This window comes from Anaeromyxobacter paludicola (assembly GCF_023169965.1).
GTDB classification, from domain to species: Bacteria; Myxococcota; Myxococcia; order Myxococcales; family Anaeromyxobacteraceae; genus Anaeromyxobacter_B; species Anaeromyxobacter_B paludicola.
Genome location: NZ_AP025592.1, coordinates 114,314 through 170,698, shown reverse-complemented (window position 1 = coordinate 170,698; position 56,385 = coordinate 114,314). Strand labels below are relative to the sequence as shown.

Here is a 56,385-nt window from a genome sequence, read left to right as displayed (position 1 = left end):
GCCTCGACAAGACCACCAACGTCGTCGTCGTCTCGGATCACGGCCACAGCAGCGTCTCCGGCCCGCTCGCCCTCTACCCGCTGCGCGCCATCACGCCCTCCCCCACGCCGCCGTCCGGCGCCGCCGTGAACGGCGCGACGAGCGGCACGAGCGCCGCCACCCTCGGCGCGGTGAGCGCGACCGGGTACTCGTTCTCCGGCGACGTGCGCTCGGCCGACCTCCTCACCTACCGCGGCTTCAGCGCCTACGACGGCGCGGGCTGCGCGACCGACTCGATGTACGGCCTCGACGCCGCCGGGAAGCCGACCCTGCCGGTCCAGGTGGACGCCACGGGCGCGCTCTGCGGCACCGCGGGCGCGAGGTACCAGGCGATCAGCGCCACCCTGCCCACGCCGGTCGCGAGGTTCACCGTCCCCGCCCCCGGGAGCCTGCCCGCCAACGCCATCGTGGTCGCCACCAACGGCGGGGCGGACTACTTCTACGTCCCGGGGCACGACCCGGCGACGGTCCGGAGCCTGGTCTCGTTCCTCCAGCGCCGCGAGGAGTACGGCGCGATCTTCGTGGACAGCCGCTACGGGGCCATCCCGGGGACGCTCACGCTGGCGCAGGTCTACCTCGAGAACGTCAGCCGGCAGGGCAACGGCCAGCCCGACGTGGTGGTGTCGTTCGCCTGGGACGACACCGCGGCGGTCCAGGGCGTGCCGGGGATCGAGTTCGAGAGCTTCGGCGCCGGCCAGCGCGGCATGCACGGCAGCTTCGGCACCACCGACGTGCACAACACGCTGGTCGCGAGCGGCCCGTCGTTCCGCGCCGGGGCCACGGTCGCCCAGCCGTCCGGCAACGTGGACGTCGCGCCGACGGTGGCCTACCTCCTCGGCCTCTCGCTGCCGCAGGCGGACGGGCGCGTCCTCGACGAGGCCCTGGTCCACCCCCGGAGCGGCGCGTCCCCCAGCGTCAGCTCCTCCACGGTGACGAGCACCGCCGCGACCGGGCTCACCTTCGAGCTGCCGACCGATCCCACCGGCCGGACGCCGGATCCGGCGCTCGCGCAGGGCACCTACGCGATCGAGCTCTCGGTGAAGGACCTCACCGTGGACGGGAAGACCTTCCGGTACTTCGACCACGCGAAGGCCGTGCGGAGGTGAGGCCGCCGCCGCTCACCCCGGGGAGGTCCCTCCTGCTCGGGCTCGCCGCGGTCCTCGCGGCGGCGAGCCCGGCGCCGGCCGGCGCGGCCGGGCTCACCTTCGAGCGGGCGTTCGGGGGCGTGGAGAGCCCCCTCCACTGCCGGGTGGCGTACGCCTCCGGCGGCTCCCCGCACCGGCTCGAGCTCTGGCGGGACGGCGACCGCCGCGTGCGCAGGCGCACCGACGACGTCCTCGAGACCTACGCCACCCGCCGCGCCGGCTCGCCCGAGTACTCGCTCTCGGTGCTCGATCTGCGCAGGAGGATCCACTCGCGCGTCGACCGGACGAGCCTCTACCGGATCGGGAGCTTCACGGAGTGGTTCGAGCTCGGCCACGGCCTGCGCCACCCGACCGGCCCGTACCGGCTCACCCGGGCCGCGGCGACGGGGACGGCCCGGCCCCTCGAGGCCTGCGACTGGTACGAGCTCGCCCAGGGCGCGCGCAGGTCGCGGATCTGCTGGAGCCCGCGCCACCGGCTGCCGCTCCTCATCGAGGACGGGCGAGGGGCGGTGGTCTGGCGCGTGACGTCCCTCGACAGGGAGCCTCCCGCCGCGAGCGTCTTCGAGGTCCACGACGAGGGCTTCGTCCGGAACGACGCCGCCGCGGACATCTCCGGCGACTGAGCGAGGCGCTACCGCGCCCCGCCGCTGGCGGGCGGCGGCGCGGCGGGCAGCTCCTCGCGCAGGAGCCGCCGAAAGAAGGCCACGCCGCGATCGAGGTCGGCGACGCCGATCCGCTCGTCGGTCCCGTGGATGCGCGGGAGGTCCGGGGCGCGGAGCTGCCAGGGGCGGAAGTGGTAGACGTCGCCGGCGAGGTCGCGGAAGTGGCGCGAGTCGGCGGCGGCGAGCACGAGCGACGGCGCCACCACCACCTCCGGGAAGCAGGCCCGGATGGCGCCCTCGAGGTGCCGCCAGCCCGGGGACCGGACGCTCGAGGTGGCGGAGGGCTCGGAGCCCTGCTCGAGGACCCGCAGGCTCACCCGCGCGTCGCGCACGACCTCCTCGATGCGCCGCCGCACGCCGGCGAGGCTCTCGCCGGGGAGGACGCGGACGTTCAGGACGGCGCGCGCCGTGGCCGGGAGGACGTTCTCCTTCACGCCCGCCTGGAGCAGGGTCGGGGCCACGGTGGTCCGCAGGAGCGCGGCGGTCTCCGGCCGCCGCTCGAGCGCGGCCCGGACCAGCGGCTCGAAGGCCCACAGGTTCGCGAGCGCCAGGCGGGCCGGGCCGGGCAGGTGCGGCGCGAGCGCCTCCAGCATGGCGCGCCCCGCCCCGCGGAGCCGCGCCGGGAGCGGCCGGCGCTCGAGCCGCGCCAGCGCGAGCGCGAGGATGCCGGCGGCGGTCCGGCGCGGAGGCATGGAGGCGTGCCCGCCCGCGGCGCGGACCGAGAGCTCGAGGGTCAGCATCCCCTTCTCCGCGATCCCGACCAGCGCGACCGGCGCGGCGAGGCCGGGCAGGATCCCCTCGGTCACGAGGAGCCCCTCGTCGAGCGCGTAGGCGAGCCGCACGCCCCGCGCGCGGAGGGTCCGGGCGATGGCCGCGGCGCCCCCCGCCCCGCCGACCTCCTCGTCGGTGCCGAGCGCGACGAGCACGGTCCGCCGGGGCGCGAAGCCCTCCGCGACCAGGGACTCGATCGCCTCGAAGATGGCCACCACCGCCGCCTTGTCGTCGAGCGCCCCGCGCCCCCAGACGAAGCCCCCGGCCACCTCGCCCGCGAACGGCGGGTGCGACCAGTCCGCCTCGGTGCCCGCCTCCACGGGCACCACGTCCTGGTGGGCGAGGAGCAGCAGCGGCTCGAGCCCGGGCTCCGCGCCCGGCCAGGCGTACAGGAGCGCGCCGTCGCCGAGCACCTCGCGCGCGAGCGTCTCGTGCGCCCGCGGGTAGCTCGCGACGAGGAGGTCGCGGAAGGCGGCGAAGGCGCCCTCCGCCGGCGCGGCCCCGTCGCCGGCGGACACGGTCCGGACCCGGATGGCCTGGGAGAGCCGCTCCGCGGCGCCGGTGGCGGCCCGCGCGCGGGCGGGGCGGGCCGAGGTCACCGCACGCTCGAGAGGTGGCCGGGCGCGCGCGCCGGGCGCCCGGCGTCGCCGTGCGGCCCCGCGGCGAGCGCGAAGAGATCCCGGCGGAGCGCGCGGCAGAGGAAGAGCAGCGTCATGTGCCCGCGCGGATAGACCTTGAGCGGGACGCCCCAGCGCCGGGCCAGCGCCCGCGGCGCCTCCACGGGCACCACGCGGTCGTGCAGGGCGCCGGCGATGAAGACCCGCTCCGCGGTGGGCGGGCGGCGCGACGGGTCGAAGGGCGCGAGGGCCTCGGCGATCGCGGCCTCGGAGGGGACGCGCGTGCCCGCCGCCTCCGCCAGCCGCCGGTAGCGGCGGCCGATGGGGGTCGCGGCGAGGACCGTCTCCAGGCTCGGGGGCGCCACCAGGGCGGCGAAGTCGAGCCGCTCCGGCCCCGTGGCGGCGAACGCCGCGGCGAGGGCCCCGAGGGAGAGGCCGGCGAGCCCCACCTCGCCGCGGCTCGCGGCCAGCGCCGCCAGCACGCGGAGCTCGAGGACGAGCTGCTCGAAGGTGGCGCGCATCGCGTCGAGGTCGAGCGACACGAACCCCTCGCCGCTCTTCCGGCCGGCGGCGCGCTCGAGGTGGTGGGGCGGGCAGACCAGCCAGACGTCGTAGCCGGCCTCGAGGAACACCCGGGCGTGCCCGCGCACCAGGCCGGGGTCGCCGATCTTCCACGGGGGCACGAGGAGCACCGTCCCCCGCCGCGCGCCGCGCGCCGGGAAGCAGCGCGCCGACATCCGGTCCCCCGGCCAGGCCGGCCGCGGCGACGGCGCGGTCCAGTGGCCGGGACCGGCCGGTCCGGGCGGCAACGGGCCGAGGGGGTCGAAGCAGGCCAGCGGGCCGGTCGAGCCCGCCCGGTAGGGCTGCGGCGGGCGATCCCGCCGGTCCTCGACCCACATGGCCAGGCGATCGATCGCGGAGTGGAGGCGGACCAGCATCGCCTCGAGCATGACGCCTCGCGAGCCGAGCCGCCACTCGCCACTCAGGGGGCCGGCTCCCGCCCGCGATCCGGGGCGAGCGCCGCCAGGGCCAGCCCCTCGAACAGGAGGTGCGCGGCGGCGTGGCTCGTGAGGTCGGCGTGGTCGAGCGGCGGGCAGACCTCGACCACGTCGAGCCCGGCCAGCCGCACGCCGGCCAGCGCGCGCAGGAGCCGCAGCGCCTCGCGGGACGAGAGCCCCCCGGGCACGGGGGTCCCGGTGCCCGGCGCGAAGGCCGGATCGAGCGCGTCCACGTCCAGGGAGAGGTACACGGGCCGGCGGCCGACCGCGGCGAGGAGCGCCGCCCCGACCGCCGCCGCGCCGCGGTCCCCCACCTCGTCGGCGGTGTGGACCGTCCCGTGCGGCGCCGCGCCCTCCTCCGGCGGCGCGCAGGCGCCCCGGATCCCGACGTGGTGGAGCTGCCCCGCGGCGACGAGCCCCTCGTCGAGCGCGTTCCGGAACGGGGTTCCGTGGTGGTACGGCTCCCCCCAGGTCTCCGGCCCGCTCGTGTCGAGGTGGGCGTCGAGGTGGATCACGGCGAGCGGCCCGTGGACCCGCGCCAGCGCCCGGAGCGCCGGGAGCGCGATGGAGTGGTCGCCGCCCACGAGCACCGGGACGGCGGCGGCGCGGGCGACGACCTCCACCGCGGCCTGCACCGCCTCCCGCATGGCGGCGGGCTGGAAGGGCGGGAAGACCACGTTCCCTGCGTCCACGCACGCGAGCCGCCGGAAGACGTCGAGCCGGTGGCCGGGGTGCCAGGACTGGACGAGCGCGCTGACCCGGCGGACGTGGAACGGGCCGAAGCGGGCCCCCGGCTGGTAGGTGGTCCCGCCGTCGAACGGCACGCCGAGGAGGGCCGCGCCGGTGCCGGGGGGGAGCGCCTCCGGCCGCGCGTCCGGCAGGCGGAAGAAGGGCGTCTGCCCGTGGCGCAGGTACTCAAGCGCCGACTGTTGAGACATCGGATCCTCCGAGCCAGCGGGTGACCTCGCGCCGTGCCGCCCGGGCGAGCCCGTCGGCGCTCGGGTGGGCGGCCGGGGAGAGCTCCTGGCCGAAGCGGACCGTCACCCGGCAGCGCTCCGCGCCGGCGAGGCGCAGGTAATGGGGGAGGAAGGTCTGGTCGCCCGTCCAGGACAGCTCGGCCGGCTCGCAGCGCAGCGCGATCGGCACCACCGGCACGCCCGCGCGGCGCGCCAGGCCGAAGAGCCCGGGGCGGAAGGGGAGCACGTTCTCGCCCGTGGTGGTGGTCCCCTCCGGGAAGTTGAGGACCGGCAGGCCCAGCGAGAGCGCGCGGGCGGCGCCGCGCAGGACCCGCGCGCCGCTGCCGGGATCGCCGCGGCGGACGAACAGGACGCCGAGCCCGCCGACCAGGCGCCCGATCCCCGGCCACCCCGCGACGTCGAGCTTCGAGATGGGGGCGCACGGGACCAGGCTCGCGACCACGAGCGGATCGAGCCAGCTCACGTGGTTGGAGGCGAGGAGGACCGGCCCGCGGGGGAGCCGGCCGCTCACCTCGAGCTCGAGGCCGTGGATCTCGAGCAAGCGGAGGCAGAGCTGCTGGAGCGCGGCCGCCCGCGCCGGCAGCTCGTCCTCGGCGGCCGCCACGCCTCCGAGCGCCTGGAGCGCGCGGTGGGTCCGGAGCGCCGCCGCCGCGGTGGCCGCGATCCGCCTCGCGCTCCGGAAGGCCGCCACCCGGGCGCTCACGCGGCCCCCGCGGCCGCGCGCTCCGGTGACGGCTCCGGGGCCACCAGCCGCATGCGCTCGAGCCGACCGCGCAGCCGATCGAAGCCGGCCCGGTCGATGCGCGACATGATGCGGCGATCGCCGGGGCCGTAGAACCCGTGGCGGATCTCCACCTCGCGGGCCCCGAGCGCGGCGTGGAGCGCGCGGGCGGCGACGTTCTCCTCCTTCACGGTGAACCAGCAGGAGTCCACGCGGTGCGCGATGGCCGACGCCAGCGTGCGCACGAGCTGGACGGCGACGCGCGAGCCCTGGAGCTCCGGCACCACCGCGAGGGTGGTGCAGTACGCCTCCCGCCCGCGGAGGAAGCAGAGGACGTAGCCCACCACGCGCCCGTCCTCGATCGCGACGAAGCAGCTGTCGGGGAAGAAGTCGCAGCAGAGCCGGACGTAGTAGGGGCCGAGGACCTTCTCGCCGTCGGCGGCGAAGATCTGCTCCTCGAGCCGCATCAGCTCGTCGAAGTCGTCGGGGGAAAGCGGGCGGATTTCTCGGGCCATGGGGGCTCCCTCGGAGGTTTGGAGGACCCTACGCGCCGGTCGTGACCGCGGGCGCTCGCCGCCGCGACATCTGTGTGACCGGCCTCCGCCGGCGCAGCGCGCAGCGGAGGCCCTGGAGCCCGAGCGTCCCCGCGGCCAGCGCGGCGGCGACGAGGCCGAGCCGCTGCCAGGCGGCCGCGAGCGAGCCGGCGTCGCGTCCCACGCGCGCGCCGAGCCAGAGCAGGAGCGGGACCTGGACGCAGGCCGCGGCCGCGTCGATGGGCGTGAAGCGGCGGACGCGCCATCCGGCGGCGCCGGCGGCCAGGTAGACGGGGCCGCGGACGAGCGGGGTGAAGCGGGTCGCGAAGATCACCACGCGGCCGTGCCGCTGGATCCGGGCCAGCGCGCGCTGCGCCGCCGGGGAGGCGAGGGCGCGCGCGAACGGGCCCCGGCCGGCGAGCCGCCGCCCCACCTTGCCGCCGATGGCGACCGCCGCCGCGTTGGCGGGGAGGAGCCCGCACAGGACCGCGGCGAAGGCGAGGGGGAACGAGATGCGGCCCTGGCCGGCGAGCAGGCCCAGGCCGGCGACGACCACCTCCTCGGGCAGCGAGGGGATGACGCACGCCTGCAGCAGCAGCCAGGTGGACGTCAGGGCGATCTGCCACGGGGGCAGGCTCGACAGGCGCAGGAGGAGATCTTCCACCCCCTCCCACTCTCACGCGCTCCGGGCGGGAGCGCGACGGCCCGGTGACGTTCCGATGCGCCCCTCCGCGGGGCGCGCACCGCCGGGCTCCCGCCCCTCGCGCTCACCAGACCTCGTCCGCCGCCCCCGCCGGTCCGAGCACCAGCACGCCGCCGGCGCGGCCCAGGAGCCGCAGCGGGGGCAGCCCGTAGGCCGCGAGGTAGTGGCGGGCCTGGGCCTCGTTCCGCGGGTCGCCCACCACGCACAGCCGCAGCCCCGGCGAGCGGCGGGCCGCGTCCCAGAGCGGAAAGGTCGCGGAGGCGCGGTGCGAGAGGCCGTACACCTGGGCCACTGGCGCGCCGGCCGCTCCGCCGTCGCGCCCTCCCGCCGCGCGGCGGCCCTCCTTCAGCGCCAGGTTGGCGTGGAACACCGCCGGCCAGACGGTCCAGTAGTCGCCGGCCACCGCCTGGCAGCCGGCGGCGAGGATCGCGGCGGTGTGCCGCCCGAGGGTCTCGTCGAGGTCGGCGCGGGCCCGCGCCGGCGACGGCCAGCCCCAGGCCCAGAGCGCCGCCGCGACCAGCACCGCCGCCGAGGCGGCCCAGGTGAAGGTGCGGGCCCGCGCCGCCGCGGCGGCGAGGCGCGCCTCGGCCGGCGCGGCGACGAGCACCACCGCCGCGGTGTGGAGCAGGATCTGGGTGGGGATGAGGTAGCGCCAGCCGTAGCCGTTGGCCTGCACCCAGCGCGTCGCGCCGGCGAACACCGCCCAGGCGAGGGCGGAGAGGACGAGCAGCGGGAAGGCCCGCAGCGCCGGCGCGGCGGCGCGCCGGAGCGGCGGCAGGGCCGCGAGGGCGAGCCCGGCCACCGCGGCCCCGACGAGGAGCCGGTTCCAGGCCGGCGCCGCGTCGAAGCCGTGCCGGGCGAGCGCCACCCAGCCCGCCGGCCACTCGCGGAGCGGCGACAGGCCGTTCTCGGCGACGTGGCCCGGCGCGGCCGCGTGCCAGGCCTGGCCGAGCGCGAGCCCGGCGACGAGCGCCCGGAGCGGCCGGCCCGGCTCGCCCCGGACGACCGCGCGAAGGCGCCCGCGCAGCCCCGCGCCCCGGGCGGCCGGCCCGGCCTCGAGCCAGGCCCGCCCGGCGGCGAGGGGCAGGATCGGCACCGCCGCGACCACGCTCACCCAGTGCGCCGCGGCGCCGCAGAGGATCGCCGCGGGCCAGCGCCAGCGGGCGAGCCGGCCGGGGCGGTCCACCGCCACGGCGCTCGCGGCGGCGAGCCCGAGGGACAGGGCGTAGGGCTGCACGGCGAGCGCGTAGAAGCTCCAGTGCGGGGGCGCGCAGAGCACGAGCACGGCGGCCGAGAGCGCCCCGGCGATGGGCCAGGCCGCCCCCGGCAAGGCCAGCCGCGCCACGAAGAGGAACGCGCCGACCCCGCCCGCCACGTCGAGGGCGGTCTGGACGACCAGGTTCCAGAGCGGGCTGCGGACCGGCGCGGCGAGCAGCGGGACCAGCATCCCGAAGCGCGCCTGCTCCCAATAGAACGGGGTCCAGCGCTGCAGGCTCACCAGCGCCGGCACGAGCGAGTCGCCGTCGTGCAGCCGGTGGAAGCGGCCGAGCGCTGCGAGCCCGCCGAGGGCGAGGCAGAGCAGCGCCCAGCGCCCGGCCGGAGCGCGCCCGGGCCGCTGTCCGGTCACCTACTTCTTGGCCTCGTTCCGCGCCCGGGCCTCGGCCGCGAGCGCCCGGACCGAGAAGCCCGGGGTCTGGGCGTACTCGTCGGTGGCGACGGACGGGAACGGGCGCGCGTTGGCGCGCATCTCGGCGAGCTTCTCCTCCGGGATGGCGGAGGCGCCGCGCCGCAGCCAGGGGTCGTACTGGTACGAGACCGGGGTGCCGCGCAGGAGCCGCTTCAGGTCCCAGATCTGCTGCGAGCGCTCGTAGGTCGGCGGCGCGTGCTCCCCGGTGTCCATGCGGATGGCGTCCTTGGGGCAGGCCTCCACGCAGAAGCCGCAGACCACGCAGCGCAGCTCGTCGATGACGAATTGCGTCGGGTACTTCTCGATGGGGTCGCCGTCCACCTCGCCGGCCTCGATGTAGATGCACTGCGCCGGGCAGACGGTGGCGCACATGTAGCAGGCCACGCACCGCGGCTTGCCGTCCTCGCGCGGCACGAGCCGGTGCAGCCCGCGGTAGCCGGGCGGGTACGGGACCTTCTCCTCCGGGTAGGCGAGCGTCGCGTTGAGCGAGAGCTTGCGCGAGCGCGCCAGGATGTCCGGGTTGGTCTCGCGGCTGAAGAAGAAGTTCCGGACGAAGTGGGTCGTCAGGATCCGCAGGCCGCGGATGGCCTCGGTGAGGTAGAGCCGCTCCCGCAGCGAGACCGGCTTGTCCTGTGGCAGGTGGTAGGGCATCTCAGTGTCCCGGGTGGGCGTGGGCGGCGGCGTGGGCCGCCTCGCGCTCGGGGGCGGGGGCGGTGGCGCCGGTCCCGACGAAGGTCAGGATGGCGAGGGCGATGATCTCGACGATGCCGACGGCCGCGAGCAGGTGCAGCGTGGGGTCGAAGAGGACGCAGGCCGCGGTGATGAACACGTTCGCGAGCGCGGTCGGCAGGAGCATCTTCCAGCAGAGCTGCTGGATCTGGTCGTAGCGGAAGCGCGGCAGGGTCCAGCGGACGGCGAGCTGGATCCAGCAGAGCACCAGGGTCTTGAGGAGCAGCGTGGCCGCGCAGAGGGCGGCGAACGGCACCGGCGCGAGGTGCTCCTTGAGCCAGCCCTCGAACAGGATGGGGTGCCACCCGCCGAGGAAGATGGTCGAGACCACCGCCGCCAGCACCACGATCTCGATGAACTCGGAGAGCATCATCATGCCGAACTTCATGCCCGGGTACTCGACGAAGTAGCCGACGATCTCGCTCTCGCCCTCGGGCAGGTCGAACGGCGCGCGCTTGGTCTCGGCGAAGGCGCTCGCGAAGAAGACCAGCATGCCCACCGGGTTCAGGAAGACGCCGAGCGCCGGGAGGAAGTTCCAGAGCAGCTGCCCCTGGCCGACCACCATGTCCTCGAGCCGGAGCGACTGGTAGGCCATCATGGCGCCCACCAGCGAGAGGCCGAGCGAGACCTCGTAGCCGATCATCTGGCTCGAGGCCCGGACCCCGCCGAGGAGGGCCAGCTTGTTGTTGGAGGCCCAGCCGGCGAGCGCGGTGCCGTACACCGCCAGCGAGGCGATGCCGAAGATGTAGAGGAGCCCGGCGTCGAGGCTCGCCACCTGCAGGCTCACCCGGTAGCCGAGGACGTTCGCCTCGGGCCCGACCGGCACCACCGCGAAGAGCGCGAAGGCCGGCATGAAGGCGATGGCCGGCGCGAGCTCGAAGAGGAAGCGGCTGCGCTGCCCCGGCTCGGTGTTCTCCTTCGTCAGCATCTTGAGCGCGTCGGCGAGGAGGAAGGGGATGCCGCCGAGCGACATCCCGAACACCTTGATGCGGTTCGGGCCGATGCGGTCCTGCATCATCGCCGACCACTTGCGCTCGCCGATGGTGAGGAGCGCGGCGCCGATCATGAGGCCGACCAGCATCAGCGTGACGAGGTTCGCCACCGCCACGCCGTACTCGGGCGGGCCGCCCAGCGCCACGGCCGCCTTCGCGCCGAGCCCGCCCACCAGGTAGAAGACCCAGGAGGCGCAGAAGAGGCCGACGAGGATCGCGGCCACCACCACCAACATTCCGAAGAATCGAGTCAAGGCGCTCCTCCGTCCCCGCTACCGCGTCTTGGCCAGCGACCGCCGCGCGTCTTCGCTCACGTCCCACGGCACCCGGTCGCGGTAGCCCGCGAGCCGGCCGTCCACCGTCCCGGCCGCGAGGGGCTGGAGCCCGCGCCGCTTGCCCACCGCCGGCAGGCTGTCCCAGCGGAACTCGCCGAGCGCCCCTGCCGGCAGCCGCTTCGAGAGGTCCTCGAAGACGGCGCGGGCGTCGCTCCAGCGCCGCGAGGCGCCGAGGGCGGCGAGCAGCTCGCCACAGAGCGCCCAGTGCGGGCGCGCCTCGCCGCGCGGCCAGAAGGCGAGCTCGAACCGCTGCGCCCGCCCCTCGAAGTTCACGAAGGTGCCGTCCGCCTCCGAGGGCGGCGCCGCCGGGAGCAGGTGGGTGGCCTGGGCGGTCAGGTCCGACGCGTTCACCGCCTGGCACACGAAGAGCTCGAGCCTTCCGAAGGCGGCGGCGGCGCGCGCGTCGTCCACCGGGACCTTCGCGCCGGCGGCCCAGACCGCCTTCACGCGCCCGGCCTCGATGGCGGCGAGGAGCTCGGAGAACGGCCTCACCGCGAGGCCGAAGGCGGCCGCGGCGAGCTCGAGCCCCTTGCGGTTGGGGTTCTCGTCGGCGCGCTTCAGGAAGTCGTCCTGCCAGCCGTCCGGCCGGCCGCCGACGTACACCTCGGCGAGGCCGAGCGCCTCCCTGGCCACCAGCGCCGCCGCGAGGAGATCCTCGAGGGAGGCGAGCGGAGAGAGCAGCGCGGCGAGCCCGGGCTGGCCCGCGAGCGGCCGGAGCGCGGCGGCCGCGGCCTTCACCGCCTCGGCGCGCGGCGCCTCGCGCCCCGCGGGCCCGCGCCCCTCGCGCGCCGCGAGGACGCGCGGGGCGTTCATGAACTTGTAGGAGCGGCGACCCTGGTCGCACATCCACTCCTGGTTCACGGCGTCGTTCTCGCGCGGGCGGTACCGGTAGACCGTCCCGTTCAGGTAGTCGAGGAAGGTGTTGCAGCCGCGCGCGCAGCCGGTGCAGACGCTCCGGGCCGCGCTCATGAACCAGACGCGGCCGCGGAAGCGGAAGTCGCTGCTGGTGAGCGCGCCCACCGGGCAGATGTCCACCACGTTGCCGGCGTAGGGCGAGTCGAGCGGCTGGCCGGGGAACGCGGTGATGAAGCTCTCGTTGCCGCGCTGGGCCACGCCGAGCTGCGGCTTCTTCGCCACCTCGCGCATGAAGCGGACGCAGCGGGTGCAGAGGATGCAGCGCTCCTGGTCGAGCGTGACGGTGGGCCCGAGCGCCACCCGCTTCTCCTTCTGCACCTTGGGGATGTCGAGGCGGGAGGGCTGGGTGTCGTACTTCTGGTAGTAGTCCTGCAGCTTGCACTCGCCGGCCTGGTCGCAGATGGCGCAGTCGACCGGGTGGTTGAGGAGCAGGAACTCGAGCGTGGCGCGCTGCTGGTCCTTCACGCGCGGCGTGTCGGTCTTGACGGTGACGCCCTCGGCCACCGGCACCTGGCAGGCCGGCATGAGCTTCCCGAGCGGCGCGTTCGACATCTCCACGAGGCACATGCGGCAGTTGGCCGCGATGGAGAGCCGCTTGTGGTAGCAGTAGTAGGGGATCTCGACGCCGACGTGCTTCGCGGCCTCGATGACGTTGGTCCCCGGCTTCACCACCACCTCCTGGCCGTCGATGGTGAGCGTCACCATGCCCGGGTGCTTGGGCGGCGGCGGCGCGGGCGGGCCCGGGGGCGGCTTGGGCGCGGCGGCGGCGGGGGGCGGCGGCGCTGCGGGCTTGTTCTCTTCGGCCATGTCCGGTCGGCTCCTGGTCCGTGGCGGGCGGCTACTGCTCCACCTCGCCGCCGATCATGTTGATGCTGTCGAAGGTCGGGATGAGATCGGCGAGGAGCGAGCCCCTCACCATGTACGGGAGCGCCGCCAGCATCGGCCACCCCGGCGCGCGCAGGCCGAGCTTGTAGGGCCGGCCCCCGCCGTCGGAGACGATGTAGAAGCCGAGCTCGCCGTTGGCCGCCTCGGTGTAGCTGTAGGCCTCGCCGGCGGGCACCTGGATGCCCTCCATGACGAGCTTGAAGTGGGCCATGAGCCCCTCGATGGTCCCGTAGACCTGGGGCTTCGGCGGGAGGACGTAGTGGAAGTCCTTCACCGCGATGTCGCCCGGCTCCATCTGCGCGAAGCACTGGCGCACGATCCGGTCCGACTGCCGCATCTCCTCCATGCGGACGAGGTAGCGGTCGAAGTTGTCGCCGTGCTCGCCCACCGGGATGTCGAAGTCGAGCCGGTCGTAGACGAGGTAGGGGGCGGCCTTGCGGATGTCGTAGGGCTCGCCGGCGGCGCGCAGGCAGGGGCCGGTGAAGCCGAGGTCGATGGCGTCCTGGCGCGAGACGCGGCCGGTGCCGCGGGTGCGGTCGAGGAAGATGCGGTTGCGGGTGAGGAGGCCGCCGATCTCGCCGGCGAGCTCGTTCACGCGGTCGAGCGAGGCCGTCGTCTTCTCGATCCAGCCCTCCGGCACGTCGCGCGCCACCCCGCCGACGCGGCAGTAGTTCGAGGTGAGCCGGGCGCCGCAGAGCTCGGTGAGCCGGTCCCAGAGCAGGTCGCGCGCCTCGATGCCGTAGAGGAACACCGTCATCGCGCCGAGCTCGAGCCCCATGGCGGAGACGAGGGTGAGGTGGTCGCAGATGCGGTGGATCTCGGAGCCGATGACCCGCAGGTACTTGGCGCGGTCCGGGACGTCGAGGCGGCAGAGCTTCTCCACCCCGAGCGCGAACCCGGTGTTGTTCATGATCGCCGAGATGTAGTTGAGGCGGTCGGTGTACGGGAAGCACTGCGTCCAGGTGGCGTTCTCGCAGCTCTTCTCGAACCCGCGGTGCAGGAAGCCGATGTCGAGCTTCATCTCCGCGATGGTCTCGCCCTCGAGCGCCACCACCGCGCGGGTGACGCCGTGCATGGCCGGGTGCGACGGGCCCATGTTGACGATCATCCGCTTCGCGTGGAGCGGGGCGTCCATCTCGGCCGCCGAGAACGGCGGCGCCACCTCGCCGAACGCCGCCTCCGGCCGGCCGTCGAGGGCGCGCGGCGCCTCGCCGGCGCCGAAGCTCCCCGGCGTCGCCGCCGGATCGAGACCGCCCGTCCCCTTCCCTTCTTGCGCCATGTTTCCTCGCCTCGCCGCGGTGCGCGGCGCTGTTGACGGTGCCGTTCGAGCTAGTCGCGGCCGGCCGGGCCGGGGCCGCGGTAGAGGTCCTGGAACTCCCGCTCCTTCGTGAGCGGCTGGCGTCCCTTGAGCGGGTAGTCCTTGCGGAGCGGGTGGCCCACGAACTCGTCGTACATGAGCAGGCGCCGCATGTCGGGGTGGCCGGTGAAGCGGATCCCGTACATGTCGAAGCAGTAGCGCTCGAACCAGTCGGCGCCGCGCCAGAGGTGCGTGACGGTGGGCACCGCGAGGTCGGCCTCCGGGACCTTCACGCGGAGCCGGACGCGGTGGTTGAGCGTGGTGGAGACGAGGTTGTAGACCACCTCGAACCGCGGGGTCTGGCCGAGGTAGTCCACCGCGGTGACGTACGGCGCCATGTTGAAGGCCATCGCCGGGTCGTCCCGCAGGAACCGGCAGACCTCGGCCACGGCCTCCTTCCTGACGAAGGCGCAGTCGTCGCCGCCCACGCCCTCGTAAACGTCCTCTACCGCGTCCGGGAACTTCTCCTTCAGCGCCGCGGTGACGGCCTTGGACATGCCCTTCCCCTTCCCTAGCGGCCGCTCGCGAGCTTCGGCGAGGCGCGGTCGATGAGCTTGTGTTCCTGGTCCTGGATCTTCTTCTGGAGGAGCATCAGGCCGTCGAGCACCTGCTCCGGCCGGGGCGGGCAGCCCGGCACGTAGACGTCCACCGGGATGAGCCGGTCGATGCCCTGCACCGTGGCGTAGTTGTCGTAGAAGCCGCCCGACGAGGCGCAGACGCCGTAGGCGATGACCCACTTCGGGTCGGCCATCTGCTCGTAGATGCGCTGGAGGATCGGCGCCTGCTTGCAGTTGATGGTGCCCACGACGAGGAGCAGGTCGGCCTGGCGCGGCGAGAAGCGCGGCACCTCGGCGCCGAAGCGGGCGATGTCGTAGCGCGCGCTCGCGAGGCTCATGTACTCGATGCCGCAGCAGGCGGTGACGAACGGGTACTGGTACAGCGAGTTCTTGCGGGCCCAGCCCAGCCCCTTCGAGACCAGCTTCTGGAAGAAGCCGGTGGCCTCCTCCCGGCGGGTCGCGATCGCGGGCAGCGTGTCGGTTTCGGCCATTCGTTCACTCCCAGTCCAGGGCGCCCTTCTTCCACACGTACACGAGCCCGATCACCAGCGTGAAGGCGAACAGGGCCATCTCGGCGAAGCCGACCCAGCCCAGCTCCTTCAAGAGCACCGCCCACGGGTAGACGAAGACCGCCTCGATGTCGAAGACGATGAAGAGGAGGGCGACGACGTAGAACTTCACGCCGAACCCGCCCCGGGCGTCACCCACCGGGTCGGAGCCGCACTCGAACACCCCGGATTTGACGGCGCTCGGCCGGCGGGGGCCCAGGACATTGGTCAGCCCCACCAGGAGAAAAGCCAGAATTGCGGAGACGATTAGGACCAGCGCCAGCGGAAAGTAGACCTGCAAAGGTGTCATCGGTCACCCGGCCCACGCGTGAAAAGAGCCGTTCCTAAGTGCCCTCCACGCTTCGATTTGTCAATCGCTTACATCGTCCATCAGGGTCCCCAGCGGGGCTTGACACGTTTTCACTTTCAGCTAGACTGCCGCCGCTTTCGTTACCCCCCACCCCGCCGGGAGTACCCAAATGGGCTTCCAATTCGGCGCCATTCTTGCTTTTGCCGCGGTGGCAATCGCGTTCGCGGCTGGCGGCCTCACGATCGGCCGCCTGGTACGGCCCGACATCCCCGGCGTGGACAAGTCCGTCACCTACGAGTGCGGCGAGCGCCCGATCGGCAAGGCGTGGTTCAACTTCAACCCGCGTTTCTACCTCATCGCCCTCGTCTTCGTGGTCTTCGAGGTGGACATCGCGCTCACCTTCCCGGTGGTCGCCGTCTACAAGGCCTGGGTCGGCAAGAGCAGCCTGACCGCCTGGATCGCGTTCGCCGAGCTCCTGCTCTTCACCGTGATCCTGGTCGTCGGGCTGGTCTGGGTCTGGATCCACGGGGACCTCGAGTGGGTGAAGAAGTTCGAGGCGGACGAGCGCCCGTCGCTCCGCTCGCCGAGCGGCCCCGACGACGGGCCGCGCCGGGCCGCCTAGGGGCGCCCGGCGGAGACCTGGGGGAGGCAGCGCCGCAGGGGAGCAGCAACGGCCAGCCGGGCGGCGAGCCCGGCGAACACAGGAAGGGAGTGGCATGGCAGTCGATCGCAGCGACCCGCAGTTCGGCGGCGAGGTGATGCTCTCCCACACGAGCCAGCTCGACACGCTGATCAACCTCGCGCGGGCCAACTCGCTCCACTACCTGCTCTTCGGCCTGGCGTGCTGCGGCATCGAGCTCATGCAGACGGGCGGCCCGCGCGCCGACCTCGACCGCTTCGGCTCCGTGTTCCGCGCCTCGCCCCGCCAGTCGGACTTCATGATCGTGGCGGGCACGCTCACGTACAAGATGGCCGAGCGCTGCAAGCTCCTCTACGACCAGATGGCCGAGCCCAAGTACGTCATCTCCATGGGCTCCTGCGCCAACTGCGGCGGCCTGTTCCAGCCGGCGTACTCGGTCTGCAAGGGCGTCGACAAGATGATCCCGGTGGACGTCTACGTGCCCGGCTGCCCGCCGCGCCCGGAGGCGCTCACCGAGGGCCTCCTCAAGCTGCAGGAGCTCGTGATGCGCGAGCGCTGGAGCACCAAGCGCCGTCCCGCCTGAGCGACCGACCCGACATGAGCCACGCGACCAGGGGCGATCGAGCGCGGATGAGCACGCACTCGGCGCCCCTTTTCGCCGCCCTGGTGACCGAATGACGACCAACGAGATCCACGAAAAGCTGAAGGCCCGCTTCGGCGACGCCGTCGGGCCGCTCTCGGAGCCCAAGATCGACCCGTTCGCCGTGGTCCGGGCCGACGCGCTGCCGGAGATCGCGCGCTTCCTCCGCGACGAGCCGTCGCTCGCGCTCGACTTCCTCGAGAACCTGAGCGGCGTGGACTACCCGAAGCGGAACGTCATCGAGGTGGTCTACCACCTGTTCTCCTACGGCCTGAAGCACGGCATCGTGCTCAAGGTCGAGGCGAACCGGGAGGACCCGCGCGTCCCCTCGGTGGAGGCGATCTGGAAGTCGGCCAACTGGATGGAGCGGGAGGCCTACGACCTGCTCGGCCTGGTCTTCGAGGGCCACCCCGACCTGCGCCGCGTCCTGCTGCCCGACGACTGGGAGGGCCACCCGCTCCGCAAGGACTGGCAGGAGCACGGCGGCTACCACGGCATCTCCAACGTCCGCGAGAACCCGCTCGTCGAGCTGCGCCGGCTCGACGAGATCGCGCGCGCCGAGGAGCTGAAGCGCAACCCCCCGCCGCCGCCCCCGCCCGCCGCGGCGGCTCCGGCCGCGCCGGCCGCCCCGTCCACTCCCCCTGCCCCGCAGACGCCGCCCGCCGGGACCTAAGGAGCGACCATGGAAAAGCTCATCATGCGGCGGATGCACCAGGGCGGGACCGAGGAGATGATCCTCAACTTCGGCCCGCAGCACCCGTCCACGCACGGCGTCATCAACTTCCTCGTCGAGACCGACGGCGAGGTGCTGCGCCGCGCCGTGCCGGACGTCGGCTACCTGCACCGCTCCATCGAGAAGATCGCCGAGTCGGTCGGCTACCCGGGCTTCATGCCCTACACCGACCGCATCGACTACGTGGCGGCCATGTTCGCCAACGAGGGCTGGGCCGTCGCGGTCGAGAAGCTCCTCAAGATCGAGGTGCCGAAGCGCGCCCAGTACCTGCGGGCGGTGAGCTGCGAGCTCTGCCGCATCGCGAGCCACCTCGTCTCGGTGGGCACCATGGCCACCGACATCGGGGCCACCACCCCGCTCGTCCACGGCATCCGCGAGCGCGAGTCGATCAACGACCTCATCGAGGCGCTCTGCGGCGCCCGCCTCACCTACAACTACCACCGCATCGGCGGCGTGGCCTTCGACCTCCCGGCCGGCTGGCCCGCCAAGGTGAAGGTCTTCCTCGACCACTTCGACAAGCTGCTCGGCGAGTGGGACCGGCTCATCAGCTTCAACGAGATCTACGTGAAGCGGCTCGCCGGCGTGGCGGTCATCACCGGCGAGCAGGCCCGGAACTACGGCCTCGTCGGCCCCAACCTCCGCGGCTCGGGCGTGGACTGGGACTGCCGCCGCGACGCGCCCTACGGCGCCTACCCGGAGCTCCAGTTCGAGGTGCCGGTCGGCAAGGGGTTCCGCGGCACCGTCGGCGACGCCTTCGACCGCTACTACGTCCGCGTCCTCGAGATGCGCGAGTCGGCCCGCATCGTGCGGCAGGCGCTCGCGTGGCTCGAGCAGAACGAGGGCGAGATCATGGCCAAGGTGCCGCGCAAGGTGAAGCCGGAGGCGGGCGAGGTGCTCTCGCGCGTCGAGTCGGCCCGCGGCGAGATGGGCTACTACGTCGTGTCCGACGGGACCGAGAAGCCCTGGCGCGTGCACGTCCGCACCGGCTCCTTCCTCGCGATGGGGATCATCGAGGACCTCTCCCCCGGCCTGATGGTCGCGGACCTCGTGGCCCTCATCGCCTCGCTCGACGTCGTGGCCCCGGAGATCGATCGATGAGCGCCCTGCCCACCCCCGCGCCCGCCCGGGCCAAGACCCCGCGCCTCGCGGCCGCCGTGTCGATCGCCGCCGCGGTCGGCCTGCCCGTCGGGCTCTTCGCCCTCATCCTCTTCATCGTCCCGGTGCTGCAGCCCGACCTGCTCGACGCCTTCATCCGCGAGCGGCTGCACCACGACCCCGCCACCTGGGCCTGGCGCGACGCCGTCTACGCCGTCGCCCTGGTGGTGCTGGCCTTCGTCTTCGCCAACTTCGCCGCCATCTTCAGCGGCATCCTCTCCTGGTGGGAGCGCCGGGTCGCCGGCCGCATCCAGAGCCGCATCGGCCCGAACCGGGCCGGCGTGGGCGGCTTCCTGGTCTGGATCGCCGACGCGGTGAAGCTGCTCCTCAAGGAGGACCTCGTCCCGGCCGACGCCGACCGGATCCTCTTCCGCGCCGCGCCCTACTTCGTGATGGCCGGCTTCATCCTCACCTTCGTGGTGCTGCCCTTCGGCGAGAGCATCGCCGTCACCGACATGAACGTCGGCCTCTTCTACATCACCAGCATCACCGCGCTGGTGGTGGTGGGCATCCTGCTCTCGGGCTGGTCGTCCAACTCGAAGTGGGCGCTCTTCGGCGGCATGCGCTCCGCGGCGCAGGTGGTCTCCTACGAGATCCCGGCCGGCCTCGCGATCATGATCCCGGTGCTCATGGCGGGGACCCTGTCGATGCAGGGCATCATCCGCGCCCAGGGCGGCCTCCCCTGGCAGTGGTTCATGTTCCGCAACCCGGCCGCCTTCGTCACCTTCTTCATCTTCTTCACGAGCCAGCTCGCCGAGGCGAACCGCACGCCGTTCGACCTCCCGGAGGCCGAGTCGGAGCTCGTGGCCGGCTACCTCTCCGAGTACTCCGGATTCCGCTTCGCCCTCTTCTTCCTGGCGGAGTGGGGCAACCTCTGGGTGATGGCCGCCATGGCGGTCACCATCTTCCTCGGCGGCTGGCAGATCCCGTTCGTCCCCAACGAGCTCTACGGCCAGCTCAAGGGCATCGGCTTCCCGCCGCTCGCGTGGTGGGGGCTCCAGGCCGCCTCGATGGCGATCTTCGCGGTGAAGACCATCTTCCTCGTCAACGTCATCGTCTGGATCCGCTGGACGCTCCCGCGCATCCGCGTGGACCAGATGATGTCGCTCTGCTGGAAGTACCTCGTCCCCGTCTCCTTCGCCTGCTTCCTCTTCACCCTGCTCTGGCAGATCGCCGTCGCCGCCGTCCCGGCGCTCGAGACCGCCATGGGGCTGGGGCTCACCGCCGCCGCGGTGGTGCTGGCGGTGCTCTTCGCCCGGCAGACGCACCGGAACATCGCCGCGGTGGGCGACCGCATCGACCTCTCCAACTGGTGAGCCAGGACGCCATGAACCAGAGCGCAGCCACCTACCTCGGCAACATCAAGGACACCGTCCAGTCCTTCTGGCACGGCATGTCCATCACGCTCAGCTACCTGCTGCGGCGGCCCACCACCATCCAGTACCCCGACCGGACGCCGCTGCCGGTGCGCGACACGCTGCCGCCGCGCTACCGCGGGTTCCTCGAGGTGGACGCCGACATCTGCACCGGCTGCCAGGCCTGCGAGCGCGCCTGCCCCATCGGCTGCATCCAGATCAACCTCGAGAAGGACGCGGCCAACCCGAAGCAGCGCGTGGTCACCCAGTTCGACATCGACGAGGCCAAGTGCATGTTCTGCGGCCTCTGCGTCGAGCCCTGCCCGACCGGCGCCATCCAGCACACCCGCGAGTTCGAGGCGAGCCAGCGGTCGGTGCGGAACCTCACCTTCCGCTGGGCCGACCCGCTGAAGCCGTTCCCGGTCTACAAGGTGGCGAAGGGGGCCGAGTACTTCCCGCGCGCCCCGCTCGGCTCGCTGGTGCGCGCCAAGATCGAGGCCCGGCGCTGGGACGCCCCGCCCCCCGAGTTCCTGCCGCCCGAGGCGCCGAAGCCGCCCGCGGCCAAGGCGCCGCCGCCGGCGGCCCCGGTCGCCAAGCCCAGCGCCGCCGCGGCGCCCGCCGCCCCGGCGCCGAAGCCGGCCGCCGCCGCCCCCGTCCCGGAGGCGAAGCCGGCCGAGCTCCTCAAGGCCGCCGCCGAGACCGCGGCCCCGGCCGCCGCCCCGGCCGCCCCGGCCGCGCCGTCCCCGGCGCCCGCCGCCGAGGCGCCGGTCCCGACCACCCCGGAGGTGAAGCCGTGATCCTGCGCCGCGTCCTCGCCTGGGCGGCCGCCGCCGCCTTCCTCGTCGCCTTCGTGGTGCTGGTGACGAGCCGCATCGTGGTCCCGATGTCCCCGACCGGCCAGGAGGTGGTGGCGGGCCCGCTCACCGCCTTCGACCTCTCCTTCTACCTGCTCTCCGGGCTCGCCTTCGTCGGCGCGTTCGGCGTGGCGCTCTCCAAGAACGTGCTCCACAGCGCCATCGGCCTCCTCATCGCCCTGCTCGGCGGCGGCGCGCTCTACGTGCTCCTCTCGGCCGACTTCGTCGCCGTGGCGCAGCTGCTCGTCTACGTGGGCGGCGTCCTCGTCCTCGTGCTCTTCGCCGTGATGCTCACCGCCCGCATCGAGGAGGTGAACATCTCGAACAAGAGCTTCGGGGTGTTCGGCGGCCTGGCGCTCTTCTTCGCCACCGCGCCGGTGCTCTCCTTCGTCGCGGTGAAGACCCCCTGGCCGCTCCGCCAGTCCCCGGAGCTGGTCGCCTCGACCGAGGCCATCGGCAACGAGTTCCTCGGCCGCTACCTGCTCCCGTTCGAGGTCGCCTCGCTGGTGCTCCTCGCCACCCTCATCGGCGCGGTGGTCATCGCGCGCAAGGAGACGCGGCCCGAGTAGCCGCGGAGGAACCATGCACGTCTCGCTTCCTCACTTCCTGGTGGTCGCGGCCCTGCTCTTCTGCTTCGGCCTCGTCACCGTCGCGACCCGCCGCAACGGCGTCGGCGTGCTGATGGGCGTCGAGCTCATCCTCAACGCCGCCAACCTGAACCTCGTCGCCTTCAACCACTACGTGGTCGGCGGGGTGTCCGGACAGGTCTTCTCCCTGTTCGTCATCGTGCTGGCGGCGGCGGAGGCGGCGGTCGGCCTCGCCATCGTCCTCGCCATCTTCCAGACCTTCAAGTCCATCGACGTCCGCGCCGCGGACGCCCTCCGAGAGTGACGATGGAACACGTGACGCGAGAGCTGGCCCCCATCCTCGTCCACCCGGTGAGCTACCTCTGGCTCATCCCGCTCTTCCCGCTCCTGGGCGCGGTCTTCAACGCCCTGTTCGGCCGGCTCTTCGAGAAGGCCGGCAAGAAGCAGGTGGTGCACGTCGTCGCCATCGGCGCCATGGCCTGCGCCTTCGCGGTGGCGGTGCGGGCCTTCGTGCAGCTCTACGGGCTCGACGCCGAGCACCGGTTCCTGCAGGACACCCTCTGGAACCTGCTCACCGCCGGCCGGCTCACGGTGGACCTCGCGTTCGCGCTCGATCCGCTGTCGATGATGATGGTCCTCATCATCACCTTCATCGGCACGCTCATCCACGTCTTCTCGGTCGGCTACATGTGGGACGACGTCGAGGCCTACTGGCGCTTCTTCGCCTGGCTCAACCTCTTCGTCTTCTCGATGCTCCTCCTCGTCATGGGGGACAACTTCGCCGTCATGTTCTTCGGCTGGGAGGGCGTGGGGCTCTGCTCCTACGGCCTCATCAGCTACTACTACAAGGACCGCGAGAAGGCCTCGGCCGGCATGAAGGCCTTCGTGGTCAACCGCTTCGGCGACTTCGGCTTCATCATCGGCCTCCTGCTCCTGTTCTGGGGGCTGGGCGGCGGCTGGGGCGCGATGGCCGGCGTGCGCGGCGCGGCCTACGAGCCGGCCGCGGCGCTCCGCACCGTGGACGGCGCGGCGGGCCCGGACGAGTCGAAGGCGCTGGCGCCGACCGTGGAGGTGGGCGAGGGCCAGGTGGTGAAGGTCGGCCCCACCATGAACTTCCGCGAGCTGCGCGACCAGGTGGTCATCGAGAAGACCGGCGTGATGGAGCACCTCAAGGAGCAGAAGCTCTGGGGGATCGCGCTCCTCACCCTCATCGGGATGTTCCTGTTCGTCGGCGCGATGGGCAAGAGCGCGCAGCTGCCGCTCTACGTCTGGCTCCCCGACGCCATGGCCGGCCCGACGCCGGTGTCGGCCCTCATCCACGCCGCCACCATGGTCACCGCCGGCGTCTACATGGTGGCGCGCCTCAACTTCCTCTTCGCCCTCTCCCCCTCGGCGATGGGCTGGGTGGCGCTGGTGGGCGCGGTCACCGCGATCTTCGCGGCCTCGATCGGCTTCTTCCAGTACGACATCAAGAAGGTCCTCGCCTACTCGACCGTCTCGCAGCTCGGCTTCATGTTCATCGGCGTCGGCGTCGGCGCCTACTGGGCCGGCACCTACCACCTGCTCACCCACGCCTTCTTCAAGGCGACGCTCTTCCTCGGGTCGGGCTCGGTGATCCTGGGCTGCCACCACGAGCAGGACATGCGGAAGATGGGCGGGCTCTCGAAGCACATGCCCATCACGCGGTGGACCTACCTCATCGCCTGCTGGGCCATCGCCGGCTTCCCCTGGGCGAGCGGCTTCTACTCGAAGGACGAGATCCTCTGGAAGGCCTTCACCCAGCGGCACCTCGAGCTCTTCGGCGTGCCCACCCCCTGGCTCGGGCCGCTCATCTACCTCGTCGGCATCGTCGCCGCGACCGGCACCGCCTTCTACATGTTCCGCAGCTACTACATGACCTTCAGCGGGACCTACCGCGGGGGCGCGGGGCACCACGACGAGCACGACGAGGATCCGCACGTCGCCTTCGCCGCGCCGCACCACTCCACCCGCGCCCACCCGCAGGACGGCGCCTTGCACGCCATCGCCAAGGCCCAGGAGGAGCACGCCGCCCACCTCGCCCAGGCCCACGGGCACGACGCGCACACGGCGCACGGCCACGACGCCCACGCGGCGCACGACGCGCACGGCGGCCACGGCCACCACGGCGGCACGCCGCACGAGTCGCCGCTCAGCATCACCTTCGTCCTCGTCACCCTGGCCGCCGGCGCGGTGCTGGTGTCGCTGCTCGGCATCCCGACCGCCTGGTCCCACCTCCCGCCGGCCCTCGAGCACTGGCTCGAGCCGGTCCTCGTCGCCGAGGTCCCCTTCGCCGAGCAGCCGCACTGGATGGAGTTCCTCTTCCAGGCGGTCGGCGTCGGCGCCGGCGTCGTCGGCTGGGTCTGCGCCCGCGCGCTCTACAAGGACGACCAGAAGCACGCCGCGCTCGAGGCGCTCAAGGCCCGCTTCATGGGCGCCTGGACGGTGGTCTTCAACAAGTACTACGTGGACGAGCTCTACCAGCGCGTCGTGCTCGGCCCGGCGCTCAGGTTCGCCGCCCTGATGAGCTGGATCGACGCCAACGTCGTGGACTGGCTCGTGAACGCCGCCGGCTCGGTCACGCGGTTCGTGGCCAACGTGGACGGCCTCATCGACAAGTACCTGGTGGACGGCGCGGTCACCGCCGTCGCCAACCTGTTCATGGAGTCCGGGCGCGGCCTGCGCCGGATCCAGACCGGGCGGGTGCAGACCTACCTCTACGGGATCATGGCCGGCGCCCTGATCCTCGTGCTCTTCAACTTCGTCGTCCGGTAGCCGCGAGGAGCGATACGCACATGTTCAGCGAACAGACCGTCCTCACCTGGGCCACCTTCGTGCCCGCCGCCGGCGCCGCGCTCATCGCGGTGCTGATGATCGCCCGCGCCCTCGGCGCCCTCGAGAAGCGCGCGGTGGACGAGGCCTCGCGGGCCATCGCCCTCGTGGCCTCGGGCCTCTCGCTCGTGGCCGCGATCGCCGCCTGGCGGATGTACGACCCGTCGGCCCCCGGCCTCGCCGTCGCCGGCCGCCAGACCGGCGTGCAGCTGGTCCACCACTTCGTCTGGATCCGCCAGTTCAACGTCGACTACTTCGTCGGCGTCGACGGCCTCTCCATCTCGATGGTGCTCCTCTCCGGGCTCATCAGCTTCGTGGCCACCATCGCCTCGATGCCCTGGTGGACCTCCGCCAAGGCGAAGCACCTCGCCGGCATGGAGGACGACGGCCACGAGGACCCGCACCACCCCAAGCACTTCTCGGTGCGGATGGTGCCGGGCTACATGGCCCTGCTCCTCCTCCTCCAGACCGGCATGATGGGGACCTTCGTCTCCCTCGACATGTTCCTCTTCTACGTGTTCTGGGAGGTCATGCTCCTGCCGATGTACTTCCTCATCGGCATCTGGGGCGGCCCGCGCAAGGAGTACGCGGCCATCAAGTTCTTCCTCTACACGCTGGCGGGCTCGGTGCTGATGCTGCTCGCCATCATCGCCATCTACTACCAGAGCCACGCCGCGCCGCTCGGCGACGGCACGCTCTCGAACCAGCACACCTTCAACCTGCTCGAGCTGGCCGCGCAGGGCCAGGCCGGCGTCTTCGCCTCGGCCGCGCCCATCCTCGGGTTCGGCTTCACCAAGATCGTCTTCGTGGCCCTCTTCATCGGGTTCGCCATCAAGATCCCGATGTTCCCCTTCCACACCTGGTTGCCCGACGCCCACGTCGAGGCCCCCACGCCCATCTCGGTCATCCTGGCCGGCGTGCTCCTCAAGATGGGCATCTACGGCATCCTCCGCTTCAACTACGGGATGCTCCCCGACGCCACCCGCTGGGCGGCCAACGCCATGGCGGTGTTCGGGACCATCAACATCGTCTACGCGGCGTTCGTCTGCCTCGCGCAGAAGGACCTCAAGAAGCTCATCGCCTACTCCTCGGTCTCGCACATGGGCTTCAGCCTGCTCGGGATGGCGGCGCTCACGCCGGCCGGCATCTCCGGCGCGGTGCTGAACCTCTTCACCCACGGCATCATCAGCCCGATGCTGTTCCTCATCGTGGGCGTGATCTACGACCGCGCCCACCACCGCGAGATCGAGCGCTTCGGCGGCCTCGCCCAGGCGCTGCCCGAGTACACCGCGATCATGGGGCTCGCCTTCTTCGCCTCGCTCGGCCTCCCCGGCCTCTGCGGCTTCATCTCCGAGTTCATGGTGTTCTCCGGCTCGTTCCCGGTGTTCATGACCTACACCATCATCTCGGCGACGAGCGTCATCCTGACCGCCGCCTACTACCTCTGGGCCATCCACCGGATGTTCCTCGGCAAGCTCAACGAGGCCTACCGCGGCTTCCCCGACCTCGCCTGGCGCGAGCGCATCAGCCTCTACCCGCTCGGCGTCATCGCCATCGTCCTCGGCTTCTACCCGCAGGCGGTGCTCGGGGTGATCAACGGCACCCTCCACTCGCTCGTCGCGAGCATCCGGCTCTAGGCCGGGAGGCCCACGGGACACGGCATGGACTACCTGCCCTTCATCGAGGAGAACCTCCGCAGCACGGCCTGGTTCCGGCCGGAGCTGGCGCTCACCTTCGGCGCGGTGGCGCTCTTCCTGCTCGACCTCGTCTGGCGGAAGGCGGAGAACCGGGTCTGGCGCCTCTCCACGGCCACCCTGGCCGTCCTGGGCGTCGCCGCGGCGCTGCTCGCGGCGCAGCCGCCCACCGCGCAGATGCTCTTCAACGGGATGATCGCCAACGACGCCCTGGCGATCTTCTTCAAGTGGCTGTTCCTCGCGGCCGCGGCCATCACGGTGGTGATCTCGGCCCAGGCCAAGGACATCCGGCCGGAGCGCGCCGGCGAGTTCCAGGCCATCCTGCTCACGGTCGTGCTCGGCATGTTCCTCATGGCGAGCTCGGCCAACCTGCTCATGATCTACCTGTCGCTCGAGCTGGTCTCGATCGGCAGCTACATCCTCACCGGCTACAAGAAGGGCGACCGCAAGGCGGTGGAGGCCTCGCTGAAGTACGTCATCTACGGCGGCGTCGCCTCCGGCGTGATGCTCTTCGGGATGAGCTACCTCTACGGCCTGACCGGCACCTCCGACCTGCCGGAGCTGGCCCGCCGCATCGGCGCCCTCTCCCAGACCATGACCCAGGCCCAGGCGATGGGGAGCGAGGCGGCGGTGCGCCTCACCCTCATCATGTCGGTGGTCTTCGTGCTCGCCGGCATCGGCTACAAGGTGGCGGCGGTGCCCTGGCACATGTGGTGCCCCGACGTGTACGAGGGCGCCCCGACGCCCTTCACCGCCTTCCTCTCGGTCGGCCCCAAGGCGGCCGGCTTCGCGGTGGCGCTGCGGTTCTTCTACGGCGCCCTGGCGGGCGATCCCTCCACGGCCCTCTTCGACGGCCAGGGGCTCGGCGCCGCGGTGGCCGGCATCCCCTGGCCGGCGGTCATCGGCGTGGTCTCGGCCATCACCATGACGCTCGGGAACCTGACCGCGCTCTCGCAGACCAACCTGAAGCGGCTCCTCGCCTACAGCTCGATCGCCCACGCGGGCTACACGCTCATGGGGCTCGCGGCCCTCTCCAAGACCGGCATGCAGAGCGTCATGATCTACATGTCGATCTACCTGATCATGAACCTGGGGGCCTTCCTGGCGGTCATCGTGGTGGCCCAGACCACCGGCTCGGAGTCGATCTTCGAGTACCGCGGCCTCGCGAAGCGCGCGCCGCTCGCGGCCACCGCCTTCGCGGTCTTCCTCTTCTCGCTCACCGGGATCCCGCCCTTCGCCGGCTTCATCGGCAAGTACTACCTGTTCCTCGCCGTGCTGGAGCGGGCGGGGGGGCCGGGCGGCAGCTGGTGGATGGCCCTCGCCATCTGCGGCGCGCTCAACTCGGCGGTGTCGCTCTACTACTACGCGCGGGTGCTGCGGGCGATGTTCCTCGAGTCGCCCTACCGCGACGAGCCGATGGGCGCGGCCTTCGGGCACCGGCTGCTCCTCGGCGCCTTCTCGGCGGCGGTGCTGGTGTTCGGCGTCGCGCCGGGCCTGCTCGTCGAGTGGACCGCGCGGTCGCTCGACTTCTTCCGCGGGTAGCGCGGGCGAGCCTGAAATGACGGAGGGGCGGGCCGCGAGGTCCGCCCCTTTCATTTCTACGGGACGTGCTGTCCCGCCCCGCCGGCAAAGCCGTCGGGGCCCCGCCCTCCCCTTTAATCCGCGACCGGCTCGGTCTGCGGCGCCACCGGGCCGCCGAGCTGCACGAGCCCGATCTGGCCGGCCAGGTCCGGCTTGAAGGCGAGCTCGGAGAGCTTCGCCTGCCGGTAGACGTCGAGCATCTTCTCCTGCCCCTGCCGCCAGACCGAGACCATGGTGCAGCTCTCGGAGTGGCCGCAGGCGTCGTCGCCGTCCAGGCAGACGTTGAGGGCGATCGGCCCCTCGACCGCCTCGATGACGTCGAGGAAGCTCACCTCGGAGGCGTCGCGGGCGAGGCAGTAGCCGCCGTGCGGGCCGCGGGTGCTCTTCACCAGCTCCTCGTCCACCAGCGTCTTCAGGATCTTGGCGAGGAAGTCCTCGGGGACGCACATCTGGCGCGCGATCTCACGGAAGGGGACGACCGAGCCCTTGGGGATCGACGACAGGTAGATCATCGCCCGCAGGCCGTAGTCGATCTTCCGGGAGATGCGGAGTACGTGCTGCATGGACGTCCCTTCCGAAGGGGTTGCGCTATCATAACAGACGGAGGCCGACGGTTCATGCCAGAGCCAACCGCTGCGAGCGCCCACGTGATCGACCTCCATTCCCACTCCACCGCCTCGGACGGGGAGTTCCCGGCCGCCGAGGTGGCCGCCCGGGCAGCGGCCGGGGGGCTGGCCGTCTGGGCCCTGTGCGACCACGACTCGATCGCCGCCCTCCCCGCCGGCGCCGAGGCGGCCGCGGCGCACGGCCTCCGCTTCGTCCCGGGGATCGAGCTCTCGGTCCACCTGGAGCGGCGCGAGGTGCACCTCCTCGGCCACTTCGTGGACCCGGCCTCCAAGGCGCTCCGCGGCTTCGAGGACCTGCTCGCGGAGAAGCGGCGGGTGCGCATGGGCGAGATCATCCAGAAGCTCGCCGGGCTCGGCATCCCGCTCCGGCCGGAGCAGGTGGAGCGGTTCAGCGGCGGGAAGACCCTGGGCCGGCCCCACGTGGCGCGGGCGCTCGTCGAGGGGGGGCACGCCGCCACGGTGCGCGAGGCCTTCGACCGGTACCTCGGGGAGGGGCGGCCGGCCTACGTCGGCCGCTACCGGCTCCCGGCCGAGGAGGCCATCCGGATGGTCCACGCCGCCGGCGGGACCGCCACCATCGCCCACCCCGGGGTGAACCGGCTCGAGCGCGGCGAGCTGGCGCGGCTGGCGGAGGCCGGCCTGGACGGGATCGAGATCTACCACTGCGACCACAACCCCTCGGTCCGCGGGAAGTACCTGCGCTGCGCCGCCGAGCTCGGGCTCGTGCCCACGGCCGGGTCCGACTACCACGGCCCGACCATCACGCCCGACCGCACCTTCGGCTCCGTGACCATGAGCGCGGCCGAGCTCGAGGCGCTCGAGTCCCGCCGGCCCTAGCCGGCCGCCCGGCGCCCGGCCCGCCCGCGCGCCTTGACGCCCCGCCGCCGGAGCCGCTAATTTCCGCGGCCCATATGGCCCAGCCCACCCCGAAGCAGCTCCGCAAGCGGTACCTGTCGCGCCCGCCGGTCGAGCCGATGAAGCTCTCGCCCGGGATGACCGTCGAGGAGCTCGTCGACGTGTACCGCAAGGCCGGCGCCTTCAACGGCGGCCGCCTCGCGGAGGCGTGCGACCTGTTCGGCCGGATGATCGACTCGGGCGCGACCATCGCCCTCACCGTCACCGGCGCCATGACGCCGGCCGGCATGGGCGGCGCCATCCAGGCGATGATCGAGGCCGGCTTCGTGGACCTGATCATCTCGACGGGCGCGAACATCTACCACGACCTCCACTTCGCCCTGAAGCTGCCGGTGGTGCAGGGCCACTTCAACGTGGACGACAAGGAGCTCTACCGGGCCGGCGTCGAGCGCATCTACGACATCTTCATCACCGAGGACTCGCTCCTCGACACCGACGCCTTCGTGCGCGAGGCGCTCGAGAAGGCCCCGGCGGACCTGCAGGGCAACATCTCCACGCCGCAGCTCCACCGCTACCTCGCCGACGTGGCCTGGAAGAACGCGCCGCTGCCGGAGAAGAGCTTCCTCTGCACCGCCGCGAAGTACGACGTCCCGGTCTTCACGAGCTCGCCCGGCGACTCCTCGATCGGCATGAACGTCGCGGCCATGAAGCTCCGCGGCGGCAAGACCACCGTGGACCCCGACCTCGACGTGCTGCTCTCGACGTCGATCGTCTACGACGCCGACAAGAACGGCGTGGTGATCCTGGGCGGCGGCTCCCCCAAGAACTTCTACCTGCAGACCCAGCCCACGCTCTGGCAGATCCTCGACCTCAACCGCGGCGGCCACGAGTTCGTGCTGCAGATCTCGACCGACTCGCCGCAGTGGGGCGGCCTCTCCGGCGCGACGCCCAGCGAGGCGATCAGCTGGGGCAAGGTGCAGGCGGAGATGATCAAGAACCACGTGGTGCTCTACGCCGACAGCACGCTGGCGGCGCCGCTGGTCTTCGCCTACGCCCTCGCCACCCGCAAGAAGCGCAAGCCGAAGCGGCTCTACGCCCGTCTGCCGGAGCTCTTCGGGGCGCTGCAGAAGGCCCACCTGAAGAAGCACCCGGGCGCGGGCGCCCTCTCCGAGATGAAGTCGGCCGGCAAGACCAAGAAGAAGTAGCGCCATGGCCACCGCCTTCGATCCCTCCGCCGCCGCCCTCCCCGGCTCCGGCGTCTACGGCCTGCCCCACTCCGAGGAGGAGGCCGGGGTGGTGCTGGTGCCGGTGCCGTTCGAGGCCACCACCTCCTACGGCGGCGGCGCGGCCCGCGGCCCGGAGGCCATCCGGGAGGCGAGCCGGCAGGTGGACCTGTTCGACGTGGAGACCGGCCGCCCCTACGAGGCCGGCATCCACATGCTCCCCTCGCCGGCGGAGCTCGCCCAGCTCGACCGCGCCGCCCGCGTCCAGGCGGAGCTGGTCATCGCCGAGGGCGGGGTCTCCCCCGACCGGCCGGACCTGCTCGCCGCGGCGGCGCGGGTGAACGCCGCCTCGGAGCGGGTCAACGGCTGGGTCGAGGGGCAGGTGTCGCGCCTCCTCGCCCGGGGGAAGCGGGCCGGCGTCGTCGGCGGCGACCACGCGGTGAGCTACGGCGCCATCGCCGCGGTGGCCGAGGCGCACCCCGGCGTCGGCGTGCTCCACCTCGACGCCCACGCCGACCTCCGGGTGGCCTACGAGGGCTTCACCTTCAGCCACGCCTCGATCATGCACAACGTCGCCGAGCGGCTCCCCGGCGTCGCGCGCATCGTGCAGGTCGGCATCCGCGACCAGTCCGACGCCGAGGCCGCCTACGTCGAGGCCTCCGGCGGCCGGGTGGTCACCTTCCACGACCAGCTGCTCGCCAACGCCCGCTTCGAGGGCGAGACCTGGGGCGCGCAGGTGGCCCGCATCGTCGCCGCCCTGCCCCGCGACGTGCACCTCTCGTTCGACATCGACGGGCTCGACCCGGTGCTCTGCCCCCACACCGGCACCCCGGTGCCGGGCGGCCTCTCGTTCCAGATGGCCTGCGCGCTCCTGCGCGGGGTGGTCGAGAGCGGCCGGCGCATCGTGGGGTTCGACCTGGTGGAGGTCGCGCCCGGGCCCGAGGGCGACGAGTGGGACGCCAACGTGGGCGCCCGGCTGCTCTACAAGATGATCGGCTGGACCCTGCGGAGCGGCGGCTAGAGCGGCGCGCGCAGGATCGCGACGCCGGCCGCCTCGAGCTCCGCGAGCGTCCGCGCGTCGTGCTCCGGGAACACCGCGCGGGCGCCGGGCAGGTACACCCCCGCCTGGAAGCCCTCGGCCACGGCGTCGCGCGCCGTCCAGCCCACGCAGAAGTCGAGGGCGAGGCCGGCCACCACCACCCGGCGGACGCCGCGCGCGCCGAGCCAGGCCCCGAGCCCGGTGGAGGGGCGCCGGCCGGCGGGGTCGAGGTTCTCGCGGAAGGCCGAGTAGCTGTCGGTGTCCTGGCGCGTGCCCTTGCGCAGCACGAGCGTGGCGAAGCGGTCGAGGTCCGCCGCGAGGCCCGGCCCGAGCGCCGCCCCGGGGGTGCCGGCCACGCAGTGGTCGGGCCAGAAGGTCTGCTCGCGCCCGTCGGCGGTGCGCCCGGCCGCGTAGGGTGCCGCCCCGCTCGCCGAGGCGAAGCTCACGTGGCCCGGCGGGTGGAAGTCCTGGGTCGCGACCACCGTGCCGAAGCGCGGGAGCAGCCGGCGGATGGGCTCGACCACGGCGTCGCCGTGCGGCACCGCGAGGGCGCCGCCGGGGAGGAAGTCCCCCTGCACGTCGACCACGAGGAGCGCGTCGCGGGCGGGATCCACGGTCACGGGGCCTCCCCGCCGAGCCGCCGCATCACCTGCGGCAGCCGGCTCTCGGCGAGCAGGTTGTGCTCGCGCGCCGCCTCGGCGAAGTCGCTGCCCGCCGGGTCGAGCGTCACGCTCCCGAGCCGCACGGGCCTGTCATAGAGCGCCAGCGCCGACAGCGCCGCCCAGAGCACGAGCCCGCCCTTGGCGGCCGAGAGGAGCGCGCCGAGCGCCCGGTCGGAGGGCCCGCGCACCGCCTCGCCGAAGAGGCTGGAGAGGAGGAGCCGCCCGAGCAGGGTGACGAGCACCAGCACGGTGACGAACAGGCCGAGCCGGGCCAGCGCGCCGGCGGCCGCCGCGGGCAGGTGGCGCGAGAGGGCGAGCGCGAGGCTCGGGCCGAGGGCCCGGGCGGCGAGGAAGGCGGCCACGCCCGCCCCGACCTGCAAGAGCTGCCGGAGCGCCCCGGAGAAGGCGCCGGAGAGGGCGGCGAGGACCAGCAGGGCGACGCAGGTGAGGTCGAGGTTCACTTGATCCGGAAGGGGTCGGTCTTGGGCTTCTGCTTCTCGACCGCCGCGAGCTGCTCGAGGAAGCGGGGGTTGCCGGGCTCGTACATGAGCGCGGTCTTGAGGGCCCGCTCGGCCGCCTCGAGCCGCCCGGCCGCGAGCTCCTGGAGGGCGGTGGCGTAGAGCTTCCGGCCGTTGGGCGTCTGGCCGAACTGCTCCTCCAGCTTCCGCTTCTGCTCCTCCTTGAGCTGGGCCTCCTCGGTCTCGGTGAAGCGGAGCTTCCGGTCGCGGTCGGGGCCGTTGATGTCGGCGAGGTACTTCTCGCGCCGCTTCTCGTCCCGCAGGACGGTGTAGGCCTCGTTGACGCGCCGGTAGATCTTGCCGATGCAGGCGCGCAGCTCGGCGTCCGGCAGGGCGGCGAAGCGGTCCGGGTGGTAGGCGCGCGACTCCCGGTAGTAGGCGGCCTTGACCTCCGCGAGCCCGGCGCTCTGCGGCAGCTTGAGGATGCCGAAGTAGTCGATGAAGTCGAGCGCCCCGGCGAGCGCCTCCACCTCGATGCGGAACTCGGGGGTCATGAGCGGACCGCGAGCTCCAGCCCGGCGTTCTTGTCGATGGCCTTTTGCAGGTCGGCCGCCGAGAGCCCGGAGGAGAGGTTGATGGTGGTGGAGGTCCGCTGGCCGGACTCGAGGTCCTGCGCCGACACGTTCACGATGCCGTTCGAGTCGATCTCGAAGGTGACCTGGATCTGCACCTCGCCGCGCAGGCCGATGCGGAACCCGGCGAACTCGAACTCCCCGAGCAGCTCGCAGCCCTCCACCTTGTTCGACTCGCCCTGGTAGACGCGGATGCGGACCCGGTCCTGCCCGTCGCGGCTGGTGGTGAAGGTCTTCGACTTCTCGATGGGGATGGGCGTGTTCTTCTCGATGATCTTCTCGGTGAAGCCGCCCACCGTGGCGACCCGCAGCGAGAGCGGCGTCACGTCGAGCAGGTAGCTCGCCTGGCCCGCGACCGCCGCGCCCTGGTCGAGCAGCGCCGCGGCCTGGATGCTCGCCCCGAGCGCCACCACCTCGTCGGGGTCGATGCCCGCCATCGGGTCCTTCTGGAAGTAGTGGCGGACGCTGTTGCGGATGACCGGCAGGCGGGTCGGACCGCCCACCAGGATGACCGCGTCGATGTCGCCGGCGGTGAGCCGGGCCGACTGGAGCGCCTCGTCGCAGACCTTGAAGGTCCGCTGCACGAGGTCCATCACCATCTTGTTGAAGGCCTCGGCGTCGAGCGACTGCACGAGGTCGATCACCTCGCCCTCGGGCGACTGGCAGATGCCGGGCACGTGGATGCTGGCCCGCCCCTCGCGCCCGACGTCGATCTTGGCCCGCTCCGAGGCCTCCTTCAGCATCTGCAGGCAGAACTTGTTCTGGCGCAGGTCGAGCCCGTGCGCCTGGAGGAAGCCGTCGGCGAGCCAGGTCATGATCCGGTCGTCGAAGTCGTCGCCGCCGAGGTAGGTGTCGCCGGCGGTGGCGAGCACCTCGAAGACGTCCTTGCCGATCTCGAGGATCGAGACGTCGAAGGTGCCGCCGCCGAGGTCGTAGACGCAGAGCTTCTGGGTGACGTCCTTGCCGAAGCCGTAGGCGAGCGCCGCCGCCGTCGGCTCGTTGATGATGCGCAGCACCTCGAGCCCGGCGATCTTGCCCGCGTCCTTGGTGGCCTGGCGCTGGTTGTCGTTGAAGTAGGCGGGGCAGGTGATGACCGCCTTGGTCACCGGCCGGCCGAGCGAGGTCTCGGCGATGGCCTTCATCTCCTTCAGCACCAGCGCGGAGATCTCCGGGATGGCGAGGACCTGCTCGCCGATCTGGATCCGGACCGAGTTGTTGGACCCCTCGACGATCTTGTACGGCATCACCGCCTGGGCCTTCTTCACCTCGTCGGAGAAGAAGAAGCGGCCGATGAGCCGCTTGGCCGAGTACACCGTGCGCTCGGCGTGCGTGATGATGTTCTTCTTGGCGTCGTTCCCCACGAGGACGGTGCCGTCCTCGAGGAAGCTCACCACCGAGGCGTGCGTGCGCTCGCCCCATTCGTTGGGGATGACCCGCGGCGCCCCCTCCAGGGCGGCGGCCACGCAGCTGTAGCTCGTCCCGAGATCGATCCCCACCGCGATGTCGTCGCTCATGATTTCCCAGGTGTTTCGCTGGTTTGGGGCGGATCCTAGTTTCCGGGCAGGGATGCTGTCAAACCTTCGATCCTCTTCCTATCCTTCGTTATGGGAGCAGGGCGTCGCGCGGCGGCTCCGGGGAGAGCATCCCGCGGGGGTGCGCGCGAGTCGCGAGGAGACGTGAATGGCGGCAGCTGTCGCAGTGATCCAGACCGACCCCAGCCTGCTGGCGTGCCAGCTGCGGCGGCTCGACCCGCACGTCTCCCTCTCGGAGCCGGGCCGCGCGCCCGACGCCTACGGCTTCGGCTACTACAGCTCGGGGGGCGTGCTCATCGGCAAGCGGCCGAGCGGCGCGCCGAGCCTGCTCCGCCTGTCCGGCCTGACCGGCGCCATCCACAGCGAGGCGCTGGTGGCCCACGCGCGCTACGCCACGGTGGGCGGGCTGAAGGACGAGAACACCCACCCCTTCCGCTACCGGCGCTGGCTCTTCGCCCAGGACGGGACGGTCGAGGGCTTCGCCCAGGTAAGGCCGCTGCTGCTGGCCGCCGTGCCCGACCACCTGCGCCGGCACGTCGAGGGCGAGACCGACGCCGAGCACGTGTTCGTGGCCTTCCTCGACCTGCTCAAGAAGGCGGGGCACGAGCTCGACGACTACGACCTCGAGCCGGCGGCCGCCGCCCAGGCGCTCGCCCGCACGGTGCGCCAGGTGGACGCCTGGTGCCGCGAGGCCGGGGTGCAGCGGACGAGCGCCCTCACCCTGCTCGCCACCAACGGCCGCATCCTGGTGGCGGTGCGGCGGGGCCGGCCGCTCCACTACGCGCTCCTGGAGGGCATCGTCCCCTGCGCGCTCCACGACATCGACGCCGCCACCCCCGAGAGCGACCCCCGCCTGCGGGCCCACCGCGTGGTGAAGGCGGTCTGCATGGCGAGCCAGCTCCAGCAGCAGAACGGCTTCATCGAGGTGCCGGAGGGGAGCGCCGTCGCGGTGAGCCGGGCCCTGCAGGTCACGGTGTCGCCGCTCGGCGCGGCCGCGGGCGCCTGAGCGGCCCCGCCGCTGCGGGCGACGCTCCTCCCCGATGGGAACCGCGCATGAGCCCTGCCGACCGGAAGCTGGTGCTGGTGGTGGACGACGAGCCGGATCTCGCGGCCCTGGCGGCCGAGATCCTGGAGCTCGAGGTGTTCGCCACGGTGACGGCCCGGGACGGCCGGCAGGCGCTCTCGGTGCTCGCGCGGACGCGCCCCGACGTCATCGTCACCGACCTCATGATGCCGGAGCTCGACGGCTTCGGCTTCATGGCCGAGTACGCCGCGCGACCCGGACCGCGGGCGCCGGTGCTGGCGGTGTCGGCCTTCGACGGCTTCCTGGCGCGCGCCAGGGCCGCCGGGGCGGCCGACGTCCTCTCGAAGCCCTACGACGCCGACGCGCTCGTCGCCCGGGTGACGCGGCTCTGCGCCGCGGCCGGGCGGGGCGCGGGGGCGAGCGGCGCGCCGGCGGCCCCGACCGCCGCGGCCCCGCCCGACGAGAGCGCCCGGCTCCGCGAGATCTTCTCCCTGCGTCTCGACGAGCCGGCGCCCACCGACGCCCTGCAGCGGTTCAGCGAGCGGGTGGCGCGGCTCTTCGACGTCCCCGTCTGCCTGGTCTCGATCGTCACCGCCGACCGGCAGTACTGGCACGCGTTCTGTGGCCTCACCGGCCCGCTCGCGGAGGCCCGCGGCACCCCGCGCGAGGACTCCTTCTGCACGCACGCGGTGGCCGCCCGCGCCGCGCTGGTGGTCCACGACGCCTCGGCGCATCCGTTCTTCTCGGCCAACCGGCTGGTCCGCGACGTCCACCTGCGCTTCTACGCCGGCGTGCCCCTCTTCAACCGGATCGGCGAGGCGCTCGGGACCCTCTGCATCCTCGACTTCGAGCCGCGCGCGTTCGGCTACTTCGACCTCGAGCTGCTCGGGGTGCTCGCGAAGCGCGTGGTCGCCGAGCTCGACTGGCGCGAGCGCCGCCGGCACCCCCTCTCGCCGCCCGCCAGCTTCCGCTACCTCGACTACCTCGACGAGGAGCTCGACCTGCTCGGCCGCGAGGCCTTCGCCCAGGCGCTCGAGGTGGAGTCGGTGCGCGCCACCGAGCGGCGGGCGCCGCTGGGGCTCCTGGCCGTGGCCCTCTCGCCGGCGTTCCTGCGGGCCGGCGCGGAGCGGCTGAAGCAGCTCTTCCCGCGCGCGCACCTGGGACGGCTCGGGTTGCAGCGGCTCGGCGTGCTCGCGCCGGGCCTCACCGCGGCCGAGGCCGCCGCGCTCGCCGCGTCCGGCCCCGGGCCGGGCGCGCGGGTGGAGGGCGTGGACGTCGCCTGGCGCGTGAGCGGCCCGGAGCTCTTCCTGCGTGACCTGGAGCAGCGCCTCGGGAGCGCCGGCCTCGCGCCGCCGCTCGAGGCCCTCGAGCGCGGCTAGACGATGGCCCAGGGGCGCGGCCGGAAGAGCCCGTCCCAGGTCTCGAGCGCGAAGCGGTCGGTCATCCCCGAGACGAAGTCGGTGATGGCCCGCTCCGGCGGCTCGCCGTCGCGCGGCGCCACGCCGAACCGGATGGCGCAGCGCTCGGGGTCCTCGCGGCACCAGGTGAAGACGTCGCGCAGGATCCGCTGCGCCTTCACGAACTCGTCGTGGACCACCGGGTTCTCGTAGACGCGCCGGTAGAGGAAGTCGCGCAGGGCGAGCAGCGCCCCGTGGACCTCCGGGCTCATCTCGATGTGCCCGCCGCCGTCGAGATCCGAGGCGCGCACCACGTCGCCGATGAGGGCGGCGAGCCGCGAGCTGGTCCGATCCCCCACCACCCGGCGGATGTCGGCGGGGACCTCCTCCTCCGAGAGCAGCCCGGCGCGCACCGCGTCGTCGAGGTCGTGGTTCACGTAGGCGATGACGTCGGCGAGCCGCACGATCTCGGCCTCGAGCGTGAGCGCCTTCGCGCCGGTGCCCTTCATGAGGACCTGCCCGCGCCCCTTCGAGTGGCGCAGGATGCCGTCCCGCACCTCGGCGGTGAGGTTGAGGCCGCGCCCGTCGCGCTCGAGCACCTCGACCACCCGCAGGCTCTGCGAGGAGTGGTGGAAGCCCCCGGGCACGAGCTCGTTCAGCACCCGCTCGCCGGCGTGGCCGAAGGGCGTGTGGCCGAGGTCGTGCCCCATCACCATCGCCTCGACCAGCATCTCGTTGAGCCGCAGCGCCCGCGCGATGGAGCGGGCGACCTGCGAGACCTCGAGGGTGTGGGTGAGCCGGGTGCGGTAGTGGTCGCCCTTCGGGGCGAGGAACACCTGCGTCTTGCCCTTGAGCCGCCGGAAGCTCTTGCAGTGCAGGAGCCGGTCGCGGTCGCGCTGGAACACCGGCCGCATCTCGTCCTCCGGCTCGGGCGCCTCGCGGCCGCGGCTCGCGGCCGAGCGCGCGGCCCGCGGGTGGAGCGTCCGCTCCTCCAGCTCCTCCAGCATCTCGCGGATGGTCCCCGGCATGGTCAGGCTCCGTAGAACATCGCCTCGAGCACGGCGATGAAGATGTTCGAGAACGCGTGGAACGCGATGGGCGCGGCGAGGTTGCCCGTCCGGGCGCGGAGCCAGCCGAACACCAGCCCCGGGAAGAAGGTGGCGAGCCGCCACGGCTGCGGCACGACCAGGTGCCCGAGCGCGAAGAGGAGCTGCGTCAGGACGAAGCCGTAGCCGAGCCGCGCGCCGAAGACCACCCGCCCGCGCTGGGGGTGGCTGGCCGCGAAGGTGGACTGCATCCACCCCCGGTAGAAGAGCTCCTCGGGGAGGGCCACCACCAGGAACTGGTTCAGGACGAGGAGCAGCGGCCGCTCCGGCAGCCGCAGGTGGAACGCGGCCGGCAGGTAGTAGGGGCCGACGATCCGGGTGAGCGCCTCGGGGAGCTTCGGGAGCAGCCAGCCGTAGGTCCAGAACCCGGCGAAGAAGACCGGGAACACCAGCACGGCCAGGGCGAAGGCGAGCGCCACGCCGCGGGCCCAGGCGCGCCAGGTGCGCCGGTCGCCGAGCCCCCACCACGGGAAGCCGTGGTCCGGCCAGCGCTCGCCGCGGTGGTGGAGCTTGTGGTCCGGGTACCAGATGAAGAGGAAGGCGGCGAGCCCGGCGGCGTTGCCGCGCAGCAGCCCGGTCGGATCGAGCCGGAAGAGCTGCCAGCCCACCGCCAGCATGGCGACGACCTTGGCCCAGGTCGCGAGCAGCTCGCGCCGGGCGGCGCTGGGATCGGCGGCTGCGAAGTCGATGCTCACGGCGACGGCCGGCCGTGGATCAGGCTGCCGGCTCCGGAGCGCCGATGGCCTCGCCGACCGCCGCGACCACCTCGGCGGGGTCGAAGGGCTTGCGCAGGACCACGTCCGCGCCGAGCCGCCGGTAGTCGGCGAGCTCCTTGTCGGACAGGCGCGAGCTCATGAGCACGAGGTAGGTCTTCTTCCAGTGGGGGTGCGCCTTGACCAGCCGGCACACGTCGGTGCCGTTGATCTTGGGCATGTAGATGTCGAGGAGCAGCGCGTCCGGGTCGAGCGCCGCCATCTTGCGGAAGACCTCCTCGCCGTCGCGGGCCTCGCCCACGTCGTAGCCGGCGTCCTCGAACGCGGCGGAGAGCGCGTCGAGGATGGCGGGCGAGTCGTCCACGATGAGGACGGTCTTCCTCTTCCCCATGGAGTGTCCGTTTATAGCGGTCCGGGGGATCTTGTCGAGGAAACGATCACCCGGGCCGCCGCGCGGCGGCGCGAGAGGCGCAGCGCCAGGGCCCCGAGCAGCAGGGCGGCGAGGGTCGTCGGAGACCCGGTGGTGGCGCAGCCGCCGGAGCTCTTCGTCCCCTGGCCAGTCTGCGCCGGCGCCGGCTGGGCGGGGTCGCCGCAGGAGGGGCCCGCGCCGTAGCGGTTGAGGGTCATGGTGACCTGGGGGTTGCGCCACCAGAGCGCGCAGCCGGTGGAGGCGCTGGTGGTGCGCTTCCAGTTGCCGTCCGGGGCGCCGGCGCTGCCGGCGGTGCCGGTCTTCACGCAGGCGTCGGACGGCGTGTAGCTCGCCGGGTAGGCGGTGCAGATGCCGGCCACGTCGCTCGCCGCGAGGACCCGCTTGCTCGTCTCGCCCGGCGTCGCGGTGGCCGACATGGTCGCGCCCGCGAGCGGCGGGTGGTCGAGGCCGAGCACGTGGCCGAGCTCGTGGGTCACGGTGTTCTGGACGTCGATGAACAGGCAGTTCGCCTGGCCGTAGTCGGTGCAGACGCAGGTCGCGGCCGGGCTCGGATCGCCGGGGGCGCAGGCGGCCGGGATGACGCCCGTCCCCCCGGGCGCGTCCTGGCAGGTGAAGTACCAGCCGTCGAGGTTGCCGCCCGGGTTGGTGGGGCTCGAGAGCGAGCCCGAGGCGCCGTTCCAGCCGTAGAGCTCCATGTCGGCGTCGAAGATCTCGCCCGTGCCGGTGCTGTAGGTGACCGTGGTGAGGGCGATGATCTTGGTGCTGCGGCTGTCGTCCCAGCAGCCGTACTTCGACGCGCAGCTCTGGCAGTAGGTGCCGCTGGAGCAGCTGTCCGCCTGGTGGCAGGCGTCGTTGCTCGGCACCACCGCGCTGCAGAGCCGGTCGCGCCAGACGATGAGGTTCGCGTTGGCGGGCGCGCCGGGCTCGCCCTGGAAGAAGCCGGTCTCGAGGCTGGCGCTGTCGCCGCCGTCCACGATCCCGGCCGAGGTGCAGGGGCTCGAGGCGCCGAGCCGGGTGGCCTGTCCCCACGCCGGCATGGCGGCGCGCACCGCGCCGAGGGAGGCCGGCTCTGCGCCCCGGGCGGCCGGGGCGAGCGCCAGGGCCACGAGCGCCGCCAGCAGGGCCCGGGCGGTCACCGCGCCTCCTTCACCCGGCGGCGGAGCTCCGCGAGCGGCATCGGCTCCGCGCCGCGCTCGCCGGCGGCGAGCGGCTGGGCCAGGGTCTCCATCCCGGCGAGGTTCGGCTTCGCCGTCTGCCCGGCGAGCGAGAACTTGCCGAGCGCGAGCCCGGTCACGCCGTAGCGCCCCGCCCCCGCTCCCCGGGTGAGGAAGAGCGCCACGTCCTCCGCGTCGGCGAAGGAGGGCGCCCCGGGCACCCACTGCCCGAGCTTCCCGACCTCGCCGCCGGGCACGCTCACCGTGACCTTCGCCGGCGTGCGGCCGCGCCAGACCTCGGCGACCTGCACCTCGACGTCGGTGAAGATGCGCCCGCCTTCCCAGTGGGCGCTCCGCTTCGTCACCGTGCCCCGGACCACCGCGTCCGAGCCGCGGGCGAGCGACTCCACGCTCTGCTGGACGGCGACCGCGCCGAGCGCGGGCACCGCGAGGAGGACGCCGAGCGCGACGAGCCAGTTGCGCATCCCATAATCCTACTCTGTGCTAGCTTTCGCCCGCCATGGACAAACCGCGCGTTCGCTTCGCCCCGTCTCCCACGGGATACCTCCACATCGGGGGCGCCCGCACCGCCCTCTTCAACTGGCTCTGGGCGCGCCGGACCGGCGGCACCTTCGTGCTCCGGATCGAGGACACCGATCGGGAGCGGTCCACGCAGCAGGCGGTGGAGGCGATCTTCGACGGGATGCGCTGGCTGGGGCTCGACTGGGACGAGGGGCCCGACGTCGGCGGCCCGAACGGGCCGTACTTCCAGACCGAGCGGCTCGACATCTACAAGGCCCAGGCCGAGAAGCTCATCCGCGAGGGCAAGGCCTACGCCTGCTACTGCACCAAGGAGGAGCTCGAGGTCCAGCGCAAGCAGGCCGAGGCCGAGAAGCGGCAGTTCAAGTACCCGGGCACCTGCCGGGAGAAGCCCTACGACCCCTCGAAGCGGCACGTGATCCGCTTCCGGGTCCCGGAGACCGGCTCGACCTCCTGGGACGACCTCGTGAAGGGGACCATCTCCACCCCGCACGACACGCTGCAGGACGAGGTCATCCTCCGCGGCGACGGGATCCCGCTCTACAACTTCGGCGTGGTGGTGGACGACGTGACGATGAAGATCACGCTCGTCGGCCGCGGCGACGACCACGTGAACAACACCGCCCGCCAGATCCTCATGTACCAGGCGCTCGGGTACGACGTGCCGGTGTTCGCCCACTTCCCGATGATCCTGGGCGCCGACAAGACCCGGCTCTCGAAGCGGCACGGCGCCACCAGCGTCACCGCGTACCGCGACATGGGCTACCTGCCCGAGGCGGTGGTGAACTACCTCGTGCGGCTCGGCTGGTCGCACGGCGACCAGGAGCTCTTCTCGCTCCAGGAGATGATCCAGCTCTTCGACATGAAGGACGTGGGCGCCACCGCCGGCGTGTTCAACCCCGAGAAGATGCAGTGGGTGAACCACGAGTGGCTGAAGCGGCTCGCCCCGCCCGAGCTCGCGAGGCGCGCCCTCCCCCACTTCCGCGCCGCCGGCCTGCCGGCCGAGGACGACGCGAAGCTGCTCCACGTGGTCACCGTGGCCCAGGAGCGCGCCCGCACCCTCTCCGAGTACGCGAGCCAGTTCCGCTACTTCTACGCCCCCATCGCGCTCGACCCGAAGGCCAGGGACAAGTTCCTCGTGCCGGCCTCGAAGCCGCTGCTCCAGGCGGTCCGCGACGGCGTGGCGGCGATGCAGGCGCTCGAGACGCCGGCGCTGGAGAAGCTCTTCCACGAGGCGGCCGAGAGCCGCGGGCTCGGGGTGGGCAAGGTGGCCCAGCCGGTCCGGGTGGCGCTCACCGGCGGCACCGCCTCCCCCGGCATCTACGACGTGGTCCAGATCCTCGGCCGGGCGGAGACCCTGGCCCGGCTCGACGAGGCGCTGAAGCACATTCCGTGACGCCCGCCGCACCTTGCGGGGGCGGGCGGGCTGCGATACACGGCGAGGATGGCCGAAGCCTCCCGCCCCCAGAATTTCCTCACCGAGATCGTGGAGCGCGACCTCGCCGCCGGGCTCGACGGCGGCCAGGTCGTGACCCGCTTCCCGCCCGAGCCGAACGGCTACCTGCACATCGGCCACGCCAAGTCGATCCTGCTCAACTTCGGCCTGGCCCGGCAGTACGGCGGCCGCACCCACCTGCGCTTCGACGACACCAACCCGACCAAGGAGGAGGTCGAGTACGTCGAGTCGATCGAGGCCGACGTCCGCTGGCTCGGCGGCGACTGGGGCGAGCACCTCCACTTCGCCTCCGACTACTTCGAGCGGATGTACGCGTGCGCCGAGCGGCTCATCCTCGAGGGCAAGGCCTTCGTGGACACGCAGTCGCAGGAGGAGATCCGCGAGCAGCGGGGCAGCTTCGAGCGCCCCGGGGTGGAGAGCCCGTTCCGGAACCGCCCGGCCGCCGAGAGCCTCGACCTCTTCCGCCGCATGCGGGCCGGGGAGTTCCCGGACGGCGCCTGCGTGCTGCGCGCCCGGATCGACATGGCGCACGAGAACGTGCTCCTGCGCGACCCGCTCCTCTACCGGATCCGGCACGCGCACCACCACCGCACCGGCGACGCGTGGTGCATCTACCCGATGTACGACTACGCCCACCCGCTCGAGGACGCCTTCGAGGGGGTGACGCACTCCATCTGCACGCTCGAGTTCGAGTCGAACCGCGCCCTCTACGACTGGGTGCTCGACAACCTGGGCCCCTGGAGCCCCCGCCCGCGCCAGTACGAGTTCGCCCGGCTGGCCCTCGGCTACACCGTCATGTCGAAGCGGAAGCTCCTCCGACTGGTCGAGGAGGGGCGCGTCGCCGGCTGGGACGACCCGCGCATGCCCACCCTCGCCGGCCTGCGGCGGCGCGGGGTCACGCCCGAGGCGCTGCGCGACTTCGCCGAGCTCATCGGCGTCGCCAAGAACAACAGCGTGGTGGACATCGGCAAGTTCGAGTTCGCCATCCGCGGCGACCTCGAGGCGCGGGCGCCGCGGGCGCTCGCGGTCCTGAACCCCTTGCCGGTCACGATCACCACCTGGCCAGCGGACCGCGTCGAGTCGCTCGAGCTCCCCTGGTGGCCGCTTGAGCCGGCGCGCGGCGGGCGGCAGGTGCCCTTCGGCCGCGAGCTCCTGGTCGAGCGGGAGGACTTCTCGGAGGACCCGCCGGCCGACTGGAAGCGGCTCGCGCCGGGGCGCGAGGTCCGGCTCGCCGGCGGCTACGTCGTGAAGTGCGACGAGGTGGTCCGCGGCGCGGGCGGCGAGGTGATCGGGCTCCGCTGCAGCCACGACCCCGCGTCGCTCGCCGACGCCGGCCGGAAGGTCGCCGGCGGCACGCTCAACTGGGTCCACGCGCCCTCCGCGGTGGCGGCGCCGGTGCGGCTCTACGACCGGCTCTTCACCGTCGAGCAGCCGGACGCGGTCGAGGACTTCCTCACCGTGCTCAACCCCGACTCGCTCCGGGTGGCCGCGGGAGCGCGGCTCGAGCCGGCCCTGGCGGCGGCCGAGCCGGGCAGCCGCTGGCAGTTCCTCCGGCAGGGCTACTTCTTCGCCGATCCGGTCGAGTCGCGCCCGGGCGCGCCGGTCTGGAACCGGACCATCACCCTCAAGGACACCTGGGCCGCCCGCCAGGCGCCCAGGGCCGAGCGCGAGCCGCGCCGGCCGAGGCCCGCGGCGGCCGCGGGCGAGCCGCGCCGGAGCCGCGAGGAGCTCCGGGCCGAGCAGCTCGCCGCCGACCCGGCGCGCGCGTCCCGGTTCGCGCGGCTCCAGGCCGCCGGGCTCGGGGCCGACGAGGCCGACGCCGTGGCCGCCGACCCGGCGGCGACTGCCCTCTTCGAGGCCGCCGTGGCCGCGCCCGCCGACCCCCGCGCCGCGGCGCGCTGGCTCGTGAACGAGCTCGCCGGCCTCGCCGCCGGGCGCCCCCTCGATTCCCTGCCCGTCACCGGGCCCGCCTTCGGGCGCTTCGTGGCCCTCGTCGAGTCCGGCCGGGTCACGCCGGCCGGCGGCAAGGTGCTGCTCGCCGCGCTGGTCGCGCGCGGCGGCGAGCCGGCGCCGCTCGTCGCGGAGCTCGGGCTCGAGAAGGTGACCGACCGGGCCGCCGTCGAGGCGGCCGTGGACCGCGCCCTCGCGGCGCGCCGCGCCGAGGCCGACCGGTACCGGGCTGGCGAGAAGAAGCTCTTCGGCGTGCTGGTGGGCGCCGCCATGAAGGAGACGCAGGGCGCGGCCGACGCCGCGCTGGTGCGTCAGGTGCTGCAGGACAAGCTCGGCTGAGATCGCGACCGATCATGAACAAGACCCGCCTCGTCCTCCCCCTCGCCCTCCTCTTCGCCGCGCTGGGGTGCGGCGGGGGCGGGAGCGGCTCCAGCGACCCCACTCTCAGCGTGGACCCGGCGACCATCTCGGTCCAGGCCGGCGCCGCCGCCGTCGGCGTGACCGCGAACCTGGTCGGCGCCTCCGGCACGGTGACCTGGAGCCTCTCGTCGGGCGCGGCGGGCAGCATCAGCCCCAGCACCGGCAGCACCGTGTTCTACACGCCGCCCTCCGCCGTCTCGGCGACCCGGTCCGAGGTGCTGACCGCCTCGGCGGCCGGGAAGACCGCCACGGTCGCGATTACCGTGAGCCCCAAGCCGTCCGCCGGGCCGAGCCTGACCGTGAGCCCGCACAGCGCCAGCGCCGTGGGCGGCGGCTCCCCGGTCGCGTTCACGGCGGTCCTCGCCGGCGGGGCGGCCGGCCCGGTGACCTGGGCCCTCAACCCGCCCGGCCTCGGGTCGCTCTCGGCGACCACCGGCGCCAGCGTCACCTGGACCCCGCCGAGCTCGGTCCTCCAGGCCGCCTCGGCGGTGGTCACCGCCACCGCGGGCTCGCTCAGCGACTCGGCGACCGTGACCGTGATCCCGAGCGGCCCGGTCTCGCTCCCGAACTGGACCTACAAGGCGCCGTCCGACTGGACGTCGGGCTCGCTCGCCCTCTCCGTCCCCGCCGGTCAGTCGGCCATGGTCATCCTCCTCAACACCGGCGCCAACGCCGCCGACAACGCCCCGGCCACGGTGACGGTGGCCAACACCGCGGCGATCGCCTCCACGCTCGCGCCGGCCGCCTCGGCGCTCTCGCTCGCCGGCGCCGACCTCGGGCCGGCGACCAGCACGGGCGAGGCGGCGCTCCGCGACGGCGAGGCGGCGCTCGCGCCGGCGATCCGCGCGGCCAAGCGGACGGGCGGGCTCGGCGCGGCGTCGCAGGCCCTCACCGCCCCCGCCAACCCCGGGTCCTTCTGCGTCGCGCAGAACGGCACGCCCGGCGCGGGCGCCACCTTCAACCGCATCTCCGCCCCGCTCGCGTGGCAGACCGCGCACGCCCTCTTCTACGTGGACGCCGCGGACCAGGCGCAGTTCCAGACCACCGACTGGCAGAACCTGGCGAACGCCTGGGAGAGCCAGATCTACCCGGCCGACACGCAGATCTTCGGCCCGCCGAGCGACGTGGACGGGAACGGCAAGCTCATCATCCTCTTCACCGGGAAGGTGGGCGGGCTCTCGAACGGCGCCATCACGGCAGGCTACTACTGGGCCGGCAACCTCTTCGGCCCGGACACGAGCCCCGGCTGCAACTGCGGCACCACGGGCGCGCCGGCCTGCACCTCCGGGAACGCCCTCGCCTTCCCGTACCGGGGCTCGAACGGCGCCGACATGTTCGTCATGAACACGCCGACGAACCTCGCCACGGCCAACTTCACCACGACCTACTCGATGACCCAGGTGATCCCGTCCACGCTGGCGCACGAGTTCCAGCACCTCATCAGCTTCAACCTGCACTGCCTGCTTCCCGCGAACACCTGCGGATACGAGGAGACCTGGCTCAACGAGGCCCTGTCGAAGGTGGCGGAGGACGAGGCTGGGTTCGGCTGGCACGGGAGCGTGACCTCGCCGAGGCAGTACCTGGCGCTCGCCCCCTCGAGCGGGTTCATGGGCTACGCGACCGCCAGCATGACCACCTGGCAGAGCGATCCCATCGGCAACTACGAGGGCGTCCACTCCTTCCTTCGCTACCTGACCGACCGGAAGTCCACCTCGCTCCTCACGGCCCTCTCCGGCGATCCCGCGGCGGGGAACCTCCTCTCCGGCAAGTCCAACCTCGCCAACGCGCTCGGCGCGACTTTCGAGTCGGCCATGGCCGATTTCACCACCGCGGCCGCCTTCTCGAACGAGAGCTTCTCCCCCGACGCCCGGTTCGACTACACCGGCGCCGACTGGACCCCGTTCCACACCAAGCTCCGCCACCTCGAGTACAAGAGCCTCAACCCCGGCACGCCCGCCTCCGCCACGCTGCGCGTGGATGGCTGGAACGCCTTCGGCACCGGGGTCGCCGCGACCGGCGGCGCCACCATCACCGTGACGAGCAGCCAGGCCGTGAAGCCGGCCGTGCTCCTCGTCACCTACTCCGGCACGCTCCCGAAGCTGTAGGAGGCGCCGCGAACGAAGACCGTTGACCTCGGGGCCCGGTCCTCGCTATAAGGCCGCGTTCGCACGATCCAGGTTGTTGGGGGATCGTCTAACGGCAGGACGCCAGTCTCTGGATCTGGCTATCAAGGTTCGAATCCTTGTCCCCCAACCAAGTTTCACCCCGCAGTCGTTGACAGGCCGCGGGACGGCAGATAGAAGCACCGCAGAAAAACGCAGCAAGGCCCCTTCGTCTAACGGTTAGGACGTCGGCCTCTCACGTCGAAAACATGGGTTCAAATCCCGTAGGGGTCACTCGAAGTGCCCCGCCATCTGTGAGAGATGGCGGGGCTTTTTTTCTTCCGGTCCCAAGACTGTAACCGGGAGCTGTAACCACCCGGAGAGGGCTCGCAGGCTCCTTCGCCTCGCCCTCCCCGCCGGACTTCTCGACCACCGTGCGGCCGCCCCAGGCGCTCGCGTCGATGCACTCGACGGCGCGGCACATCGCCCCCCACTGCATCTCCAGGCGCGTGTAGAAGTCCGACGCCTTCTGCGGCCGCGGGTGGGTGATCGCGTTGATGTGGAACTCGCTCGCGCCGGCGAGCAGGGCCAGGTTGCGGAAGGTTGAGCGGCTCTCGTACTGCCGCTGCAGCCCGTACCCGACCGCCTCGAGGTCGGCGTGGAACTGGAGCAGGCTCGTCGTGACCCGGCGCTGTCCCCCCTCCTGCCGCGGCACGAGGAGGTCATCCGGCTTGGGCTCCCGCCCCATGAACCGCTGCCAGCCGGCCGCCTGCCACGCCTCGAGAGCGGCTCGCAGGACGGGGTGCACGGGCACGTTCAGCTCCGCGCCCGTCTTGGTGCTCTTCTCGCTCCGGGTGAGTGTGTTGAAGGCGCTCGCGATGGTCAGGCGCCAGAGCGGCCCCCTGGCGCTGTCCAGGTCGCGCCAGCGCGCGTTCGCCGCCTCGCCGGGCCGCAGGCCGCCCCCCAGGAAGCGAAGCGCGTAGAGCACGCGCCGGTCCTCTGGGATGCGGCGGTCCGTGGTCAGGGTGACCACCTGGTCGAGCGTGAACCCGGCCCGCTGCCGCCAGCCCTGCTCCTTGTCGGCCTTGGCAGGCAGGTGGCGCTCCGCGTTCCAGTGCTCGGTGGGGTCGCGGGCGATCTTCTTCCGCTCGAGGGCGTCCGAGAAGAACACCCGCACGATGCTGGCGATGTTCCAGACGGTCCGGCTCGCGAGCGGCTTGCCGTCCCGCTTGCTCAGCTTGGAGCGAAGGCCGAGAAGCCAATCGAGGAGCTCCACCTCGGCCCGGTCGCTCGCGAGCTGCGACAGCACCCGATCCCCAAAGTCTGGGAGAAAGTGCTGCTCGAGGCGTCCCTTATCGACCTGCCACGCGAAGGGCCGAAGCACCTTCCGCTGAGGCAGCCAGATCTCCTCGAAGAACCGCCGCACGGTCATCCCGACCTGCCGACCCAGCGGAGCGCGCTCGCCCTCCTGGCGCTCCGTCTCGTCCAGCAGCGCCTGGGCCTCGGCCCGGTCCCCCGTCTCGGTGGAAGCGCGCCGCTCGATCCCGTGCGCGTCCACCCACTTCATCCACAGGAACCGGCTTCCCGCTCGCGAGTAGAGGTTCCCCATCGCCTACCTCCCGGACACCTTCGCGCGGATGCGGCGCGCGCGCTCCGCCAGATCGATCGCCGGCGCCTCCACTGCCCTCGGCTCCGAAGACCGAGGGAGACGCGGCAGCGCCGCGGCCGCGGCGACCTCGTCCACGTTGACGAGGTACTTCGGCTGCTTTGGGGCGGCGGCTCGGTTCTTGAGGCGCGGCTGCAGCCGCCCGGACGCGATGAGCTCGCGGATCGTCTTCACCGGCACCCCGGTGGCCTTCGCTGCTCGAGGCGGGGTCATCCACCGCCCCGCCTGTGCAGCTACCAGCTGAGAGGCCGCGCCGCGCGCGGCGAGCACCGCCTCGATCTTCACCGCAACGATCCGGTCGACCATCGCCTCGATGACGGCGCTGAGGGCCTGAGCATCGCTCACAGCCGTGCCCCCGCGCAGGGATCTGCGGAAGCGCTCCATCTGCGGGGGACCTCGAGAACCTCTTCGGCGGTCCCGTCGGGAGCGACCCGCACGCGCTCACCGAGGGGACCGATGATGAAGGCGCCGGCGGGCGCAGATCCGGGGAGCCACGGCCAGGCGTGCCTAGCCCGGGCGTCGATCACGGTCTCAGGCACGGCGGACCTCCTCCAGGACAAGTCGGTACTCCCATTCTCCGTCGCAGCTCGAGCGGGACATCGGCCGGCCCTCGATGTCCATCGCCGGCAGGCCGTCCGCCCCTCGGCGGAGCTCGTGTAGACGGCCTCCGTATCTCGTGCCACCGACCCTGATCAGCTCGCGCGCTGGGTGCCAAGCGCCATCGCCGAGCAGCTGCCGGAGAGCGCCCCTCTTCCCCTGTCGATGGACCACGGCCCGGGCAGTGGTCTCGAGCTGGGTGAAGCCCTGAGCATCTTGCGGCCGCCGGGCGGTCACGGGCGCAGCTCCTCTGCCGAGACCCCGAGGACCACCGCCAGCTTCGCGGCTGTCGTCTTGCTCATCAGGCCGGCGCGCTCAACGAGGTACACCGTCGACGAGGAGACTCCCGCCTTCACGGCCAGCTGCTCACGCGTCATGCCGAGCCGCTCGCGCGCAGCCCTGACCTGGCTGTCCACGGCGCTTGTCTGTGGGTGCATGTTCATGCGTGAGAGTGTGCAACCCGAATGTGAGGCCGCACCACACCGGGAGGTCTACCGTCGCACGTGGCGAGACTTGAGCTTTGGGGAGCGAGCGCCGAGCTTCCGGGGGAGCCGCCCATCTTCGCGAGCGGCCTGGACAACCCGATGGACTTGCGCCCGCGACCAGCCCGCCTCAGCTGCAGCAACTCGGGCGGCTCGCTCGTCCCCTCCGCGAGTGAGGGCCGCCTTCCGGGCGAGCTCGCGACGCTCGGAATGTTCCGCGGCGATGCTCTCCACCTTCCGGCCGCTACGCGCCGCAGCCAGAACTTCTGCCTCGAACCGCGAACGGCGCCGCGCGCTCGCCTTCTCCTTCCCGCGCGCGAGCGTCGCGCTCCGGGCCAGCTTCGCGCGCTCATCGTCGAGGTGCGCAATGTACGCCCTGCCCCATGCACCCATGAGCCGATCGAACCGCTCGAGTAGGTTCTGTTCCGCCCCCTGGCTGACGAGGTCCTGGCGCGTCGCCTTCACGCGCTCGAGACACTCGATGCCGCGCGCGAGCGAGGCCTTCCACTCCTCTTCGAGACGCTTGCTGCGCACTGGCGCCTCCCCGGGCGCTTCCCCAGAGGTGGCAGCGGGCAGGGGGCGGGGTACCCCTCTTCGGCTGGCCGGCCTAGCCCGTTGCCGCGACTCACGCCTTGATCTGCGGCCTCCACTTGAGCGAGCACCCGCACTCCACGATCAGGCCACCGCACTTCGGGCAAACCTCCGCCCTGCACCCGACGTGATGCAGGTAGCCGAAGGCCGCGTTGCACTCACGGCACCCAACCGACGGCAGCGAGCTCATCGGCATGTTGCCCGCGATGGACTCGTGGCCGTACACCAGCGGGAGCAGGACCGACCCGTCCGCGTCGAAGAAAGCACCCTCGGTGCATCCTGCGCACGAACCGACGAGCTGACGGCAGCGCGTGCAGGTCGAGAAGTTGTAGACGGGGACGCTCACGGTCGATCAGGTTCTGTCCTTCTTCCTGGCGAGGGCCTTGTCCAGGAGGTCGCGTGCGACCTCGGAGAGCGGCGGTGGCCGACCCGGAACCCTGCGGGCCTCCGCGAGCTCGAGCAGCGCCGCTCGCTGGTCGGGGCGCAGCTGCAGGAGCGTCTGCACGTGCCCCTTCACGCCGCTGCCCTTGGGTCTTCCCACCTTCCCCCTCGCCTTCTTGGTCTTCCGCGGCGGCTTAGCCATGCGGGCCAGCCTACCCGGCCCGGCGAGCCCGCGGAATAGGCTCTTATGCAGCGATTACGCGGGAACCTCCCAGACGTCGTCCCGGGGGGCGCCCCAGGCCCGAACCGCGTACGCCTGAACCTCCATCGTGAAGCACATGCCGGCGTACTGCGCGACGAAACGGTCGTCCTCCCAGTCGAGGTTCCCCGCCTCACGGTTCCGGATGAAGGCGGAGCTAAGCATAATCGTGACCACATGAAGGCTGGGGTCCCTCATGCGATGATGCTCGAGGCAGATCGCTTCGAGCTTGTGCATGTTGAGGTCGGTCCCGAACTCCGCAGAGTCACAGATACCGTTGAAGTCTCCCGCCAGGAGCTGGGCCTTGTGCCTCTTGGCCACCTCCTCCACGTCACGCTGGTAGCAGCGCCTCAGCTGCGCGAGCGCGCGGGCTTCGTCCGCCCACCTGGCGGTGGGCGCTGAGGACTCGACCTGGAAAGCTTCAGCGACGGGCTTCCTCTTCGCGTTCGCCATACTGGCCTCCTTCGGGTGTGGAGCAGCCTAGTCACCGCACTTCCTATTTGTCAATATGCCCTAATTGGTATTTCAGTGGCCGGGGGCACCCGAGACAGCGTCCTGCAGGTCGGTTAGCGGGTTAGCCTCCCACCGTTCGGGGTTCTCGCCGTAGATGAGTCCACCTGCGAGGTCGAAGGGCCCGCGCGCCTGCGTCCGGTGCGTTGCCAGGTCGTGGACGTAGCCGAGGGTGTGCTCGACCTGCCGCGGCGGTGCGTACACGACCAGCCCGCCGGCGAGCTCGGCGGCCATGAGGGCCCGCTTGCTCGCGTCCTCGTCTCCGTCCAGAGCCTTCCACGCGTCCTCACCGACCCGGATCGCCCACTCCGCGCCCGGCGCGGTGCGCACGCTGGGCTTTCGGAACTGGCCGGAGATCATGCGGTCGCCCAGCGCCGCAAGCACGCCGCCGAGGATCGGCGGCATGGGGTAGGTGGCGCCGGCGACCGCCTTGCGGGCGTACCACTCGCCCCTGGTCTCGTCGTCCTGCTGCCCGGAGCCGGCTAGGTACTCGGCGATGATGCCGTTGACCACGGAGGTCGCGAGAACGCGGCCAGCGAAGGTCGCCAGCACCGAGGCCTTGTCACCGATACTTGCCTCGGAGCTGCGGAAGGTGCGCGCGATGTCGGCCAGCGGCCGCCGGTAGTAGAGCTGCCACATCTTGTTCGCGTGGCCCATGAAGAGCGTCAGGCCTCCGAGGAGGTTCCGGTCGCGAAGGAGCGCGGGCTTGTCGGCGATGTTGCTCGGGGGTAGCACCTCACGCACCGCGTCGTCTGCGTCCCGAACCGCGGCGCGGTGGGCAGCCCGCTCCGCCTCCGGCGGGAGCTCGCGCGTGCCGCCGCCGGTCGCCGCAGCGAGCTCGGCCGCCACGGTCTGGTCGTAGCGCGCCTTCCAGATGATGGTGGAGACCAGCCGATCGCCCATCTCCATGAGCACGAAGCCCGAGTCCCGGGCGGCGCGCAGGAGTGGATGCGCCGTGCCGGCCTTCCCGCCGAGGAGGCTCATTTCCTGGCGGAGTCGGTGCATCAGGTGCTGGTCGTGGTCCCGAACCTCCGGCGAGTTCTCGAGCACGAACTGCCGCGTCTCTGCCCAGGAGCCGGGTAGTTTCGCAGCTACGAGCGCGATCCGGCGCGGGTCCACTCGGCTGGTCCCGGCGATGAGGGGGTCTGACGCCACGTTGGCGAGGGTGCGCGGGAGGCTGTACGCCAGAGCAGCGAAGGCGGCCCGACCCTTCAGGTCCAGCCAGAGCCCCTCGAGTCCCTGCAGGTGCTCGGGAACCGTCTCGGCCGCCTGGTGCGCGACGGCGCGCAGCCACGGCCGGAACATGCTTGCGCGGCCCGGTCCGAGCCGCTCGGTCAGCATCCTCGAGAACTCTGGATCAAGCAGCACCGCCGCAGTCTTCTTCACGTAGGGCCGGTACGCGGTGTCCTGGATCACCTGGAGGACGTGTGACGGCACGATCCCGAAGTTGAGGTTGACCACGTCCTCGTAGTGCTCCGCTCGACCCTTCGCGTGCGATGCTGGCGTGGAGAGGCCCTTCCCGAACTGGTCTGGGGCAAGGTAGTCGGAGATGGCGTCCAAGAGCGCACGCTCAGCCGTTCGCTTGGCCGTCGGGACACGCGGGTCGTACTTCGCGGGGAAGTACCCTCCCCGCATCTCGACCACCTCCCCATCGCTGCCCCGGAAGGTGAAGGGGCGCGCTCGGATCTTCTTCGGCTCGATGCCGTCCTCCTCGGCGTGGATGCGCGCCATCTCGGGGTAGAGCCCATCGAGGAGATCCCAGAGCCCCTGAACCCAGCGGGCGTGCGCGCCCTTGAGGTGCTTCTCGAGAAAGCCCTGGACCTGGTCCCTGGTCCACTCGTAGCCGCCCAGGAACCGCTCGGCGTTGGAGTCGTTGCCGAGGTTCGCCAGCATCATGAGCAGGTTCGCCCGGGTGACCGGGTGCTCCTGGAGGTCGCGCGCCAAGTCCGGCGGCAGCGGCAGCTCCTGGGAGGCGTTGAACAGCTCGTACAGCTCTTCCCGAGAGATACCGGTGTTCTTGAAGAGCCGCTCCAAGTCGCCCAGGAAGCGCGCGGCGAGATCGTTCGCCTTGTCCCTGGCCTTCAGCCGCTCATCGACGAGCAGGCGGTGGAAGGGACCGTTCCGATCACCTCCATCCAGGATGTGGGCGGCTGTCTCCACATTGAGCGTCGCCGCGTCAAGCGCCTGGCCCAGGAGGCGCAAGCTGTAGCCCTTGCCCTCGGTGAGCGGATCGCGCTTCGGGGAAGGGAGCTTCGGGAGGTTCTTCTCCGCGGTGGCGATGGCCTCCGCGACGAACTCCTGCCGCGACATCCGGCGACCCATGAGCTCGAGCTCGTTCTGGTGGTTCGCGAAATGCCGAAGGCTCTGCACGGTGTCGAGGACGTTCTGCGCCTCGGTCGCGGTGAGGGCCTTCCATGGCCGGGGGTTTGCGAGCAGGTCCCGGATGGCGGCGACGTCGAACGGCAGCGTGTTCCCGTCCGCCGCAGCGAGGGCCAGGAGGTCGTCGAGGCCGCGGCGCGAGCCCTCGGGCGGCGTCGCCGTCGCGAGCCCGAGCGCCTCGAGCACCTGGTCGTGCACGTCGCGGTACGACGGGTCGGCCTTCCCGAGCTCGGAGCGCCACGGGTCCCGGGCAGACCCCTTCAGCTTCTTGAGGCCGACGTCGAGCTGCTTCCGCAGGTCTCGGGCCTCCCGGTACAGGAAGTGGTCCAGCGTCTGGGCCTCCTTCTCCGCCAGGGCCTGCTCGATCTTGCCGTCCCGCGCGAGCTCGTAGGCGCGGCGCGCGGCCCCCAGCTCCGCCTGCAGGTAGTAGGTCGGCGAGATCTGGGCGACGGGCTTGTCGGCGAGGAGCCGCTCGCTCGTGCGTCGGAGGACCTCGGGGTCCACAAGCTGCGCCCGCGCCTCGGCCGCCGGGTTCACCTGTCGCGCCAGGGAACGCAGCTCCACCAGGACGCGCCGGGCCGCCGCCTCGTTGTGAGCCGCGTCGAGGGCCGCCTCCGTCAGGCGGTGCGGCTGCTCGAGGAGGTCCGGGCCGTAGAGCTCGCCGAGCCGCCGCGCGACCTCTTCTCGAACGTGCTCCTCCCGCGGCGCCGCCTGCCTCATCCCGTTGACCAAGTCGTCCGCCGAGCGGAAGCCGAGCATCCCCGCCACGTCGTCGACCGGCGCGCCCTCGCCGCGCTTACCCCCGAAGACGCCGCGATGCTGGTCGGAGAGCTCCTTTGCCACTTCCGAGCCGAACCGCTCCACGATTTCGTTGCGGTCGAGTTTCAGCGGCCGCCCCTGCTCGTCCCGAAGGAGTGCCGCAGCTGCCTGGGCATCCGGGCCGCCTGCGACCTCTCCGCGCTGCAGGAAGAGGATCGCCCGGTGCACGGGGTCCTCGTCGAGCTCGCCCCTCACCTGCGTCTCCAGCCTGGCGCGCTCAGCCCGGTACCAATCCTGGTTCTCCCGCCCCTGGTGCTCGGCGATGCGCCGCACGAGCTCCTCCTGGGTGGCCGAGAGCGTCTCGGCCGTCGCCCTCTCGTGATCAGACCTGGCGAAGTCGTCGATGAGGTCCTGCACGGCCGGCGGGATGGCCGCGCGCACGGCGGCCGCCGCCCGCTCCTCCTGCCCAGTCTGCTGCTCCTCGCGCGGCATGGTCGCGAGCTCGGACACCCTGGAGGCGAGCCGTTCGCGCTCCGCCGCGACCTGGCGCGGCGTCAGCTCGTCGACCGAGAGGCGGAGGTCATGTCGCAGCTGCTCCGCGTGGCCCGCCTTCGAGAGCTTCGATAGGAACTTGTCGAGCGGAACAGCCAGGTCCCCGCCGGTCGCGGTCGCCTCCCCATAGGCCTGCCCTTCGTCGCCGGCGACGAGGCGCGCCATGGCCGCCGGGTCCACGCTCTGGCGCTTCCAGTAGTCATCCCAGGCCGAGCGATCGATGTAGGCCGTCGCGGAGTCGCCGTCGGCGTTGAGCCGGCCGGCGAGCTTCGCGAACTCCTCCGGCGCGTGGTCGGCCAGCGTCGAGGCGCGGGTGCTCGTGATCGCCGCCTCCACCCGGGCGGCGCTCAAGCTCGAGGCGCGGGCGCGCCCGAGATCGCCGAGGAACTCGCGGCCGGGCGCCCAGGCGCCGAGGACGGCCATGCTCTCCATGCCGTCCACCAGCCCCTTCCAAGCGGCCGCCGGCACCTTGTCCCACTGCGCCTCACCGCCAGCGAGGCTGGCGCCCGCCTGCGCCGTCGTCTCCGCGACAGCGGACTGGCCGGCCATGAGCGCCGCTCCCGCCGCGACGTGCTCGCCGTAGCGGGTCGCCAGCGCCCGGATCGCGCCCGGGACGGTGCTGCCGGCGAGCTGCCGCTCCAGCGTCTGCGCGACCTGACGCTGCAGGGCCTGCTTCACGCCGGGAATCGCGCTCACCACGCTCGGGCCGAGACCGGCGTTGATGCCGCCCACGACGGTTGCCTCGGTAACGGCCAGGTGCTGCGCTGTCTGAGGGTCCACGCCCTGGTTCACCAGCCTGCGGAACATCGGCCCGATCGCGTCGTAGTAGGCGAGCATGAACATCGCGCCGGCGCCACCGATGACCGCGCCAGGCGCCGCCCCCACGCCGCCCGCCAGGGCGCCCGCCGCCGCCCCCATCTCCGCGCCGCCCCAGGCCGCCGCGCCGTACTTCGCGAGCGCCGGGAGCATCTCGACGGTCTTCAGGTAGATCTTGCTGAGGACCGAGTCGTCCCCGTACTTCGCCTCCGGCTTCGCCTCGAGCTGGCGTAGACGGGCGGCGTTCGCCTCCCCTCCCAGGCCCAGGAGCGCGGCGTTGGCGCGCTCCGTGTACTCCTGCTGTTCCGCCACCTGCGACAGCGCCCGGGAGCCCGCCTTGAGGGCCCAGGAGAGACCGGTCAGGTGCTGGAGATCGTCCTTGGCCACCGAGAACCGGGCCGGGTCGGCGAGCAGGAACTGCGCGAGCGGCGGGTGCGCCTGCACGAGGGACGGCCAGTCCGCGGCGCCCTCCTGGGAGCTGCTCTTGAGCAACTCGAGGTTCGC

Annotated in this window: 52 protein-coding genes and 2 tRNA genes (2 of these 54 only partly in view); 23 read left to right on the top strand and 31 right to left on the bottom strand. The window is 72.4% G+C overall.

Translation table 11 applies throughout. The features are described 5' to 3' along the window. Both AMPC_RS00795 and AMPC_RS00790 read left to right on the top strand, forming a co-directional pair. Positions 1-1,145, top strand: the 3' portion of a protein-coding gene (locus AMPC_RS00795; RefSeq protein WP_248343621.1) for an alkaline phosphatase family protein. 988 nt of this gene lie to the left of the window's left edge; only the last 1,145 of its 2,133 coding nucleotides appear in the window; its start codon lies off the left edge, out of view; it ends in the stop codon at positions 1,143-1,145. Continuing rightward, entirely contained in the window at positions 1,142-1,807 is a 666-nt protein-coding gene (locus tag AMPC_RS00790; RefSeq protein WP_248343620.1) for a hypothetical protein, read from the top strand. Before AMPC_RS00795 ends, AMPC_RS00790 begins: the two co-directional genes overlap by 4 nt. An 8-nt stretch (positions 1,808-1,815) precedes the next feature. Here the strand turns inward: AMPC_RS00790 and AMPC_RS00785 are convergent, their stop codons facing one another. The 14 genes from AMPC_RS00785 to AMPC_RS00720 form a co-directional block, all read right to left on the bottom strand. Next, complete coding sequence (locus tag AMPC_RS00785) at positions 1,816-3,216, bottom strand: M20 family peptidase (protein WP_248343619.1); 1,401 nt, start codon at positions 3,214-3,216, stop codon at positions 1,816-1,818. Then, on the bottom strand, positions 3,213-4,184 hold the full coding sequence (locus AMPC_RS00780) for an alpha/beta hydrolase (RefSeq protein WP_248343618.1): 972 nt from the start codon (positions 4,182-4,184) through the stop codon (positions 3,213-3,215). The genes AMPC_RS00785 and AMPC_RS00780 overlap by 4 nt, the downstream gene beginning before the upstream one ends. Before the next feature lie 32 nt (positions 4,185-4,216). Beyond that, positions 4,217-5,170, bottom strand: coding sequence for an agmatinase (gene speB / locus AMPC_RS00775; protein WP_248343617.1), 954 nt, complete (start codon positions 5,168-5,170; stop codon positions 4,217-4,219). Beyond that, positions 5,148-5,912 carry a lysophospholipid acyltransferase family protein gene (locus AMPC_RS00770; RefSeq protein ID WP_248343616.1) on the bottom strand — a complete coding sequence of 255 codons (765 nt, stop codon included), beginning with the start codon at positions 5,910-5,912 and terminating at the stop codon, positions 5,148-5,150. The genes speB and AMPC_RS00770 overlap by 23 nt, the downstream gene beginning before the upstream one ends. Further along, complete coding sequence (locus tag AMPC_RS00765) at positions 5,909-6,445, bottom strand: GNAT family N-acetyltransferase (protein WP_248343615.1); 537 nt, start codon at positions 6,443-6,445, stop codon at positions 5,909-5,911. Before AMPC_RS00765 ends, AMPC_RS00770 begins: the two co-directional genes overlap by 4 nt. A 28-nt stretch (positions 6,446-6,473) precedes the next feature. After that, positions 6,474-7,127 (bottom strand): DedA family protein, encoded by a 654-nt coding sequence (locus tag AMPC_RS00760; protein ID WP_248343614.1) that lies wholly within the window; start codon positions 7,125-7,127, stop codon positions 6,474-6,476. A 103-nt stretch (positions 7,128-7,230) separates the two neighbouring features. Then, positions 7,231-8,793, bottom strand: a complete 1,563-nt coding sequence (locus AMPC_RS00755) for a hypothetical protein (RefSeq protein WP_248343613.1) — start codon at positions 8,791-8,793, stop codon at positions 7,231-7,233. Further along, positions 8,794-9,504, bottom strand: coding sequence for a NuoI/complex I 23 kDa subunit family protein (locus AMPC_RS00750; RefSeq protein ID WP_248343612.1), 711 nt, complete (start codon positions 9,502-9,504; stop codon positions 8,794-8,796). It abuts the gene before it with no gap. 1 nt (position 9,505) lies between these two features. After that, positions 9,506-10,828: a complex I subunit 1/NuoH family protein gene (locus AMPC_RS00745; RefSeq protein ID WP_248343611.1), complete on the bottom strand. Its 1,323-nt coding sequence runs from the start codon at positions 10,826-10,828 to the stop codon at positions 9,506-9,508. A gap of 18 nt (positions 10,829-10,846) precedes the next feature. Then, on the bottom strand, positions 10,847-12,631 hold the full coding sequence (locus AMPC_RS00740; RefSeq protein WP_248343610.1) for a 2Fe-2S iron-sulfur cluster-binding protein: 1,785 nt from the start codon (positions 12,629-12,631) through the stop codon (positions 10,847-10,849). A 31-nt stretch (positions 12,632-12,662) separates the two neighbouring features. Beyond that, positions 12,663-13,844, bottom strand: a complete 1,182-nt coding sequence (gene nuoD, locus AMPC_RS00735) for an NADH dehydrogenase (quinone) subunit D (RefSeq protein ID WP_404800660.1) — start codon at positions 13,842-13,844, stop codon at positions 12,663-12,665. A gap of 194 nt (positions 13,845-14,038) precedes the next feature. Then, positions 14,039-14,563 (bottom strand): NADH-quinone oxidoreductase subunit C, encoded by a 525-nt coding sequence (locus AMPC_RS00730; protein WP_248343608.1) that lies wholly within the window; start codon positions 14,561-14,563, stop codon positions 14,039-14,041. Positions 14,564-14,577: 14 nt separating this feature from the next. Beyond that, a complete protein-coding gene (locus tag AMPC_RS00725) occupies positions 14,578-15,114 on the bottom strand; it encodes an NADH-quinone oxidoreductase subunit B (RefSeq protein ID WP_248343607.1) in 537 nt (178 codons plus the stop codon). A gap of 4 nt (positions 15,115-15,118) precedes the next feature. Then, a complete protein-coding gene (locus AMPC_RS00720; protein WP_248343606.1) occupies positions 15,119-15,481 on the bottom strand; it encodes an NADH-quinone oxidoreductase subunit A in 363 nt (120 codons plus the stop codon). Positions 15,482-15,689: 208 nt separating this feature from the next. Here AMPC_RS00720 and AMPC_RS00715 point away from each other — a divergent pair, with 208 nt between their 5' ends. The 11 genes from AMPC_RS00715 to AMPC_RS00665 all read left to right on the top strand — a co-directional run bounded on the left by AMPC_RS00715 (position 15,690) and on the right by AMPC_RS00665 (position 27,531). Beyond that, a complete protein-coding gene (locus AMPC_RS00715; RefSeq protein ID WP_248343605.1) occupies positions 15,690-16,103 on the top strand; it encodes an NADH-quinone oxidoreductase subunit A in 414 nt (137 codons plus the stop codon). Between the two features lie 94 nt (positions 16,104-16,197). Then, positions 16,198-16,704, top strand: a complete 507-nt coding sequence (gene nuoB / locus AMPC_RS00710; RefSeq protein WP_248343604.1) for an NADH-quinone oxidoreductase subunit NuoB — start codon at positions 16,198-16,200, stop codon at positions 16,702-16,704. Positions 16,705-16,795: 91 nt separating this feature from the next. Next, positions 16,796-17,434 carry an NADH-quinone oxidoreductase subunit C gene (locus AMPC_RS00705; RefSeq protein ID WP_248343603.1) on the top strand — a complete coding sequence of 213 codons (639 nt, stop codon included), beginning with the start codon at positions 16,796-16,798 and terminating at the stop codon, positions 17,432-17,434. A 9-nt stretch (positions 17,435-17,443) separates the two neighbouring features. Beyond that, entirely contained in the window at positions 17,444-18,592 is a 1,149-nt protein-coding gene (locus AMPC_RS00700) for an NADH-quinone oxidoreductase subunit D (protein WP_248343602.1), read from the top strand. Then, the gene (gene nuoH / locus AMPC_RS00695) at positions 18,589-19,965 is read left to right on the top strand and encodes an NADH-quinone oxidoreductase subunit NuoH (RefSeq protein WP_248343601.1); all 1,377 of its coding nucleotides are present in this window, start codon (positions 18,589-18,591) and stop codon (positions 19,963-19,965) included. Before AMPC_RS00700 ends, nuoH begins: the two co-directional genes overlap by 4 nt. A gap of 11 nt (positions 19,966-19,976) precedes the next feature. Then, positions 19,977-20,801, top strand: a complete 825-nt coding sequence (locus tag AMPC_RS00690) for a NuoI/complex I 23 kDa subunit family protein (protein ID WP_248343600.1) — start codon at positions 19,977-19,979, stop codon at positions 20,799-20,801. After that, positions 20,798-21,427, top strand: coding sequence for an NADH-quinone oxidoreductase subunit J family protein (locus tag AMPC_RS00685; protein WP_248343599.1), 630 nt, complete (start codon positions 20,798-20,800; stop codon positions 21,425-21,427). The genes AMPC_RS00690 and AMPC_RS00685 overlap by 4 nt, the downstream gene beginning before the upstream one ends. A gap of 13 nt (positions 21,428-21,440) precedes the next feature. Beyond that, complete coding sequence (gene nuoK, locus AMPC_RS00680; RefSeq protein WP_248343598.1) at positions 21,441-21,749, top strand: NADH-quinone oxidoreductase subunit NuoK; 309 nt, start codon at positions 21,441-21,443, stop codon at positions 21,747-21,749. Positions 21,750-21,751: 2 nt separating this feature from the next. Further along, on the top strand, positions 21,752-24,238 hold the full coding sequence (locus tag AMPC_RS00675) for a proton-conducting transporter transmembrane domain-containing protein (protein WP_404800625.1): 2,487 nt from the start codon (positions 21,752-21,754) through the stop codon (positions 24,236-24,238). Between the two features lie 20 nt (positions 24,239-24,258). Continuing rightward, positions 24,259-25,932, top strand: coding sequence for a complex I subunit 4 family protein (locus tag AMPC_RS00670; protein ID WP_248343596.1), 1,674 nt, complete (start codon positions 24,259-24,261; stop codon positions 25,930-25,932). Positions 25,933-25,956: 24 nt separating this feature from the next. Further along, positions 25,957-27,531, top strand: a complete 1,575-nt coding sequence (locus AMPC_RS00665; RefSeq protein WP_248343595.1) for an NADH-quinone oxidoreductase subunit N — start codon at positions 25,957-25,959, stop codon at positions 27,529-27,531. 113 nt (positions 27,532-27,644) lie between these two features. Here AMPC_RS00665 and AMPC_RS00660 read toward each other — a convergent pair whose 3' ends face one another. Beyond that, positions 27,645-28,133: an RrF2 family transcriptional regulator gene (locus tag AMPC_RS00660; protein ID WP_248343594.1), complete on the bottom strand. Its 489-nt coding sequence runs from the start codon at positions 28,131-28,133 to the stop codon at positions 27,645-27,647. Positions 28,134-28,187: 54 nt separating this feature from the next. Here AMPC_RS00660 and AMPC_RS00655 point away from each other — a divergent pair, with 54 nt between their 5' ends. From AMPC_RS00655 to AMPC_RS00645, 3 genes are all read left to right on the top strand, one after another. Further along, positions 28,188-29,033, top strand: a complete 846-nt coding sequence (locus AMPC_RS00655) for a PHP domain-containing protein (protein ID WP_248343593.1) — start codon at positions 28,188-28,190, stop codon at positions 29,031-29,033. A 74-nt stretch (positions 29,034-29,107) separates the two neighbouring features. Further along, positions 29,108-30,256 (top strand): homospermidine biosynthesis protein, encoded by a 1,149-nt coding sequence (locus AMPC_RS00650; protein WP_248343592.1) that lies wholly within the window; start codon positions 29,108-29,110, stop codon positions 30,254-30,256. A 4-nt stretch (positions 30,257-30,260) separates the two neighbouring features. Then, positions 30,261-31,295, top strand: a complete 1,035-nt coding sequence (locus AMPC_RS00645) for an agmatinase family protein (RefSeq protein ID WP_248343591.1) — start codon at positions 30,261-30,263, stop codon at positions 31,293-31,295. Here AMPC_RS00645 and AMPC_RS00640 read toward each other — a convergent pair. From AMPC_RS00640 to AMPC_RS00625, 4 genes are read right to left on the bottom strand one after another with little or no spacing between them, the layout of a single operon-like run. Then, positions 31,292-31,933, bottom strand: a complete 642-nt coding sequence (locus AMPC_RS00640) for a nicotinamidase (RefSeq protein ID WP_248343590.1) — start codon at positions 31,931-31,933, stop codon at positions 31,292-31,294. The two genes, AMPC_RS00645 and AMPC_RS00640, sit on opposite strands and share 4 nt — an antisense overlap. Beyond that, entirely contained in the window at positions 31,930-32,436 is a 507-nt protein-coding gene (locus AMPC_RS00635) for a CvpA family protein (protein ID WP_248343589.1), read from the bottom strand. Before AMPC_RS00635 ends, AMPC_RS00640 begins: the two co-directional genes overlap by 4 nt. Beyond that, positions 32,433-32,987, bottom strand: a complete 555-nt coding sequence (locus tag AMPC_RS00630) for a J domain-containing protein (RefSeq protein WP_248343588.1) — start codon at positions 32,985-32,987, stop codon at positions 32,433-32,435. Before AMPC_RS00630 ends, AMPC_RS00635 begins: the two co-directional genes overlap by 4 nt. Next, a complete protein-coding gene (locus tag AMPC_RS00625; RefSeq protein ID WP_248343587.1) occupies positions 32,984-34,579 on the bottom strand; it encodes an Hsp70 family protein in 1,596 nt (531 codons plus the stop codon). The genes AMPC_RS00630 and AMPC_RS00625 overlap by 4 nt, the downstream gene beginning before the upstream one ends. A gap of 166 nt (positions 34,580-34,745) precedes the next feature. Here AMPC_RS00625 and AMPC_RS00620 point away from each other — a divergent pair, with 166 nt between their 5' ends. Further along, on the top strand, positions 34,746-35,603 hold the full coding sequence (locus AMPC_RS00620; protein WP_248343586.1) for a class II glutamine amidotransferase: 858 nt from the start codon (positions 34,746-34,748) through the stop codon (positions 35,601-35,603). Positions 35,604-35,650: 47 nt separating this feature from the next. Further along, positions 35,651-37,000, top strand: coding sequence for a response regulator (locus AMPC_RS00615; protein WP_248343585.1), 1,350 nt, complete (start codon positions 35,651-35,653; stop codon positions 36,998-37,000). Here AMPC_RS00615 and AMPC_RS00610 read toward each other — a convergent pair. The 5 genes from AMPC_RS00610 to AMPC_RS00590 are packed head-to-tail and all read right to left on the bottom strand — an operon-like array spanning position 36,997 to position 40,906. After that, complete coding sequence (locus tag AMPC_RS00610; protein ID WP_248343584.1) at positions 36,997-38,046, bottom strand: deoxyguanosinetriphosphate triphosphohydrolase; 1,050 nt, start codon at positions 38,044-38,046, stop codon at positions 36,997-36,999. The two genes, AMPC_RS00615 and AMPC_RS00610, sit on opposite strands and share 4 nt — an antisense overlap. Positions 38,047-38,048: 2 nt before the next feature. Beyond that, positions 38,049-38,819 carry a myxosortase MrtX gene (gene mrtX / locus AMPC_RS00605; RefSeq protein ID WP_248343583.1) on the bottom strand — a complete coding sequence of 257 codons (771 nt, stop codon included), beginning with the start codon at positions 38,817-38,819 and terminating at the stop codon, positions 38,049-38,051. Between the two features lie 19 nt (positions 38,820-38,838). After that, complete coding sequence (locus AMPC_RS00600) at positions 38,839-39,228, bottom strand: response regulator (RefSeq protein WP_248343582.1); 390 nt, start codon at positions 39,226-39,228, stop codon at positions 38,839-38,841. A gap of 11 nt (positions 39,229-39,239) precedes the next feature. Next, the gene (locus AMPC_RS00595; protein WP_248343581.1) at positions 39,240-40,403 is read right to left on the bottom strand and encodes a matrixin family metalloprotease; all 1,164 of its coding nucleotides are present in this window, start codon (positions 40,401-40,403) and stop codon (positions 39,240-39,242) included. Further along, on the bottom strand, positions 40,400-40,906 hold the full coding sequence (locus tag AMPC_RS00590) for a hypothetical protein (RefSeq protein ID WP_248343580.1): 507 nt from the start codon (positions 40,904-40,906) through the stop codon (positions 40,400-40,402). The genes AMPC_RS00595 and AMPC_RS00590 overlap by 4 nt, the downstream gene beginning before the upstream one ends. 35 nt (positions 40,907-40,941) lie before the next feature. On the opposite strand from AMPC_RS00590, the gene gltX reads away from it, so the two are divergent. The 5 genes from gltX to AMPC_RS00565 all read left to right on the top strand — a co-directional run bounded on the left by gltX (position 40,942) and on the right by AMPC_RS00565 (position 47,183). Beyond that, entirely contained in the window at positions 40,942-42,357 is a 1,416-nt protein-coding gene (gene gltX, locus AMPC_RS00585; protein ID WP_248343579.1) for a glutamate--tRNA ligase, read from the top strand. Positions 42,358-42,405: 48 nt separating this feature from the next. Continuing rightward, positions 42,406-44,706 carry a glutamine--tRNA ligase/YqeY domain fusion protein gene (locus AMPC_RS00580; protein WP_248343578.1) on the top strand — a complete coding sequence of 767 codons (2,301 nt, stop codon included), beginning with the start codon at positions 42,406-42,408 and terminating at the stop codon, positions 44,704-44,706. A 14-nt stretch (positions 44,707-44,720) separates the two neighbouring features. After that, a complete protein-coding gene (locus AMPC_RS00575) occupies positions 44,721-46,892 on the top strand; it encodes a hypothetical protein (RefSeq protein WP_248343577.1) in 2,172 nt (723 codons plus the stop codon). A 77-nt stretch (positions 46,893-46,969) separates the two neighbouring features. Beyond that, a tRNA-Gln gene (locus AMPC_RS00570) sits at positions 46,970-47,043 on the top strand. Positions 47,044-47,111: 68 nt separating this feature from the next. Continuing rightward, positions 47,112-47,183 (top strand) — tRNA-Glu (locus AMPC_RS00565). Between the two features lie 1,318 nt (positions 47,184-48,501). Here AMPC_RS00565 and AMPC_RS00560 read toward each other — a convergent pair. The 7 genes from AMPC_RS00560 to AMPC_RS00530 all read right to left on the bottom strand — a co-directional run. Next, a complete protein-coding gene (locus AMPC_RS00560) occupies positions 48,502-48,939 on the bottom strand; it encodes a hypothetical protein (RefSeq protein ID WP_248343576.1) in 438 nt (145 codons plus the stop codon). Positions 48,940-49,385: 446 nt separating this feature from the next. Continuing rightward, positions 49,386-49,568, bottom strand: coding sequence for a helix-turn-helix transcriptional regulator (locus AMPC_RS00555; protein WP_248343575.1), 183 nt, complete (start codon positions 49,566-49,568; stop codon positions 49,386-49,388). Positions 49,569-49,643: 75 nt separating this feature from the next. Beyond that, positions 49,644-50,168 (bottom strand): hypothetical protein, encoded by a 525-nt coding sequence (locus AMPC_RS00550; protein WP_248343574.1) that lies wholly within the window; start codon positions 50,166-50,168, stop codon positions 49,644-49,646. A gap of 91 nt (positions 50,169-50,259) precedes the next feature. Beyond that, entirely contained in the window at positions 50,260-50,571 is a 312-nt protein-coding gene (locus AMPC_RS00545; RefSeq protein ID WP_248343573.1) for a hypothetical protein, read from the bottom strand. A gap of 6 nt (positions 50,572-50,577) precedes the next feature. Next, complete coding sequence (locus AMPC_RS00540; RefSeq protein WP_248343572.1) at positions 50,578-50,808, bottom strand: hypothetical protein; 231 nt, start codon at positions 50,806-50,808, stop codon at positions 50,578-50,580. 54 nt (positions 50,809-50,862) lie between these two features. Further along, complete coding sequence (locus AMPC_RS00535) at positions 50,863-51,318, bottom strand: hypothetical protein (protein WP_248343571.1); 456 nt, start codon at positions 51,316-51,318, stop codon at positions 50,863-50,865. Positions 51,319-51,390: 72 nt separating this feature from the next. Beyond that, positions 51,391-56,385, bottom strand: partial view of a hypothetical protein gene (locus tag AMPC_RS00530; protein WP_248343570.1) — the 3' portion only. It continues 297 nt past the right edge of the window; only the last 4,995 of its 5,292 coding nucleotides appear in the window; the start codon falls outside the window, past its right edge; its stop codon occupies positions 51,391-51,393.

Coding starts and splice junctions, on each gene's coding strand:
- speB (WP_248343617.1), bottom strand. CDS start 5,170: ATGTCTCAACAGTCGGCGCTTGAGTACCTGCGCCACGGGCAGACGCCC.
- AMPC_RS00650 (WP_248343592.1), top strand. CDS start 29,108: ATGGCCCAGCCCACCCCGAAGCAGCTCCGCAAGCGGTACCTGTCGCGC.
- AMPC_RS00705 (WP_248343603.1), top strand. CDS start 16,796: ATGACGACCAACGAGATCCACGAAAAGCTGAAGGCCCGCTTCGGCGAC.
- AMPC_RS00620 (WP_248343586.1), top strand. CDS start 34,746: ATGGCGGCAGCTGTCGCAGTGATCCAGACCGACCCCAGCCTGCTGGCG.
- AMPC_RS00630 (WP_248343588.1), bottom strand. CDS start 32,987: ATGACCCCCGAGTTCCGCATCGAGGTGGAGGCGCTCGCCGGGGCGCTC.
- AMPC_RS00615 (WP_248343585.1), top strand. CDS start 35,651: ATGAGCCCTGCCGACCGGAAGCTGGTGCTGGTGGTGGACGACGAGCCG.
- AMPC_RS00535 (WP_248343571.1), bottom strand. CDS start 51,318: ATGGCGAACGCGAAGAGGAAGCCCGTCGCTGAAGCTTTCCAGGTCGAG.
- AMPC_RS00625 (WP_248343587.1), bottom strand. CDS start 34,579: ATGAGCGACGACATCGCGGTGGGGATCGATCTCGGGACGAGCTACAGC.
- AMPC_RS00645 (WP_248343591.1), top strand. CDS start 30,261: ATGGCCACCGCCTTCGATCCCTCCGCCGCCGCCCTCCCCGGCTCCGGC.
- AMPC_RS00580 (WP_248343578.1), top strand. CDS start 42,406: ATGGCCGAAGCCTCCCGCCCCCAGAATTTCCTCACCGAGATCGTGGAG.
- AMPC_RS00740 (WP_248343610.1), bottom strand. CDS start 12,631: ATGGCCGAAGAGAACAAGCCCGCAGCGCCGCCGCCCCCCGCCGCCGCC.
- nuoK (WP_248343598.1), top strand. CDS start 21,441: ATGCACGTCTCGCTTCCTCACTTCCTGGTGGTCGCGGCCCTGCTCTTC.
- AMPC_RS00690 (WP_248343600.1), top strand. CDS start 19,977: ATGAACCAGAGCGCAGCCACCTACCTCGGCAACATCAAGGACACCGTC.
- AMPC_RS00670 (WP_248343596.1), top strand. CDS start 24,259: ATGTTCAGCGAACAGACCGTCCTCACCTGGGCCACCTTCGTGCCCGCC.
- AMPC_RS00765 (WP_248343615.1), bottom strand. CDS start 6,445: ATGGCCCGAGAAATCCGCCCGCTTTCCCCCGACGACTTCGACGAGCTG.
- AMPC_RS00730 (WP_248343608.1), bottom strand. CDS start 14,563: ATGTCCAAGGCCGTCACCGCGGCGCTGAAGGAGAAGTTCCCGGACGCG.
- AMPC_RS00540 (WP_248343572.1), bottom strand. CDS start 50,808: ATGGCTAAGCCGCCGCGGAAGACCAAGAAGGCGAGGGGGAAGGTGGGA.
- AMPC_RS00750 (WP_248343612.1), bottom strand. CDS start 9,504: ATGCCCTACCACCTGCCACAGGACAAGCCGGTCTCGCTGCGGGAGCGG.
- AMPC_RS00600 (WP_248343582.1), bottom strand. CDS start 39,228: ATGGGGAAGAGGAAGACCGTCCTCATCGTGGACGACTCGCCCGCCATC.
- AMPC_RS00560 (WP_248343576.1), bottom strand. CDS start 48,939: ATGGAGCGCTTCCGCAGATCCCTGCGCGGGGGCACGGCTGTGAGCGAT.
- nuoH (WP_248343601.1), top strand. CDS start 18,589: ATGAGCGCCCTGCCCACCCCCGCGCCCGCCCGGGCCAAGACCCCGCGC.
- AMPC_RS00780 (WP_248343618.1), bottom strand. CDS start 4,184: ATGCTCGAGGCGATGCTGGTCCGCCTCCACTCCGCGATCGATCGCCTG.
- AMPC_RS00610 (WP_248343584.1), bottom strand. CDS start 38,046: ATGCCGGGGACCATCCGCGAGATGCTGGAGGAGCTGGAGGAGCGGACG.
- AMPC_RS00575 (WP_248343577.1), top strand. CDS start 44,721: ATGAACAAGACCCGCCTCGTCCTCCCCCTCGCCCTCCTCTTCGCCGCG.
- AMPC_RS00675 (WP_404800625.1), top strand. CDS start 21,752: ATGGAACACGTGACGCGAGAGCTGGCCCCCATCCTCGTCCACCCGGTG.
- AMPC_RS00590 (WP_248343580.1), bottom strand. CDS start 40,906: ATGCGCAACTGGCTCGTCGCGCTCGGCGTCCTCCTCGCGGTGCCCGCG.
- AMPC_RS00725 (WP_248343607.1), bottom strand. CDS start 15,114: ATGGCCGAAACCGACACGCTGCCCGCGATCGCGACCCGCCGGGAGGAG.
- AMPC_RS00700 (WP_248343602.1), top strand. CDS start 17,444: ATGGAAAAGCTCATCATGCGGCGGATGCACCAGGGCGGGACCGAGGAG.
- AMPC_RS00655 (WP_248343593.1), top strand. CDS start 28,188: ATGCCAGAGCCAACCGCTGCGAGCGCCCACGTGATCGACCTCCATTCC.
- AMPC_RS00720 (WP_248343606.1), bottom strand. CDS start 15,481: ATGACACCTTTGCAGGTCTACTTTCCGCTGGCGCTGGTCCTAATCGTC.
- nuoB (WP_248343604.1), top strand. CDS start 16,198: ATGGCAGTCGATCGCAGCGACCCGCAGTTCGGCGGCGAGGTGATGCTC.
- gltX (WP_248343579.1), top strand. CDS start 40,942: ATGGACAAACCGCGCGTTCGCTTCGCCCCGTCTCCCACGGGATACCTC.
- AMPC_RS00660 (WP_248343594.1), bottom strand. CDS start 28,133: ATGCAGCACGTACTCCGCATCTCCCGGAAGATCGACTACGGCCTGCGG.
- nuoD (WP_404800660.1), bottom strand. CDS start 13,844: ATGGACGCCCCGCTCCACGCGAAGCGGATGATCGTCAACATGGGCCCG.
- AMPC_RS00665 (WP_248343595.1), top strand. CDS start 25,957: ATGGACTACCTGCCCTTCATCGAGGAGAACCTCCGCAGCACGGCCTGG.